Source organism: Hydrogenophaga sp., assembly GCF_019264445.1.
In the GTDB taxonomy this organism is placed as follows: Bacteria; Pseudomonadota; Gammaproteobacteria; order Burkholderiales; family Burkholderiaceae_C; genus Hydrogenophaga.
Genome location: NZ_JAHVAB010000065.1, coordinates 55,142 through 103,976, shown reverse-complemented (window position 1 = coordinate 103,976; position 48,835 = coordinate 55,142). Strand labels below are relative to the sequence as shown.

General features: G+C 59.1%; 40 protein-coding genes, 3 tRNA genes and 6 pseudogenes (1 of these 49 only partly in view). 24 read left to right on the top strand and 25 right to left on the bottom strand.

Translation table 11 applies throughout. The features are described 5' to 3' along the window. The first annotated feature begins 208 nt into the window (after positions 1-208). Positions 209-916, top strand: coding sequence for a hypothetical protein (locus KXJ60_RS14045; protein ID WP_291128988.1), 708 nt, complete (start codon positions 209-211; stop codon positions 914-916). On the opposite strand, the pseudogene KXJ60_RS14040 reads toward KXJ60_RS14045, so the two are convergent. After that, positions 868-1,089 (bottom strand): annotated as a pseudogene (locus tag KXJ60_RS14040) (transposase domain-containing protein); the annotation flags it as partial. The gene KXJ60_RS14045 and the pseudogene KXJ60_RS14040 sit on opposite strands and share 49 nt — an antisense overlap. Before the next feature lie 31 nt (positions 1,090-1,120). Between KXJ60_RS14040 and KXJ60_RS14035 the strand changes: the two are divergent. The 3 pseudogenes from KXJ60_RS14035 to KXJ60_RS14025 all read left to right on the top strand — a co-directional run. Continuing rightward, a pseudogene (locus KXJ60_RS14035) lies at positions 1,121-1,306 on the top strand (transposase domain-containing protein); the annotation flags it as partial. Between the two features lie 250 nt (positions 1,307-1,556). Continuing rightward, positions 1,557-1,655 (top strand): annotated as a pseudogene (locus KXJ60_RS14030) (IS3 family transposase); the annotation flags it as partial. Positions 1,656-1,893: 238 nt separating this feature from the next. Further along, a pseudogene (locus KXJ60_RS14025) lies at positions 1,894-2,052 on the top strand (IS3 family transposase); the annotation flags it as partial. Here KXJ60_RS14025 and KXJ60_RS14020 read toward each other — a convergent pair. The 7 genes from KXJ60_RS14020 to KXJ60_RS13990 form a co-directional block, all read right to left on the bottom strand. Further along, on the bottom strand, positions 2,049-2,810 hold the full coding sequence (locus KXJ60_RS14020; protein WP_291128986.1) for a heavy metal response regulator transcription factor: 762 nt from the start codon (positions 2,808-2,810) through the stop codon (positions 2,049-2,051). The pseudogene KXJ60_RS14025 and the gene KXJ60_RS14020 overlap by 4 nt on opposite strands. Positions 2,811-3,052: 242 nt before the next feature. Beyond that, positions 3,053-6,253 (bottom strand): CusA/CzcA family heavy metal efflux RND transporter, encoded by a 3,201-nt coding sequence (locus KXJ60_RS14015; protein WP_291128984.1) that lies wholly within the window; start codon positions 6,251-6,253, stop codon positions 3,053-3,055. A gap of 12 nt (positions 6,254-6,265) precedes the next feature. Beyond that, positions 6,266-7,570, bottom strand: coding sequence for an efflux RND transporter periplasmic adaptor subunit (locus tag KXJ60_RS14010; protein ID WP_291129009.1), 1,305 nt, complete (start codon positions 7,568-7,570; stop codon positions 6,266-6,268). 7 nt (positions 7,571-7,577) lie between these two features. Beyond that, complete coding sequence (locus KXJ60_RS14005) at positions 7,578-8,837, bottom strand: TolC family protein (RefSeq protein WP_291128981.1); 1,260 nt, start codon at positions 8,835-8,837, stop codon at positions 7,578-7,580. A 253-nt stretch (positions 8,838-9,090) separates the two neighbouring features. Further along, a complete protein-coding gene (locus tag KXJ60_RS14000) occupies positions 9,091-9,432 on the bottom strand; it encodes a CzcE family metal-binding protein (RefSeq protein WP_291128979.1) in 342 nt (113 codons plus the stop codon). Positions 9,433-9,540: 108 nt separating this feature from the next. Beyond that, positions 9,541-10,428 (bottom strand): tetratricopeptide repeat protein, encoded by an 888-nt coding sequence (locus KXJ60_RS13995; protein ID WP_291128976.1) that lies wholly within the window; start codon positions 10,426-10,428, stop codon positions 9,541-9,543. 36 nt (positions 10,429-10,464) lie between these two features. Next, a complete protein-coding gene (locus KXJ60_RS13990) occupies positions 10,465-11,139 on the bottom strand; it encodes a YkgJ family cysteine cluster protein (protein WP_291128973.1) in 675 nt (224 codons plus the stop codon). Positions 11,140-11,697: 558 nt separating this feature from the next. On the opposite strand from KXJ60_RS13990, the gene KXJ60_RS13985 reads away from it, so the two are divergent. Next, entirely contained in the window at positions 11,698-12,450 is a 753-nt protein-coding gene (locus KXJ60_RS13985; RefSeq protein ID WP_291128971.1) for a TorF family putative porin, read from the top strand. Between the two features lie 161 nt (positions 12,451-12,611). Here KXJ60_RS13985 and KXJ60_RS13980 read toward each other — a convergent pair whose 3' ends face one another. Further along, positions 12,612-13,667, bottom strand: a complete 1,056-nt coding sequence (locus tag KXJ60_RS13980; protein WP_291128968.1) for a porin — start codon at positions 13,665-13,667, stop codon at positions 12,612-12,614. A 333-nt stretch (positions 13,668-14,000) separates the two neighbouring features. Between KXJ60_RS13980 and KXJ60_RS13975 the strand changes: the two genes are divergently transcribed. Beyond that, positions 14,001-16,475 carry a heavy metal translocating P-type ATPase gene (locus tag KXJ60_RS13975; RefSeq protein WP_291128965.1) on the top strand — a complete coding sequence of 825 codons (2,475 nt, stop codon included), beginning with the start codon at positions 14,001-14,003 and terminating at the stop codon, positions 16,473-16,475. A gap of 101 nt (positions 16,476-16,576) precedes the next feature. On the opposite strand, the gene KXJ60_RS13970 is transcribed toward KXJ60_RS13975, so the two are convergent. The 4 genes from KXJ60_RS13970 to KXJ60_RS13955 all read right to left on the bottom strand — a co-directional run bounded on the left by KXJ60_RS13970 (position 16,577) and on the right by KXJ60_RS13955 (position 20,608). After that, entirely contained in the window at positions 16,577-16,921 is a 345-nt protein-coding gene (locus KXJ60_RS13970; RefSeq protein WP_291128961.1) for a CzcE family metal-binding protein, read from the bottom strand. Between the two features lie 224 nt (positions 16,922-17,145). After that, positions 17,146-18,480, bottom strand: coding sequence for a heavy metal sensor histidine kinase (locus tag KXJ60_RS13965; protein WP_291128958.1), 1,335 nt, complete (start codon positions 18,478-18,480; stop codon positions 17,146-17,148). Further along, a complete protein-coding gene (locus KXJ60_RS13960) occupies positions 18,477-19,163 on the bottom strand; it encodes a heavy metal response regulator transcription factor (RefSeq protein WP_291128955.1) in 687 nt (228 codons plus the stop codon). Before KXJ60_RS13960 ends, KXJ60_RS13965 begins: the two co-directional genes overlap by 4 nt. Positions 19,164-19,618: 455 nt before the next feature. After that, positions 19,619-20,608 (bottom strand): porin, encoded by a 990-nt coding sequence (locus tag KXJ60_RS13955; protein ID WP_291128953.1) that lies wholly within the window; start codon positions 20,606-20,608, stop codon positions 19,619-19,621. 419 nt (positions 20,609-21,027) lie between these two features. On the opposite strand from KXJ60_RS13955, the gene KXJ60_RS13950 reads away from it, so the two are divergent. Beyond that, positions 21,028-22,575: a hypothetical protein gene (locus KXJ60_RS13950; protein WP_291128946.1), complete on the top strand. Its 1,548-nt coding sequence runs from the start codon at positions 21,028-21,030 to the stop codon at positions 22,573-22,575. Between the two features lie 127 nt (positions 22,576-22,702). Beyond that, positions 22,703-22,987 (top strand): CopK family periplasmic copper-binding protein, encoded by a 285-nt coding sequence (locus KXJ60_RS13945; RefSeq protein ID WP_291128933.1) that lies wholly within the window; start codon positions 22,703-22,705, stop codon positions 22,985-22,987. 11 nt (positions 22,988-22,998) lie between these two features. Here KXJ60_RS13945 and KXJ60_RS13940 read toward each other — a convergent pair whose 3' ends face one another. The 3 genes from KXJ60_RS13940 to KXJ60_RS13930 all read right to left on the bottom strand — a co-directional run bounded on the left by KXJ60_RS13940 (position 22,999) and on the right by KXJ60_RS13930 (position 25,821). Further along, on the bottom strand, positions 22,999-24,369 hold the full coding sequence (locus tag KXJ60_RS13940; RefSeq protein ID WP_291128925.1) for a heavy metal sensor histidine kinase: 1,371 nt from the start codon (positions 24,367-24,369) through the stop codon (positions 22,999-23,001). Between the two features lie 15 nt (positions 24,370-24,384). Then, complete coding sequence (locus KXJ60_RS13935) at positions 24,385-25,065, bottom strand: heavy metal response regulator transcription factor (RefSeq protein ID WP_137917541.1); 681 nt, start codon at positions 25,063-25,065, stop codon at positions 24,385-24,387. Between the two features lie 411 nt (positions 25,066-25,476). Then, positions 25,477-25,821: a CzcE family metal-binding protein gene (locus KXJ60_RS13930; RefSeq protein ID WP_171019856.1), complete on the bottom strand. Its 345-nt coding sequence runs from the start codon at positions 25,819-25,821 to the stop codon at positions 25,477-25,479. A 355-nt stretch (positions 25,822-26,176) separates the two neighbouring features. On the opposite strand from KXJ60_RS13930, the gene KXJ60_RS13925 reads away from it, so the two are divergent. Next, complete coding sequence (locus KXJ60_RS13925; protein ID WP_137917543.1) at positions 26,177-26,326, top strand: transposase; 150 nt, start codon at positions 26,177-26,179, stop codon at positions 26,324-26,326. A 320-nt stretch (positions 26,327-26,646) separates the two neighbouring features. Here the strand turns inward: KXJ60_RS13925 and KXJ60_RS13920 are convergent, their stop codons facing one another. Both KXJ60_RS13920 and KXJ60_RS13915 read right to left on the bottom strand, forming a co-directional pair. Beyond that, entirely contained in the window at positions 26,647-27,162 is a 516-nt protein-coding gene (locus KXJ60_RS13920; RefSeq protein WP_291128911.1) for a site-specific integrase, read from the bottom strand. Positions 27,163-27,441: 279 nt separating this feature from the next. Next, a complete protein-coding gene (locus tag KXJ60_RS13915; protein WP_291128908.1) occupies positions 27,442-28,401 on the bottom strand; it encodes an ABC-three component system protein in 960 nt (319 codons plus the stop codon). A gap of 931 nt (positions 28,402-29,332) precedes the next feature. Between KXJ60_RS13915 and KXJ60_RS13910 the strand changes: the two genes are divergently transcribed. From KXJ60_RS13910 to KXJ60_RS13895, 4 genes and pseudogenes are all read left to right on the top strand, one after another. Beyond that, positions 29,333-29,683, top strand: a complete 351-nt coding sequence (locus KXJ60_RS13910; protein WP_291128905.1) for an HU family DNA-binding protein — start codon at positions 29,333-29,335, stop codon at positions 29,681-29,683. Between the two features lie 331 nt (positions 29,684-30,014). After that, positions 30,015-30,119: pseudogene (locus KXJ60_RS13905) on the top strand (integrase); the annotation flags it as partial. A gap of 41 nt (positions 30,120-30,160) precedes the next feature. Next, positions 30,161-30,538: pseudogene (locus tag KXJ60_RS13900) on the top strand (nucleotidyl transferase AbiEii/AbiGii toxin family protein); the annotation flags it as partial. Between the two features lie 313 nt (positions 30,539-30,851). After that, positions 30,852-31,334 carry a helix-turn-helix transcriptional regulator gene (locus KXJ60_RS13895; protein ID WP_291128900.1) on the top strand — a complete coding sequence of 161 codons (483 nt, stop codon included), beginning with the start codon at positions 30,852-30,854 and terminating at the stop codon, positions 31,332-31,334. Positions 31,335-31,424: 90 nt separating this feature from the next. Here the strand turns inward: KXJ60_RS13895 and KXJ60_RS13890 are convergent, their stop codons facing one another. Continuing rightward, positions 31,425-32,417, bottom strand: coding sequence for an integrase domain-containing protein (locus tag KXJ60_RS13890; protein WP_291128897.1), 993 nt, complete (start codon positions 32,415-32,417; stop codon positions 31,425-31,427). A gap of 10 nt (positions 32,418-32,427) precedes the next feature. Here KXJ60_RS13890 and KXJ60_RS13885 point away from each other — a divergent pair, with 10 nt between their 5' ends. Together KXJ60_RS13885 and KXJ60_RS13880 are read left to right on the top strand one after the other, a co-directional pair. Beyond that, on the top strand, positions 32,428-32,613 hold the full coding sequence (locus KXJ60_RS13885) for a hypothetical protein (RefSeq protein WP_291128887.1): 186 nt from the start codon (positions 32,428-32,430) through the stop codon (positions 32,611-32,613). 1,008 nt (positions 32,614-33,621) lie between these two features. Further along, a complete protein-coding gene (locus KXJ60_RS13880) occupies positions 33,622-34,746 on the top strand; it encodes a tyrosine-type recombinase/integrase (protein WP_291128884.1) in 1,125 nt (374 codons plus the stop codon). Between the two features lie 104 nt (positions 34,747-34,850). On the opposite strand, the gene KXJ60_RS13875 is transcribed toward KXJ60_RS13880, so the two are convergent. The 3 genes from KXJ60_RS13875 to hrcA form a co-directional block, all read right to left on the bottom strand. Then, positions 34,851-34,927 (bottom strand) — tRNA-Arg (locus KXJ60_RS13875). A 28-nt stretch (positions 34,928-34,955) separates the two neighbouring features. Continuing rightward, positions 34,956-35,032, bottom strand: a tRNA-Ile gene (locus KXJ60_RS13870). Between the two features lie 40 nt (positions 35,033-35,072). Continuing rightward, entirely contained in the window at positions 35,073-36,092 is a 1,020-nt protein-coding gene (gene hrcA, locus KXJ60_RS13865) for a heat-inducible transcriptional repressor HrcA (protein WP_291128881.1), read from the bottom strand. Positions 36,093-36,186: 94 nt separating this feature from the next. Between hrcA and KXJ60_RS13860 the strand changes: the two genes are divergently transcribed. Genes KXJ60_RS13860 through rapZ form a run of 3 tightly spaced genes read left to right on the top strand, consistent with a single transcriptional unit; the run spans position 36,187 to position 39,725 of the window. Further along, positions 36,187-37,104: an NAD kinase gene (locus KXJ60_RS13860; protein ID WP_291128878.1), complete on the top strand. Its 918-nt coding sequence runs from the start codon at positions 36,187-36,189 to the stop codon at positions 37,102-37,104. A gap of 55 nt (positions 37,105-37,159) precedes the next feature. Then, a complete protein-coding gene (gene recN / locus KXJ60_RS13855) occupies positions 37,160-38,803 on the top strand; it encodes a DNA repair protein RecN (protein WP_291128875.1) in 1,644 nt (547 codons plus the stop codon). 4 nt (positions 38,804-38,807) lie between these two features. After that, entirely contained in the window at positions 38,808-39,725 is a 918-nt protein-coding gene (gene rapZ / locus KXJ60_RS13850) for an RNase adapter RapZ (protein WP_291128872.1), read from the top strand. 1 nt (position 39,726) lies between these two features. On the opposite strand, the gene mutY is transcribed toward rapZ, so the two are convergent. From mutY to mutM, 3 genes are all read right to left on the bottom strand, one after another. Beyond that, positions 39,727-40,812 carry an A/G-specific adenine glycosylase gene (gene mutY / locus KXJ60_RS13845; RefSeq protein WP_291129006.1) on the bottom strand — a complete coding sequence of 362 codons (1,086 nt, stop codon included), beginning with the start codon at positions 40,810-40,812 and terminating at the stop codon, positions 39,727-39,729. 8 nt (positions 40,813-40,820) lie between these two features. After that, complete coding sequence (locus tag KXJ60_RS13840; protein WP_291128869.1) at positions 40,821-42,767, bottom strand: dynamin family protein; 1,947 nt, start codon at positions 42,765-42,767, stop codon at positions 40,821-40,823. A gap of 113 nt (positions 42,768-42,880) precedes the next feature. Next, on the bottom strand, positions 42,881-43,696 hold the full coding sequence (gene mutM, locus KXJ60_RS13835) for a bifunctional DNA-formamidopyrimidine glycosylase/DNA-(apurinic or apyrimidinic site) lyase (RefSeq protein ID WP_291128866.1): 816 nt from the start codon (positions 43,694-43,696) through the stop codon (positions 42,881-42,883). Between mutM and KXJ60_RS13830 the strand changes: the two genes are divergently transcribed. The 6 genes from KXJ60_RS13830 to KXJ60_RS13805 form a co-directional block, all read left to right on the top strand. Next, the gene (locus KXJ60_RS13830; RefSeq protein WP_291128863.1) at positions 43,695-45,554 is read left to right on the top strand and encodes a tetratricopeptide repeat protein; all 1,860 of its coding nucleotides are present in this window, start codon (positions 43,695-43,697) and stop codon (positions 45,552-45,554) included. The two genes, mutM and KXJ60_RS13830, sit on opposite strands and share 2 nt — an antisense overlap. Then, positions 45,551-46,045, top strand: a complete 495-nt coding sequence (locus tag KXJ60_RS13825) for a lipoprotein insertase outer membrane protein LolB (RefSeq protein WP_291128860.1) — start codon at positions 45,551-45,553, stop codon at positions 46,043-46,045. The genes KXJ60_RS13830 and KXJ60_RS13825 overlap by 4 nt, the downstream gene beginning before the upstream one ends. 14 nt (positions 46,046-46,059) lie before the next feature. Continuing rightward, the gene (gene ispE, locus KXJ60_RS13820; RefSeq protein ID WP_291128997.1) at positions 46,060-46,938 is read left to right on the top strand and encodes a 4-(cytidine 5'-diphospho)-2-C-methyl-D-erythritol kinase; all 879 of its coding nucleotides are present in this window, start codon (positions 46,060-46,062) and stop codon (positions 46,936-46,938) included. Between the two features lie 92 nt (positions 46,939-47,030). Beyond that, positions 47,031-47,107: transfer RNA gene (locus KXJ60_RS13815), tRNA-Gln, on the top strand. Positions 47,108-47,203: 96 nt separating this feature from the next. Continuing rightward, positions 47,204-48,178, top strand: a complete 975-nt coding sequence (locus KXJ60_RS13810; protein ID WP_291128857.1) for a ribose-phosphate pyrophosphokinase — start codon at positions 47,204-47,206, stop codon at positions 48,176-48,178. A 99-nt stretch (positions 48,179-48,277) separates the two neighbouring features. Continuing rightward, on the top strand, positions 48,278-48,835 hold the 5' portion of the coding sequence (locus KXJ60_RS13805; protein ID WP_291128854.1) for a 50S ribosomal protein L25/general stress protein Ctc. Its footprint extends 75 nt past the window's final position; only the first 558 of its 633 coding nucleotides appear in the window; it begins with the start codon at positions 48,278-48,280; its stop codon lies beyond the right edge, outside the window.

The window sequence follows — 48,835 nt, the reverse complement described above, 5'->3', positions numbered from 1 at the left end:
GTAAGCGATTGAGGCGCCAACCAGCAAATCCCATCAGGGACCGCAGTCAAAAGCTGCACTCACAGTCCGAATGTACGGGAGCAATCTTCACCTTCGCGTTGTCACGAATTGAGAGGCTGGCATAGGGGGCGTTCATGTACGCGCGGCGAACACATCTTGACAGCGTGATTGCCGCTTATGCCGTTCGGCAACAATAAGCACTATGGACGTGTACTTCACCGACGCTGCGAGCGTGAGAGACATTTCGAGCCTGCTGCTGGATAACAATGGCCGGCTCCGAGTGATTCCCGCTCAAGTTCTTGAAGATACGACGGCGCAGGAACGGCTTTTGTTCGGCGTGCGCCACGGCCTGTACAGCTTCCCCACAGAAGAACTGTGTGAATTCCTTCGGGCTCGCATCCGAGGCAAAACGACCATCGAGATCGGAGCCGGGCATGGCGCACTCGCAGGGACCCTATCCATTCCCGCGACAGACAACCGTCAGCAAGAAGAAGCCGAGTTCAAGGCGCACTACCGACAGATTAGGCAACCGACAGTGCCTTACGGCGAGGATGTTGAGAAGCTGGACGCGATATCGGCCGTGCAGCGGTACAAGCCGAGCGTTGTCATCGCATGTTGGGTCATGCACCTGTTCGACCCAGACCGGCCTGATGCGGGCGGGAGCATGTTCGGCGTGGACGAGGAAAAGGTCATTGCATCGTGCGACGAATATATCTTTGTAGGCAATGAGAAAGTCCATGCGCACAAGCCCATGTGGGGTATCCCGCATGAGAAGCTCACACCGTCGTGGCTCTACTCGCGCGCCGTAAACGGCAGTCGAGACTTCATCGCCATCTGGCGACGGGCTCAGTACCGGAGCGCGCATAGTCAGACGACTGCAGGAACCGAGCCACGAGACGTCGATGGTGTCCAGTGATGAGGTAGCAGTTCCGAGATTCGCTTTGCAGGCAGCGCCGGTAGCCGCTCGAGAACGTCCTTCAAGTAGGCGTAGGGGTCGTGCCCGTTCATGCGCGCTGACTGGATCAGGCTCATGACTGCGGCCGCGCGCTTGCCCGCACGCAAGCTGCCGGCGAACAGCCAGTTGTTGCGGTTATGTCGAGCTCGGCATAACCGCAAAGCATGGCTCTTCTGCGGCAGCGAACTGGCGGGGCAGCGCGCTGCCGTCGTGATGAGTCTGGTGCAGTCGGCCAAGCTGCACGGACACGATCCGTGGGTCTATCTCAAAAACGTTCTGGAGCGGCTCCTGGCGCATCCGAACAGCCGGATTGATGAGTTGCTGCCGCACCGCTGGACACCTGTGGCCTGATCGTTGACGCGAGGCCGATCGTCGGTGTCAAGGTGGCGTGACCGGCCGTATACTGCCAGGTTGCACATGACGCTGCATCTTCCAGTGGCCAGTTCACGGTGACCACGCCGGCACTGCGCCGCACCTCAATATGGATCGCGCGCGCCACGGGCGGCGAGCTGGTCTCAGGAGGTGGGACCTGTTCAACTGGTGGAGGCAGATTCAACGCAACGAACTCATCCCGGGGCGCTGGCGACAGGGAGCCCCCCACGACTACATTCGCTACTACAACGTAGATCGCATCAAGCTCGGGCTTGGAGGCCTGAGCCCAGTGGCATACAGGATGCGGGCCGCCGCGGCGCCCACATGAGACCATAATTGTCCAAGGTTTGGGGGTCGGTCCAAGTTGAAGGTGGACACGAGCGTCCTATGCGCCTAACGCAGATTCAAGATGGGATGGCTGGCCGCTTACCGTTCTTCGCCAGGTCGATGTCAACAGTCGTAAACTTTATGGTGGACGGCCCCTTCTCGGTTCAAGTGGTTGATCAACATCTCCACTTGGCACGTCGATGCCGTCACGGGTGGGGGCGCTCATCCCATTGCTTACCGACTACGTCAGTCGCATGGACCTCAGCGATGCACACACCGTCCTGGCACAGTTGCCTGAGGCGTTTGAGCACTTCAACGAGGCCCACCCGCCCTCAAGCTTGAGGATGAAATCGCCGCACGAGTTCAGGCGGCGACGGGTTGAGCTGTTACGCCGTTAAAGGTTCTCGGTGGCCTCTGACTGAGGAAAGGTCTCGATGTCCCACAGGGGGTTCTGCCGTTGAGGTTCGGGTTCGGGTTCGGGTTCGGGTTCGTCAAGGACGTACCCCATGCCACGCACTGTTCTCAACAGCTTTGCGTCGAATTCATCATCGATTTTTGACCTTAGCCGGCCCACTGCCACCACTATCACATTGCTCTCGCAGTCGAAGTTGATGTCCCACATGAGCGAAGCAATCAAGGACCGAGGCAACACTTCACCACGACGTCTCATAAACAGCTCGAGAAGCCCAAACTCCTTAGTAGTCAGATCCAGCAAGCGACCAGACCTAGACGCCTTTCTACGCACTAGGTCCAACTGCAAGTCAGCCACTTGGAGTGTGGTGGACTCCTGGGACTGGGCACCTCTGCGGAGAACTGTCTTGATTCGTGCCAAGAGTTCCGAAAACGAAAATGGCTTTGCCAGGTAGTCATCAGCGCCCAACTCGAGGCCTTTCACGCGGTCCTCTATGCTGTCTCTGGCAGTCAAATACAGCACGGGCAAGCGAGGCTTCTTTCGCCTCAAAGAACGAAGGACCGACCAGCCATCGATTCCTGGCAAGTTCACATCCAACAGAACGAGATCGTAGTCACCTTCCGTGGCCTCAATCAAACCCTCGATGCCATCACGCATCAATTCAGTGTAGTAGCCGGCCTCTCTCAAGCCCTGCTTCAGGTACTCGCCCGATTGGACTTCATCTTCCACTATGAGTATCTTCATATTGCGACTGTCTCCGAGGGCGACAGTTTGGCAGTTGAAGGACGCCAATCTCGGAAATGACGAACATGTAATTCAGCTGACATTCCGCCAGGAAGTGACGACGATGCAAGTGCTCTCACGCGATGGAGCGTGAGACATTCGAGCTAGGCCAGCCGTCCAGACGAGCCTCTGCGGTTGATATGTACTGTCTCCATTGCTACGAGCTCATGGCCTTGGCCAGTCCCAAGACCATGAGCGACGCATCATGTTGGTTGGTGCGAAGAGGACGGCAGAACGGGAGACGCCAATTCGTCTTCAGCCTCGTCATCTTCTTCACGCCGATACGCGATCCGATATAGGACCGGCAGCACCAACAGCGTGAGTGCCGTTGACGACAAGATGCCTCCAATCACCACTGTCGCGAGTGGTCTCTGCACCTCTGCACCGGTGCCAGTTGCAATGGCCATGGGAACGAAGCCGAGCGATGCCACCAAGGCTGTCATCAGCACTGGGCGAAGTCGCGTCAAAGCGCCTTCGAAAATCGCGTCATCCAGTCTCGCGCCACCCTCCCTGAGATTTCGGATAAACGAAATCATGACCAGCCCGTTCAGCACGGCCACGCCAGACAACGCAATAAATCCGACAGCAGCTGAGATGGATAGGGGAATATCCCTCAGCCAAAGCGCGAGGATGCCGCCCGTAAGCGCAAAGGGAATTCCGGTAAACACGATGAGCCCATCTCGCACGTTACCGAACATAGCGAACAGCAAAACGAACACAAGGAGGAGTGCCACTGGCACCACGATCTGCAAGCGCTGCGTGGCGGATTGAAGATTCTCAAACTGTCCACCCCAAGTGGTCCAATATCCAGTTGGAATGACCACCCTCTCCTTCAAAGCGGCGCCGGCTTCCTCCACGAACGAACCCAAGTCGCGTCCGCGCACATTGGTGCTTACGACGATTCTTCGCTTCCCATCCTCTCGGCTGACTTGATTCGGCCCGGGGGCCAAGTCAAGTGTCGCCAACTCTGACAGCGGGATAAAGCTCACACGAGAGCTTCCGTTCGCCTGCGTGGTCGCCGGGAGCGTCACTGGCAGACGGCGGATTGACTCCAGATCCCCTCGCATTCTTTCGGGTAGTCGCACGACGATGTCGAATCGGCGGTCTCCCTCAAAGAGAGTCCCAGCATTGCGGCCGCCAATGGCCGTAGCAATGGTGTTCTGGATGTCCCCCACATTGACGCCATAGCGTGCCGCCTTACTTCTGTCGATGTTGATGGAGAGCATGGGCAGGCCCGTGGTTTGTTCCACGTTAACCTCACTCGCTCCGTTGATCGACCCAAGAACTTCAGCGATTTCCTGGGCCGTTTTGTTCAGCACGTCCATGTCATCACCGAATACTTTGACGGCCACATCCGCGCGCACACCCGAGATCAACTCGTTGAAACGTAGTTGAATCGGCTGCGAGAACTCGTAGTTGTTGCCAGGGATTTTGCTCACTCGCTCTTGAACAGCTTCAACGAGCTCCTGGCGCGTCCGCTTAGGACTTGGCCATTGATCCTGAGGCTTCAACATCACATAGGCGTCTGAGATGTTGGGCGGCATAAGATCTGACGCGATCTCGGCGGTCCCAGTGCGGGCGAAGACGCGCTCAATTTCAGGGAACTCTGCCACCAACGTTCGCTCAAGTTGCTGCTGCATCTGAACAGACTGAGACAAACTGGTACCTGGAATTCGCAGCGCCTGGATAGCGAAGTCACCCTCGTTGAGGCTGGGTATGAACTCACTGCCCAAGCGAGTTGCCAAAAGCCCCGACAACACAACGGCCACAGCTGCAGCGGTCAGAACGACGGCCTTCGCGCCCATGGCCCGCTTGAGCAATGGGTGATAGGCGCGACGAGCCCAACCCATAAGACGGTTTTCCTTTTCACCAACCTTGTTGCCAATAAACATGGCCACAGCTGCAGGGATAAACGTGATTGAGAGAATCATGGCACCCAACAGCGCGATCACGACTGTCAGAGCCATCGGATGGAACATCTTTCCCTCCACGCCTGTAAGGGCGAAGATGGGCAAATAGACGACCATGATGATGAGCTGGCCGTAGAGCAATGGCCTGCGAGCTTCCTGAGATGCGGCGAACACCTCGTGGAATCGCTCCGCCTTGGTCAATGGACGACCATGGCGCTCCTGGGCATGCGCAAGACGACGAATGCAGTTTTCCACAATCACCACCGCCCCGTCGACGATGATCCCGAAGTCCAGCGCTCCGAGACTCATTAGGTTGGCGCTCACCTTCTGATTCACCATCCCTGTGAAGGTGAAGAGCATCGAGAGGGGGATGACCAATGCGGTCAGCAATGCCGCTCGGATGTTGCCCAGGAAAAGGAACAACACCGCGATAACGAGTACGGCACCCTCAAACAGGTTCTTCTTGACCGTAGAGATCGCCTTATCCACGAGAACGGTTCTGTCATAGACCGTAATCGCGTGTACACCTTCTGGAAGGTTTTGGTTGATCTCCTCCATCTTCTTCGCAACAGCTTGGGCGACCGTCCGACTGTTCTCTCCTAAGAGCATGAACACAGTACCCAGCACGACTTCGCGACCGTTGTCCGTGGCTGCACCAGTTCTCAAATCCTGGCCAATATCGACCTCCGCGACGTCGCGGATTCGAACCGGAGTTCCGCTATTGTTCGCGAGAACAACATTGCGAAGGTCCTCAAGGCTGCTGACTTGACCAGGCGCTCGAATCAGATATTGCTCGCCACGTCGCTCGATGTAGCCGGCTCCCACGTTGGCATTGTTGCGCTCAAGAGCTTGAACGACGTCAGGCAAAGTTAACCCGTAGGCCAGCAGGCGCTCTGGTATCGGCGCAACCTGGAACTGTCGCTCATAGCCGCCGATGGAGTTGATCTCGGTCACACCTGGCACATTGCGCAGCTGCGGTTTGATGATCCAATCCTGAATCACACGTAGGTCGGTCGGCGTGTACGGTTTACCGTCCGCATTCGTCGCCCCTTCTTTGGCCTCCACTGTCCAGAGGAAGATTTCGCCCAAGCCGCTAGAAATTGGTCCCACAGCAGGGTGAACGCCTTCCGGCAGAGAGCTGACGGCTCCCTGCATTCTCTCGTTCACCAACTGGCGTGCGAAGTAGATGTCGGTGCCATCTTTGAAGACCACGGTGACCTGAGATATGCCGTAGCGCGATATGGAACGTGTTTGCTGAAGGCCAGGTAGCCCAGCCATGACCGTCTCAATCGGGAACGTTACGCGCTGCTCTGTCTCAAGAGGAGAGTAGCCAGGTGCAGCCGTGTTGATTTGCACCTGGACATTGGTGATGTCCGGCACGGCGTCAATGGACAACCGTTGGAAGTTGTACACCCCGAGCCCAACCATTCCGAGCACGGCCAACATAACCAACCATCGTTGTTCGATGGCGAAGCGGATGATGCGTTCAAACATAGTTGGCGGCCTTTAGTGCGCGTGCGTCGCCGAGCTCTTGCCCTGCTCAGACTTGACGACGAAGCTGCCGTCAGCGGCATAGGACTCACCAGCCTTCAGGCCATCTAGAATTTCAACGCGCTGACCGTCAGTGCGTCCGACACGGACAGGTTTTGCGACGAATCCGCCATCAACCTTTGTGAACACCGAGGGCTTGTCTTCCACTGTTTGAAGTGCATTTGCGTCTACTGTTACCGCAGATGCCTTGTCATTTTCATTGGTAAGCACTTCAACGGTCACGAAGAGCCCAGGCCGCCAGGCGCCCTGCGGGTTGCTCAACTCAACCCGAGCGGGAGCTGTTCGAGTTTGCGCACCAATCAGCGATCCGACGAAGGCAATCTTCCCCTCAGCAACGACATCTGCGGCATCGGCCTTCACTCGTACACGCTCACCAACTCGAACCTTAGGAAGGTCACTTGCTCCCACACTCATCTCAGCCCATACCGTTGAAAGGTCGGACAAAGTGAACACGTTTGCATCCTCGCGCACGGCCTCGCCGATGGCGATGTGCTTTTCCACAACCATCGCATCGAAAGGTGCCCGAAGCTCAACTCGACCTAGAGCCCCGGAACCGACCGACGCCCCAAGAGTTTTCAGTTTTTGAGTGGCATTTGCCACTGCAATTTCTGCTTCACGTAGCGCTTGGCGGGCTTGCAATACATCCTGCTCCGGCGAGATCTTCTGCTCCCACAGGGTGTGTTCACGTTCGTATGTTGTCTGTGCAAGCTCACGGCGCTTTGCCGCCGCTTGAAGTTCAGACCTGACCTCTGACACGGTGGAACTGGAAACCACCGCCAAGATTTGGCCGCGAGACACCTTCTGCCCGAGATTTGCGCTCACGCTCTCGACGACACCCGCTGCTCGCGGAACGATGTGCGCGGTTCGATCCTCGTTAAATCGAATCTCTCCAGGGAGCTGCAGCGTGGTACGAATCACAGCAGCGCCACTTTCCTTAATCACGATACCGGCTGCCTTCACCTGCTCGTCCGTCAGAGCCACCTTTTCCTCATCCTCTTTGTGCCCCTCTTCGCTTGCACTGGCAGGTGACTTGCTCTGCTCAACAGAGGTGCTGGAACCAGCTTCCTTGGCTCCTGCTTTGCTGGCACCCCCTTCGACCTGTGAGCTTTCTTCCTCATGGCCATGGCCATCGCTTTCGCCGTGGCTCTCTCCGCCTCGCAGGATTAGGGTTCCTCCGACTGCGCCCAGCACCAGGATGATGGCGATGATGATGAACTGCTTTTTCTCAGGTCTTGCATTCATAGGTGATTTGGTAGCCATGGCAGATTCAATTGAGAGTGTTGTTTCCGAGGAGCCGAGCGACATCTGCTGCCGCTCGATGAGATTCGCCCAAAGAGCGTAGGTACTGGGATCGCGCTTGTAGCAACGTCCGTTGAGCATCGAGAACGTCGAGGTATTCGAACTTTCCAAGCTCAAACCCTTGCGCGGCGGCATTGAAGGCGAGCTGCGCACTGGGAAGGATTTCCGCACTGACGGCGGCCACTTCTTGTGAGGCGATTTCCATTCGCTGTCTTGCAATCGCGAGATCGGCTCGCAAACGCAACTCAAGGGCTCGGGCATCGTCTTCCGACTTATCTCTCAGTCGTAGCGACTCGATGATGTTTCCGCGATTGGTGTCAAACACGGGCAGTGGAATCGAAACCCCGACGATGGCCATCGAGCGACCGTCTTGCTGAGAACGCCGCATGCCGAGGTTTACGGCAATGTCTGGCTTCCGCTTTGCCTGTTCCAAATCCGAGAGCGCTGACAGTCGGCTCGTCTCAAGTCGAGCTTGTCGCATCGTCGGTGAGTTCTCCACGCGAGCCTGCAGGACGTCGATTGGAGGAAGGGTTGGAAGAAGTAGAGCATTTCCATCCAAAGTGTCGAAGGGCACCCCGCCAGCCAGGAGCGCACGCAACTCTTGAAGCTGCGCTGCCAGCTCACCTTGCGCCTGGACAAGTTCGAGACGTACGTTAGCCTCTGCGACCTTCGAGCGTGTCTCCTCCAGGGGAGACACTTTCCCAGCCTGCACTCGCTTGGACGCAGCTTGGCTGCCAGAGCGAGCGATGTTCAGAGACTCTTGCGCCAACCTCACACGCTCCTGGGCTAAAAGCGCAGAGAAGAACGCAGATGTAACGTCGGCCTTCAATTGAGCTTCAGTCGCCTCGCTCTTAACGCGAATAGCTTCTAGTGAGCGCTCCGCCGCGGCAACTCTCGCTGAGCGTTTCCCGCCAAGCTCCAGAGGCTGGCTCCAGGTGACTGTTGTGCTACGCATACCCGATCGGAGGTCCTCCACCTCTAGATCAAGCGAGGGGTTTTGATAGACCCCTGCCTGCATGAGCACGCCTTGAGCAGCTTCTATCTCGCGTCTGGCAGCGGACGACGTGGGGCTGTTGTCGAGGGCAGCCTGCAGTGCGGCACCCAACGTCAGTGGCTGCACCGATTGCTTTGAGGACGCCACTCCCACCGGTGAAGCGCTATTGGGAGCGACTTGCTGTGCGTTCGCTCCAACTCCGACGAGCATCGCAAGCCCTAAGGCGAGCGACATGGGTTTCCTGGTCATTTGGTTTCTCCCGTTGACCTACATATCAATGAACGCATCGAGGCTGCACGGCAAGGCTTTGTTTGGAGCACCAACGGATGACGCAACGTTGCGGCCGCCATCAGATAGCATGTATGTCCTCGTGCTCAACTGGCTCGGAGCTTGTCAAGCAGTGAGGTGCTGCCTCTTTGGAGCAAGCTCTTTTCGACGGATCAGCCTCTACGGAGGTCCGAGCACGTCGCTTGGACAAGAAGACCTGTTACCGGCGATAAAGCTGGTTTCTGGCCACGTAAACGCGGTAGTCGTTGGCAACGAAACCCGAAGGCGCAAACTGCTTCATGTTCCAAGACCGACCATCAAGACCGTTGAAAGTCCAAGCAAACGTCTTTCCGCCTGCACCCTGAAACAAGATGGTTTCGCCATATGTGACGCTGGCGGACTTCGTGGCCGTCACATCCACAACACGTACGTTCTTCGCTTCCACTGCAAGTTGCCCGTAAGGAGACTCGCCGCTACGAAGCGTGTCGGCCGAAACAGCAGTTGTCAGAAGAACGGAAGATGCAAGGGTAATCGCAGCAAGAGCGACTTGGAGTGTTTTCATCGGAGCCTCAGATTGAGTCAGAAAGGAAGCCAAATTTTTCTTTTTGGCACTGACGGAACTGTAGAACTGGCATGTCCACAGTTCGAAAACCGGTAAATGACAAATCAGTCATATTGGGTGCAATGGCTCAGGGCAGCATGAACAACTGATGGCCTCAAAAGGGGTAAACCGTGGCGACAGACGGGCTCGTAGAACTCTGCAGGAATCGCTGCCATCGCAAATCGTCGCGCTCTCGAGTAGCGCGAGAAAAAGCCTGTCTTCGTTCCAGTCGGCAAGGGATTGCACATCGCTGGCCGCTTTCGATACTTCTTCTCGTACACCTGGCTCGCACAGTAGAAACTCGATGGCGGTAGGGGCGAGTTCCTCAGGCCGGCGCCAGGCCTCCGCAATTGCACGCGTCAGCAGGGGGCGTAAGTGACTTAGGCCTGGCGTGACGCGCAGGCGCTGCATGCATTCGGCAAGGCCGATCTTCACTTCTGTTGCCTCCCGAATGGCTAGCGCCTCTTGGTAGCTAGTCAGGGCCTGCAGTGGCTGCCCCAAGCGGTTAAGCACCAAGCCCAGGTTGCAATGGGCCTCGAGAAATCCCGGCGCAGACGAGATGGCTTGGCGGTAGTGAGAGGCGGCTTGTTCAAACTGGGCGTGCCGCATGTGAACGAGCCCCAGGTAATAGTGGGCTTCCGGGAACTGCGGGCGCGCCAGCGCGGCCCTCTTGAAGAGTTCCAGAGCATCGCGAACATCTCCGTTCTCACAAGCCAAGACGCCCAACAGATACAGCGCATCCGGCTGTGCCGCATCGGACCGAAGGATCGTTCGACAAAGGCTCGCAGCTGCAGGCGCCTGTCCTGACTCGACAAAGCTCCATGCCTGATTCAATGCATCGACCGGGCTGGGCGCTTGTTCTGCATCAATGGGAACCCAGTCAGCCAACATGCAGCAATGCTTGTACTTTTTCCCGCTATAGCACGGACACGGCTCGTTACGCCCAGCTGCGCTCATGTTTCCCCTCTACATAGGACGACTTGCTCCACGATTTCAGTCGTCCTCAGCCATTAGCGGAAAGACAATCTCACCCTTGAACCAACGCTCCTCGCAGGATGGGTCTGTCAGTGCTGTAAGAAGTGCCTCACCGAGCTCGTGGATGGAAAGGGGGCTCTTGGCCTTTGCATACGCTTCTCGAACACCACTGATGAGCGCCAATGACTTAAGCGCCAACTCGCCATCTTCCAGCGCACTAATTCCTGGTCTCTTGCACTCCTCGACATCCAGGGATAAGTACTTCCTGCAAGTTGACGGTCTGTTTTCGTAGACGGAACAACGGTCGTCATTTAGCAAGGGGCAGTTCATCCAGTGCCCTGCCCTACGGACACCTTGTGACCTTTGAACATGAAGACGAAGTCGTTCAGTCACTAGGCTTAGCTGTTCGCCTGGTAGCGCCCGCAGCCTTCGAGCCAGAACAAAAACCTCAGGCGGGAAGACTTCAATACGGAAGTTGCAGCAATGCGAGCACCCTGGTTTGCAGTCGAAGCGCACATCTGGTCTCGCTTGAACTCTTGCTACCAGCTCGTCTATCTGCCCATGAAGGGTATGAATCGCATGGATGGCGAAAGTCTTGTTCTTGTTTACCGAAAGCATCTGGCGATAAGTCTTCTGCTGCCTTTCGGCGATAGCTCTGACTTCGGCTTGACGCTCCTGGGAAAGAAACTCCACGGATAGTTGTCCTGGGATTGAGAGCACGGCGTCAAACCGCACCAGAGAACAAAGCCATCGGACCTGACATCACAGTGGACGTGGGCCGAGTGAACGTTTAGAGACTTGGCGGTCCATCGGATCGCTTCCCGGTTGCCAGCGGCAACCGTCATCTGTTGGACTTAATTTAGAGAGCGAACCGGCACAAACCGACATCCGAACGATGACAAATGCGTCACCTTCTGCTTAGGTGTCAGAAGAGCAAAGTCGCTTTCAACCTAGCTCCGACCGGTGGAATCGGTCCGTGCCAGCAGTGGTCACCTAGGTCGGACTGAGAAACGGCCGAACATGCAATGGGGAGTTGCACGAGGGGAGTTGCTTTCAAGTTGTTGAATCGAGCCATTACCGCCAAAGACGCTAGCGTTTTATCAAATTCAATGAAGTTTTCTCTTGGTGAAACGGTATGCCATAGGAAGCTGTCTACGTCGAGTCCCGTGCCCTAGTTGCTTGCAATCAAGGGTGGGGGTCAAAAGCTCCGACTCGGCTTTTATCTGTTCATCACCACTTGAAAGCTCACTCATGAAAACAATCATCTCCCCCAAGACTCTGGCCGTCCTTACCTTGGCTGCGCTCCCCATGCTAGCCAGCGCACAACTGAGCGCGAACGTCAGTCTCGTCACCAACTACAAGACGCGCGGTCAAGACCAAGACGTGCGGGAAGGCAAGCTGCGGCCTGCGTTGCAAGGCGGCTTTGACTACGCCCACGCAAGTGGTTTCTATGCCGGAAACTGGAACTCGACCGTCAACTTCCAGACGAGTGCCACGGGCCCGACTGCGAACCTGGAAAGCGATCTTTACGCCGGCTACAAGTTTGCAACCGGCGAGCTCGGCTGGGACGCCGGTGTTCTGCGCTATCACTACACGGGCGCCAGCGCTGCGAACACCACTGAGGTGTATCTGGGCGTGGGTTGGGGCCCTCTGAGCGCCAAGTACTACCACACCGTTTCTGACGACTATTTCAATGCTGCGGGTTCCGCGCTCGGGTCGGGCTTGAAGGGCAAAGGCACTGGCTATCTGAACGTTTCTTACGCTCAAGAAATCGCGCCAAACTGGACCTTGAAAGCGTCGCTGGGCTACACCTCATACAGCAGCGACATCGCGCTGCCCAACTACGTTGACTACAGCGTTGGCGCCGCCTACGACCTGGGCGATGGCTTCTCCGTTTCGGGCGCCATGGTCGGCGCGACCAAGAAGAACTCGTTCCTCGGCAAGGTGGATGGCAAATCTGTGAACGCGAACACGTTGGTCGTGATGTTTACCAAGTCCATGTGACCCTCTAGGGTGGACTTAGGTCGAAAGAAAGGCTGACACTGTCGCCCGAAAACGCACGATAAAAAAGGGCTCAAGAGCCGTAAGGTTCTTGAGCCAATTCCACGGGGAGCATCTTATGCGCCGCAGTACAGACCCCACATCTGACACTGCGACTGTTTTTATCAGAACGAGTGACGAAGGCCGATGGAGTAGCCGGTTGCAGTATCACCAGCAGCGATGAGCGGAGACGCCAGGGAAGATGAGGAGACTGCGAAGCCGCGATTGGCGTTGCTGTCGTTGCTCACACGAGCGAGCAGACCGTAGACAACAGTGCGCTTGGACAGCTTGTGGATGTAGCCAAGACCCAGTTTCGATGAGTCGGCGTCGACTTGGTTGCGGGTGTTGAAGCGCGTGTAGCCGACACGGAACTCACCCGACTGGCCCACCGGGGCCGACGCACCCAATGTGTATGCATTGACACCCCACCCCGCGCCACGCTCGGTGGCAATCAACAGCATGGGCTTCACGAAGCCGAGGTCGTACGACGCGCCGAGGTTGAGCGCTTTGTAAGTCACCTCCTGGATAGCAGTGCCTCCCTTCAGCTGTGCATAACCCAATGCGATGTCGAGCGGGTTTGATTGATAGCCCACGCGAGCGGAGACAAAGTTGCCACGGCTGTTGTTCGGCTCGCTGCTGGCTCGTTCGCCCAATCCGTATTGCACCTGGCCGTGGAAGCCGCCCATCTTGGGAGTCAGGTAAGAAACGATATTGCTTGCGCGCTTGGAGTGACTACCCTCTTGCGTGCCAGCAGCTACCGTTGCGTTGCCGAGCATGTTGTTGGCACCGCTCCCAGCCACTCCGATGTCGCCGAACGGGTCGAAGGTCTCGACGGTCAGATAGGACGCGAGCTTATCCCGGCCAAGTCGAACCTCGCCAAAGTCGCCCATCAAGCCAATAGTGGAGCGTCGATCAAAGCGAAATGTTGTACCGCCGTTGTCAACGGCAACGCTGCCTTCAAGCCAGAAGCTAGCCTTGAGGCCTCCGCCCAGGTCTTCCACACCTCGAAAACCAAGACGGCTGCTAGATTGTTCACCACTGGAGAGTCCCGTGACGCTCGCGCTGTCGCTGGACAGTCGCGTCACAGATGCGTCGACAACACCGAAGAGCGTGGTGCTGCTTTGCGCAAACGCCCCTGCAGTAGTCGCGAGAATCGAAAGGGCGATGAGAGAGTGTTTCATGTCGTCTATTGCTGTGCAGTTGATTTGGACCGTGTTCCGATGCGACCTACATCGCAAGGACTCGGTGGAACGACAACCCAAGTCGGGCTGACACAACTGATTAGACCGACGCAATGTGACAAAACGAGGACGAAAACACCTCTGGCGAGCTTTGCACCATGGATAGAAATTATCTAACGTGAATGTGACGCGAACGTGACTTTTGCGATATTTTCTTGGTGCGGGTGTCAGCCGTTCAAGAATCAAGCTTTCACGAGCTTCTTCGCACACCTGCTGCGAGCAAAGTTCAGCTCTTTTCTATTCAACTCAGTCGTATGGAGCGACCATCACGTCATGTCTGAAAAGCTTCGCGTCGACCTCCCTGTTCTTCTGCCGAGCATTCCTGGCGAAGCAGATGCCTGCGTTGAGCGGCTGCAACGGCTGCTGCGCAATCGGCCAGGCGTTGACGAAGTGCACGTGCGGCCTGGCGCCGCAGAAAAGCCGCCGCAGCTATGCATTCACTATGACCCGGACCAGCTTTCGTTAACGCGCATTCGTGAACTTGCGAAAGCAGCTGGCGCAGAAATCTCTAGCCGCTTCGGCCACCTGCAGTGGCAACTTGACGGGGTGAACCATCAAAGGAAGGCCGGGTCGGTGGCCGACCGTCTGCAGAAGATGGAGGGCGTTCTTGAAGCTCACACCAATGCTTCAGGGCTCCTGCACATCGAGTTCGACCGCGAGAAGACCTCGGAAGAAGTAATACGCGCCGAACTCTCAAGCCTTGGAACGAATCCGCGCGAGGCGGAGGAAGACCATAGCGCCCATAGCCACGACCACGGTGACCACAAACATGCTTCCGGCGGCCACGAAGGACACCAGCATGGCGGCGTGTTCGGCGCGAACAGCGAAATGATCTTCGCGCTGATTTGCGGAGTGCTGCTCGGTGCGGGAGCAGTCACGGAGAAGCTACTAACGGGCGCACCATCTTGGCTTCCACTTGCTTGTTACGTCGCTGCGTACTTCTTTGGCGGCTTCTATACATTGCGAGAAGCCATCGATAACCTTCGACGCAAGCGCTTCGAGATTGACACCCTGATGTTGGTCGCAGCTGCCGGCGCAGCTGCTCTCGGGTCATGGGCAGAGGGCGCGCTTCTTCTGTTTCTGTTCAGCCTGGGCCACGCACTTGAAAGCTATGCCATGGGTCGGGCAAAGCGCGCCATTGAGGCACTGGCAGAACTAGCGCCAGACACGGCCACCGTTCGCCGCGATGGGCAGACATCTGAGATTGCGGTGGAAGAGCTCGTGGTCGGTGACGTCGTTTTGGTGAGGCCAAATGAGCGCCTTCCCGCCGATGGATTTATTCTGGTTGGCACAACAAGCATCAACCAGGCGCCCGTCACTGGCGAGAGCATGCCCGTTGACAAGCGACCGGTGGATGATGCTGCCGTCGCTCGCGCTAGGCCCGACTCCATCGAATCAGCCTCCCGCGTGTTCTCGGGCACCATCAACGGTGCGCATGCCATCGAAATTGAGGTGACTAGGCGCTCCACAGATTCGACACTGGCCCGAGTGGTCAAGATGGTCAGCGAAGCGGAGACGCGCAAGTCTCCGACACAGCGATTCACGGACCAGTTCGAACGCATTTTTGTACCTGCTGTTCTGTTGTTGGCGTTCCTACTGCTGTTTGCCTGGGTGGTCGTAGACGAGCCATTCCGCGATAGTTTTTATCGCGCCATGGCGGTTCTCGTGGCTGCGAGTCCATGTGCGTTGGCAATTGCGACGCCTAGCGCGGTGCTGTCAGGCATCGCCCGCGCAGCGCGAGGCGGCGTTCTGATAAAGGGGGGCGCTCCTCTTGAAGAGCTCGGCTCCCTCAATGCAATGGCATTTGACAAGACCGGCACACTGACGGAAGGCCGCCCGCGAATCACTGATGTGGTGCCAGCTGAAGGTGTCACCGAGGCGGAACTGCTCGCTGTGGCGGTTGCAGTCGAGTCCCTGAGCGACCATCCGCTTGCTGCCGCGATAGCGAAAGATGGTCGTGAGCGCTTGGGGCAGCAACCCATCCCAACCGCCAGCAATCTCGAAAACTTGATTGGACGCGGGGTGACTGCCACCGTGGGCGGGCAGACAGTCTGGATTGGCAAGGCAGAACTCTTTGGAAGCGATGGCATCGCCCCCTTGGGTGCTTCGGCCGCATCCGCCATTGAACGTCTGCGTGAAGCAGGTCGCACATCCATGGTTGTGCGCAAGGGTGAGCGTGATCTCGGTGCCATAGGACTGCTTGATACCCCACGCGAAGGCGCACGTGATGCACTGAAGCAGCTTCGAGCGCTCGGCATCACCCGCATGATCATGATCTCCGGGGACCACAAGAAGGTGGCAGAAGCGGTCGCCCGCGGGGTAGGCCTCGACGAGGCCTGGGGCGACCTAATGCCCGAGGACAAGGTGGAAGCGATTCGCAAGCTTCGCGAAGAAACCAAGGTGGCAATGGTTGGCGACGGCGTCAATGACGCGCCCGCTATGGCCAACGCGACCGTGGGCATCGCTATGGGCGCTGCAGGCTCAGATGTGGCACTTGAAACCGCCGACGTGGCTCTTATGGCCGACGACTTGAGGAACCTTCCTTTCGCCGTAGGCTTGAGCCGCCACACGCGTTCGGTAATTCGTCAGAACGTCTTTGTGAGTCTTGGCATCGTTGCGGTTCTAGTGCCTGCGACCATCATGGGTCTCGGCATTGGAGCAGCCGTTGCCGTTCATGAGGGTTCAACACTTCTGGTCGTTTTCAACGCACTGCGCTTGCTGGCCTACAAGGACCGCGACAAGAAGTAGAACGGGCCACACACCATCCGTGTGCAGCCCGTCTACTTCAAGCGGCTGTCGTGGCGTACCACCCCGACAGCTTGGATTTTCTCATTCCAAGCGATGAGCGCTCAACTGCGATACAACGGATTGCGGCTCACAAACACGCGGAACTGCTTGTCGGAGAAGCCAGCGGGGGCAATCTTGGCAAGATCCCAGGAACGGCCGCCAACACCATTGAAGGTCCAGGTGAACTGGTTGCCTCCATTGCCGAGAAAGACGACGGTCTCACCGTAAGAAACATTGGCGTAGCTGGACGTACTCAGGTCGATAACACGTGCCGATGTCGTAGCAGGAGCGGGTTGGCCAATCAGCGCCTGCTCCTTGCTAGAAATGCCTGCAGCGGCGGCGCTGGCCAGCGTGGCTGCAATCGAGACTGCGAAGGCGGCTTGACGGAAGGAATGGAGTTTGGACATGTAGGACCTCAAAAGTGATTTGGAAAGCCTCTCAAGTGAGGCAACAGCTGCCGTTTCGGCACTGAAAAACACTGTATGAGTTGGTCAGCAACAACATGAAGTCATCAAAATGACAAATCAGTTATTCTCGTAGAATATGCGGAACAGTGACCGCGCCACCGACGGGCTGCGCGACTAAAGCTCTCGTTGGACAGCCCTCACTGTGAGGCCAAACGGATGCCGGCCTACTTCGCGAACCGCTTCAGAAGGATGCCCACGCTGGTGATGCCGCTGCTCGATGCAGCCATGGTTGTGCCACCATGCATACGCGCAATGGCCGCAACAATCGAGAGGCCGAGACCGTGGTTCTTGCTAGCGCCGCTGCGTGATACATCGGCTCGGAAGAATCGGTCAAACATCTTGGAGAGCGTCTGCTGGTCGATCGGAGCCCCACGATTTTCGACGAGAACTGTCACCTGCTCGAAAGCATCGGGCTCAATCCTCACCACTATGCTCGAGCCTTTTGTGGCATAGCGGGTGGCATTGCTGACCAAGTTGGAGAACGCGCGCTGTAGCAGCTGTAGGTCGAACTCTCCATCGACGTCCCCCTTCACCTCAAGGGTTAGTCCAGCATCATCGAGAGTAGCTTCGTGATACTCAGCAACACGTCGCACGACTGCCGCGAGGCTGGGGGTCGATGTGCGACGCGCAACTGCCCCCCTGTCCGCTTGCGAGAGAAACAGCATGTCGTGCACTATCCCAGCGATGCGCTGCAAATCCTCCAGATTCGAACTGAGCAACTCACGTATCTCGTCCGGACTCTTGGATGAATGCATCGCCAGTTCAGCACCGCTCATCAACGTCGTCAGTGGTGTCAACAACTCGTGGGCCACGTCAGCGTTGAAGCCCTCCATTTGTTCGTAAGACTGGTCGAGACGGGCCAACAAATCGTTGAATTGCGCAATCAGCGGAGCGAGCTCGTCAGGCTGTCGTGAACCATCCAGTCGGTGGTGCAGCGTTCCTGCCGTGAGCACTTGTACCTGGGCCGAAAGTTCACGCAAAGGCCGCAGTCCTATCCATACCAGGAAAGAACCGCCGAAGGAAATCAGCAGTACGCCTCCCACCGCCGCCGCAAAGAGAATCCATGCAATGCGCCGCAACACCAGAGCGTCGCCACCTACATCCAGCGATAATTCTGTGCGAAGCATTTGCTGGCCAGGCTTCGGGGAGTCGAGGTTAAACTGAATCACTCGCCGCTCACGCCTCGATGAAGGCAGCAGTTTTTCGTGGAAGATTGCCCCATCTGCCTGCGCCACAGAAAGCCCGAGCTGGGGATGGCCAACCATTAAATCGTCGAGCTCGTGCTTGAGCTTGACATCATCGCCAGTGCGGGCGGCCTCGGTGGCAAGATACGTGAGAAGGGCCTGCTTCTGACCCAACTCCTCCAGCTGGCGCGCCGCAAATGCGTAGTGTGTGGCCCCGTACACCGTCGCGCATACGATTAACAGCCCTCCCAAGCTCTGCCACGCAAGCCAGACCGACAGCCGCCGTCCTAGCGAATTTGCGCCCTTTTGATTCATTCTTGTCGGCGTTCCAGTATATAGCCGACGCCGCGAAGCGTGTGAATCAACGGGCTGTCAAATGGGACATCCACTTTGCTACGCAAGCGTCGGACCGCAGCGTCCACCACATTTGTGTTGCTGTCAAAGTTCATATCCCACACTTGCGAGGCTATTTCGGTTCTCGAAAGTACTTGACCTTGCCGTCGAAGGAGCAAAGAAAGAAGGCTGAACTCTTGAGATGTCAGGAGAATCTTCTGCCCTCGGCGAGACACCTTGCGGCCGACTAGGTCAACTTCAAGGTCAGCCACGCTAAGTGACGTGAGTTGCTCAGCCCCTGCTCCCGTCTGCTCTCGTCTCAGCAATGCCTGAACCCGGGCAACAAGTTCAGAAAATGCAAAGGGCTTGACCATGTAGTCGTCTGCACCAGTGTTCAGACCGCGTACTCGGTCTTCCACTTTAATTCTGGCAGTCAGCATCAACACCCGCGTGCGCTTACTCTGGCGCAATGCGGCCAACAAGCCAAGCCCGTCGATGCCGGGAAGCATCCCATCCAGAACGATGAGGTCGTAGTCGGACTCCATCGCGAGATGCAGGCCATCAATGCCGTTGTGCGCAAGATCCACCACGAAGCCCGCCTCCTCGAGCCCTTTTCGAAGGTACTCCGCTAGCTTGACTTCATCCTCAATCACCAACAGTTTCATGTGCATCAAACCTCAAAAAATGGTCAACCCAGGTGGCGCACAGAGATGTGCTTAGCACGCCGCCTCTCAGGCGCGATGATTGGACACCTTTTTTCAAGTGGCGTTCCCGCCAGGAGATGGCCAGACCACTCGCCGCTCAAGATGCTGCTGAGCCACGAATCGCCGGTAGATCTTTGCGTTCGGAAGCAAACCCGCCTTGCTTGTACAGGGGGTGGCCACCTTCCCATATGGAGCTCGTGGAAGTGTACGTATCGCAAAACCCTTGTCAGCGGTACGGCCAGGAGTGGCAAAGCGCCATCTTCCAGAAAAGCAGGACCATTCACTTTTGATACCGACGCGACAAGAGAAGGCCTTAGCCTGAAAGGCAAAAGGCCTCGCATCCCTGGAAGGAACTTGAGGCCTTTCTATTCCGCAGTTGACTCTCGGCCCGTCGGGCTGCCGAGAGTGAGCGAAGCTTAGAAGTTGTGGCGGATACCCACGGCAACTGAGCTGAAATCGGCACCGGCGACACCAGTCATGTATGTAGCGTTGCTGTTGTTGTTTACACGTGTGTAGTACCCGTAAACCTTCGTGCGCTTGCTCAGGTTGTAGTTGTAGCCCAGCGTGTATTGGGTAGCATCGCTGTCTGCAATGTTCTCGTATTCGCCTGCACGGCCCACGTTCACATGAAACTCCGAGGCGCCAACGCTGTAGGCAGCCGCCAAGCGAAGGTTGTTGCGCGTTCCAGCTCCGGTAGGCCGAATCTGATTTGCGTCATCGTTGCGCTGGTAGTAGCCACCAAGCGTAAATTGGCCAACGGTATACAGCGCGCGCAAAGAGAGCTGCTTGTTGCTGTCAATGACGCTGTACCCTGCGCCAAGGTCCAGCGCACCCATGGCGTAATTGGCAGCGAAGTCGTAGCCGTTCTTGCCACCGGTACCGGGCGCTTGCTCATGCAGAACGACCGAACCTTCTGCAGTGAAGCCACCGATGTTGGGGGTGCGGTAGGCAATCGTGTTGCCAGTGCCGGGGCCACCGAACCACACCGGGTCGTAGTACAGGGCGTCAGACGAGGAGCCCGTATCGTGGTTGTGCAGGCTGACGTAGTCGGCAGAAGCGTAGTACGAGGCGGGGAAGAAGTTGCCCAGGCGAACGGTACCAAATCCGCCCGACAGGTTCACTTCGCTGTGGCGACCGAAGAGCGCACCACTGCCAACACCGGTGTCCGACTGGAAACCGCTTTCCAGCTGGAAGCCAGCAGTCAGACCGCCACCGAGATCCTCAACGCCCTTGAAGCCAAAGCGCGAGCTGTTGTTGGCCACAACCGTGGTCTTCACACCACCCACATCTTGGCGTTCCACCGTGGTATTCACACGGCCGTACAGCGTCACGCTGCTTTGGGCAAAGGCGGCGGTGGTCCCGAGGAGGGCAAGCACGGCCATTGCCGAACGATTGAACTTTTTCATGAGGTTTCCTTTACGCTGAAAGCTCTATTCAGAGACTAGTTGGGGGGACGAATCGCATCTCGCATGTTGGCCAAATGCCACCGAAGAAGAACAAACAAACTTGATGGCTGTCTGACCAAGCACATGACGACGGTGCGTACCCGTGACTATGTTCACATCTACGCATGAACGCCCCCCCCCGCGCCTAGTTGAGGAGGATTCGCTAGCGATTTGCCCGAAAACAAGCAAAATTCGTTGCCCTATTCGCACGCGCCAACCCAGACAATCCTTCCAGCGTTGTGTTTTTCCGTCACTACGTACGAGAAGTTCAAATCATGAAGATAACAGTTTGGTGACAACATCGTCATCAGCGCGAAAGCTCGTGGAAACCAGCATCTCGATAGATTCCTCGTCAGGTTTCTATGGGAGTTCTGAAGAACATGCGACGTCAAGACGTTCAACTGCTGGCCCTTGCGAGACAAGGGGACTTGGATGCGCTATGCGAGGTTGGGCAACGCTACTTGCAAGGTATGCAGGGCTTTCCCCAATACACGGACCTAGGCCTAAAATACCTATCTCACCCAGCACTTTCTACTTCGGAGCGCTCCGCCAAGATAATTGCGGAAGGACTTTCGCTTGGCGACATCGTCCGGCGCGACTTGGCCCTCGTACTGGCCGCCGCAGCAAGCGCTGGTTCAGCAGCTGCTTGCCTCAAGCTGGGTGTATGGCGTGGGTTGACGCAGTGGGACGAGGAGCCTGCTCTTGAGCTATGGGAGCGAGCCCAATCCTTAGGGAGTGAGACGGCCTCGAGGGCTCTAATCGCGTACAAGAACTCCGATGACAACCGTCTCCTATCGGCACTGACAACGTTTGTTGAGGAGCCCGACATTGCGACAGAAAGCACCGTCGCACACGCACTCTGTGAGGCCACCCGTGCAGTTGACTCTGCGCTCGTCATTCAACGTCTAAAATTTGCTATCGCGCTGCCGTTGGAGCGGGGCCCTGAGTTGTGCGATGCAATTTGTGATTCCCTGGTCTTCCTGCAACGCAACCAGGTGTCTCTACCCGAACTTGACAGTGCGACGCTTCATGCCGTCCTGGAGGACTGTGTGGCCCGAAGAAACGCCGAAGCGGCTTTGCTTTTGGGGCGCGCGTCTTGCGGCATAGACACTGCATTTGCGTTGTCCGAGAGTCTTGTGCCCAGACGGAATCTTCGAGGGGGTACCGCGCTACTACTTCGTGCGGCGGACGCCGGTTTAAGTGAGGCCTGGCTGCTCCTCCACAGAGTTCACTCGGACGGCCAAGGCTCCGTGGCGAACCCTCAGGCAGCTCTCTTTTTTCTTGAGAAAGCAGCAGCCAGTGGAAACGCCAATGCGCAACGCCAGCTCGGCGCCATGATTCTCAAATCAGCTACTGGAATCGCAGAGCAGGAGCTTGGGCTCCACTGGATGTCGCAAGCTGCAGGCCAAGACGACGCAATTGCGAAAAGTCTGCTGCAGTCGTTCGTTCTTCCCGTACAAGGAACCGACGAAGACGCTCTACATGTCATTGAGGAACTAAAAAAAATCGACCCCTGGGTCGCACATCGCTTGCGCGTCTCGAGGCATTTTGGATTGACCAAAGCTGAAGCAACGTGTGTAGACGTTGTGTCCGGCGTCAGGTCTTGGGGACTGGTTGTTTCAAGCGGCGCTGCAGATCGCAACCAGAGAACCAGGTTTGGCCGAGCGATACCGGCGCTAAAGGGTCAATTTGTCGACAGCTTACGAGAGTCCGCCGACTTCTTTCGACTTGCTGGTGAGGGCCCGGTGCTCTCCAACGCGGAACAGCGACAGCGATCGCAGAAGCTTCGATATCGACTTGACCGCAGCGGCGTCAACGAGTCCATGTTTTTCGCACAGGTCCCCACATCAACTCTCACTTCCCTTCGACAGGGATCCAGCTGGGCGCAAGGGGTACGGCAAACCTTGCGGACCGCGATTGCCAACTGAACGCCTTGTCCTGACAAAAAAGTAATGCTCAGGCGGCGCTTTCGTCACTGCCATCTGGGTAGATTAAGGGGGTACGCAGGTACTCCGAGGCAATCGTGCTGTTCGGACAATCAAAGAAGGAACACATATGAAAACGAAACTTGCCATCGCGGCTCTCGCTCTCGCCTCCACTTCGGTTTTCGCCGGACATGCCGCTGTCGAGGCTGCCAAGGAAATCATTCCACTCAAGGACGGAGGCAGTCTCTACATCTTCCCTGATGGAAAGATGGGCAAGGAGAGCCGTGTAGGTATCGCCGTGTATTTGAAGAAGGGCGAAGTTCTGCAAACCGCAGATGGTCGCTCATATCCTGTCACGAGCAACGAAGTGGCCCGCATGGACTATCTTCTGAACAAAGACCACAGCAACAACTGAAGCTGGTTCACCTAGTGCGATGGGGACATCACCTTCTCAAACTCGAGAACAAAGGTGTTGGCCCCAGCTAGAGACCTCAGTTTGACTTGACCGTGGTGGGCTCTCATGATGGCTTTGGTGATAGCAAGGCCGAGGCCCAGTCCTCCAGCATCTTTTACGCTCGGAGAAGAAAGCCGCACGAAGCGGTCAAAGAGCGAAGCTTGAGAGGCAACGGGAATCTCTTCCCCCCGATTGGTTATCGCTAGACTGGCCTTACCTTCCGCTGTGCTGATGCTGATATCGATGGTGGATGCGGGCCGTGCATATTTGACCGCATTTGACAGCAGATTGCTGATGGCCCGACGAATCATCAGACGGTCACCTTGCACGAAGGCGGAGCCCTTGACTGCAAAGCTCAGCGCCTTTTCGCTTGCCGTAACGTCATAAAAGTCAACCAACGATTGCGACTCCACATCGAGCTCGACCAGTTGGACAGATGGCAGAGCGTGCATGTTCTCCGTTCGTGCCAGGAAGAGCATGTCCGAGATAGTGCGAGCTTGGTCTTGCAGTTCTTCTGATATCGTCTCAATCGTGCTTCGGTACTCGTCACTGGTTCGTGATTGAGCCAGCGTGACTTGCGCGACGGTCAGAAGGTTGCTGACTGGCGTTCGCATCTCATGCGCCAGATTCGCCGAAAAGGCGCTCAGGCGGTCGAAGTCGCTTTGGAGGCGATCCAGCAAGCCGTTCAATGAGTTAGCAAGTTCGCGCATCTCCTTTGGCCAACTCTGTGCTGAGATCCGCTCTGACAGCCTATTTGCATTTATTTGTTCTGCTCTTGCTCTCATCGTAGTGAGCGGCTGTAGGCCGCCTCGACTCGCTAACCAGCCGAGCATCGTGCCCACGATCACCGCGAAGCACACATACCCCAAAGTCTTCATGGACAGAACGTCGAGGAAGTCCGTGTGCTGGCGTGTGTCTACTGCGGCAATCGCTGAGAGCTTCCTTAAGCCGTCCCCGCCTAGACTAACCTCAAAGCGTTTGGCATGAAAGCTGTGGGCTGTCCTTCGCCAGTCTTTGACCTCCCCAGCGTTGGCGAACTCTTCTGCTAGGCCCGCTGGCAACTGCAAATCTCGATGTTCAAATAGGTCACCAGTGTCGCTGAGCACTTTGATGTAGAGCCCAGCATGCCCGGGCATGCTTGTGGCAAGCCACCCCCTCAGCTCATCCTCTGTCCGGCTATTTCGCGCCGCCTCAGCGACGAGCTGGACCTTACCCTGCAGCAACAGCTCGTCCAGCTCGTGAAACCGGCTGCTTGTTTCCCGAAAGACCAGCCACGAGAATCCGGCTAAGACTACCGCCAGCACGCAGGCGAATAGAATCGTCAATCGAACGGTCAACGACATAGTTCTCAAACACTTTCAGGGCTCGGGTTCGTCAAGCACGTAGCCCATGCCACGCACCGTTCTAAGCAGCTTGGCGTCGAACGCGTCATCGATTTTTGATCGGAGCCGCCCCACTGCGACAACAATCACATTGCTCTCACTGTCAAAGTTGATGTCCCACATCAGCGAGGCTATCAAGGTGCGCGGGAGGACCTCTCCTCGGCGCCGCATGAAGAGCTCAAGTAGCCCGAACTCCTTCGCTGTCAGGTCCAAGCGGCGGCCCGCCCTGCTAGCCCGTCTACGCACGAGGTCCAACTGCAAGTCGGCCACTTGGAGCGTTGTGGCTTCCTGGGACTGGGTACCTCTGCGCAACACCGTCTTTATGCGTGCGAGAAGCTCGGAGAACGAAAACGGCTTGATCAGATAGTCGTCTGCTCCCAACTCAAGACCTTTGACGCGGTCTTCAATGCTGTCTCTCGCGGTGAGGTACAGAACCGGCAGATGAGGCTTCTTTCTCCGCAACGAGCGCAACACCGACCATCCGTCAATTCCAGGCAAATTCACATCCAACAGCACTAGGTCGTAGTCACCCTCCGTAGCCTCGTGCAAGCCGTCAACTCCATCCCGCATCAACTCGGTGTAGTACCCCGCTTCTCTCAGACCTTGCTTGAGGTATTCGCCCGTATGGGCTTCGTCCTCCACGATAAGAATTTTCATATGGCGACCGTCTCCAAGGCTCGGCAGTTTGGCACGTGAAGTTCTTCAATCCGGAATGTGACGAACATGTAATTCGGCTGACAGAGCGCTGTTGCACTGCAATCCCCAACAACGTCCTGGCCGAGGGAAGCCAGACCCCTGCGGTGCTATGGCAGTCGGCAATGGAGTTGCTTATCGGTAGGCCTTGCCTCCAGAGTGGAGGAAGTCGTGCAAAACCGGGGCTGGTCATCCTGCGATTGCCTAGTGGCTGGAGTACGCCCCTAGCGAGGGTCAGGCACAGCTTGCCTTCGACCCGCACATCTGCTCTCGCCTGCAGCCTGCGAGCGTCTTTTCGAACTATTCAAAGAACCGCTGGCAGCGAACAGATGGATCCGGTCGACGGGCGAGCTATTTAGCCGTGCAGGCGGAAGCTCAACGGCGATACAACTGATTTTTGGTCACGTAGACCCGATAGTCCTTGCTCGTGAAGCCGGCAGGCGCGAACTGGGCAAGATCCCAAGACCGACCATCCAGACCATTGAAGGTCCACGAAAACTTCTTGCCACCCGCGCCTACAAAAGAGACTGTTTCCCCGTACTTCACGTTGGCGAACTTGGTTGCTTCAACGTCCACGATTCTTGATCCAGCGTCTGCGCTGGCCGACTGGCCTTGGACAGACTGACCATTGCGGAACGTTTCAGCGGCAGACACTGCCCCCAAGGTGCTGGTAAATGCGACTGCGAATGCTGCGCTACGGAGTGTTGAAAGTGCTTTCATTTGGAACCTCATTGGTGAATGGAACGGACCCTTGAGCTAGGCAGGGCTGCCCTCAAGAACCGACGCCAACTTTAAAAAACAGGCACCTACAGCATCAAGATCGAAGAATGACAAATCCGTCATGTTGCTTGGGAGGAAGGCGAGTTCATCTCTGCGCGCATGCGAAAGGGCACGCAGACGTTGCAGACCAACCAATCCGCGTGCGATGAACCGCCCCGGGACTGAGCTGACCCCCAGAAGTTGGACAAACTTCAAGGGGGTTCATGAAGAAGTGACGTGCCCCCGAAAAATCTGCACAGGTCAAAACTAGAGGTACGGTTGCTTCCCAAGGCCTCGAGAGGGGCAAGGGGAAGTGATGAAGAAGTCCCGATTCAGCGAAGAGCAGATCGCATATGCGCTGCGAATATCCGACGGCGGTACGCCAGTGGTAGACGTGTGCCGCCAGATCGGCATCTCAGAGGCCACGTTCTACACCTGGAAGAAGAAGTACGAGGAACTGGCGTGAGCGAGCTGCGCAAGCTCAGACAGCTTGAGGACGAGAACGCGCGCTTGCGGCGCATCGCTGCCGATCTAACGCAGGACAAACAGATCCTGCAGGAGGTCGTCAAAAAAAAGCTCTGAGGGCTGCCAAGCGCCGCGAGCTGGCAGCCTGGATGCAGGAACGTTTCAAGGTTAGCATGCACCGCTCTTGCCGACTGGCGCTGCTGCAGCGTTCGAGCTGGTACGCCAAGAGCGCGGCGCGCGATCAGATCGTCCTGCGTCAGCGTATTCGAGACCTAGCGATGAGCAGGCCCCGGTTTGGTTATCGGCGTGTCCTGGTGATGCTCACACTCCGCTACATCCCATCACGACCTCCTCGCGGCGCAAACCGCCCAACAGCATGACGGCCAGGATCGCACGGTCTCGCACGCCCTTGAGCGTGTGCGCATCAGGCGCCTCCAGCAAAGCCTGGGCTTGCGCCAAAGATAGAGCTGGCGTCTTTCCCTCGTGGCTCTCCAGGCGCGGCCTGCGCACGCCGCGTGCCGGGTTCGTGGAGATGAGCTGCTCATCGACCAGATGCTCCAGCAGCGAGGACAGGGCTGCGAGCTTTCGACGTTGGGTGCTCGGCGACAGGCCCTGGGCCTGCAGGTGGTGGCGCCAGGCCAGCACATGGGATCGCGCGACCTGAAGCAACTCGGACTGGGTTTGCAGCCCTGAGAACATGGCGAAGTCCCGCACGTCGGCCGCGTAGGCGCGCCGGGTGCAGACGCTGGAAAAGTTGGCGAGCCACTGGGTCTCGATGGCCATGAGGCCCAGTTGTGCGAAGCGGCTGGCTGCGCTGTCGCGTTCTGTGTCGAACACGGGGCCGCAGGGGAGGTTGTGGACGTGGGAGGAAGTCCGTGCGGGGCTGGGGTCGAAGAGTTTTTCGCGAGAAAGCATCGATGGTGGGTGTCTCCCCTTCCCTGCACGGTGCAGAAAATTCTGGGGGTCCCTGTATCGATAACATGTGTTTTCGATACGTCAAGGGCATGAGCCGACGCTTCGCTGCAGTTCTCGACTTCATCGATTTAGGGCAGCGGTGCAGCTATTTGCCGTCCTTAGGTTGGCATGTTCTTATTGACGCTATCGGCTGCTTAACCGTCAGCCTCTGGCGCGCTTCCATTCTTCGACCATGCGCAGCTCGAACTTCCGAATCTCGCCGCCAACGAGAGCGTTGACTCGGGTCCAGTGCGCACGTTGGGCAAACGCGCGGTAGAAGTCCAGAATTGCCATCTCCAGGCTGTCGCTGGACATGCCAATCGCCCGCAGCTGCTCGACGAACTGCCGGGTGTCCTTCATCGCGTCGATTTCCTCATCAGGGTAAGCGTCGTCGAAGGTTATTGGCAGGCGCTCGTCGTAGTACTCGCTGTTGACCTGCGCAAACTTCGCCCAGACCTCAGCGCCGGTGATGGGCTTGCGCTCACCCTGGATGAGCTCGATGGCTTCCCTGAGCCACCACCCTTCCATGCGTTCGCGGACATCAATGCGGAACTTCGCTGCTACCGACCGCAGGAGCGGGGCGAAGGCGGTGTCGAGCTCCTTGATGCGCAGCGAACTGTCGGCAATCACGATGCGGGCCAGAAAGTCGTCCTGTTGGGTCGCGGTCAGGGAGCTGAACGTGGTCTCAATCTGCGCACTCAGCGCGGCCTTCGAGCCCTTGAGTTCGGTGACGAGCTGGATGGCGAAGCCCGCTGGCTTGGCATCGGCACCGTCGAGGAAATACCGAAGCAGCGAAGTGGGACCGACGCGCGCCGTCGTCGCCATGCAGTACGAGTGGTCGCAGGCGAGGTTGCCGTCCCGGATGTACCGGTCGAGCCAGATGCGGACGGACTTCCAGAAGTCGGTCGACAGCGTGCCCACGGTCTCACCGACCTGCTTGTGCTTCAGCGATATCAGCGTTTTCTTGCCGTCGACGTCGCGCAGTTCGACGTCGTCGTCGGCCTCGATGAGCAGTGCTTGGCTCTCGTCCTGCTTCATCAGATGCGCGAGCGCAAAGCGAATCTGATAGACGTAGCCGAGCCCCTGCTCGCCGGCTGCGTACTTGTCCGTTTGTGTTGCCACTGGTCCTCCCTTGCTTGCCCGCGACGAATCACGGGTCAGATGCCCATGTCCTGGGTCTTCAGGTTCCTGCCGCTACAGGAATCATATCCATCGACTGGAGCGTTCGCTCGTGCCGGTACGCTGTTTGATCCGCGGTCCAGCGCCTGGAGCCAAGGGTGAAGTCGTCGGTCAGAACCACCGGCGTCCACTGACCGATGTTTATGTTCGCCGCCGATTCTGTCCGCGGCTCTGAATGACTCAATCAGTCTGAAGCCGCGACCCGGTTAGCAAGGACGCCGCGGAAGCGCCACCCGATAGCGGGAGGCAGCGCAACCTATAGCGCCTTCACACCGATTTGGCACTTTAGTGACAGTGATAAGGCTGAGAGCCGGCGTGACAACCGTTCCTATCAGTGCCGCCTGAGTGTGCATGAGCAAACGAGACTGTCGCCAATGCCACCAAGAACACAGCAATTCCTCTCCTCATATCCGTTCTCCTTTTTCGGGTTGAAGCAAATCAGAATCTTCTCGTGCCACCAGCGTAGCTAGAACAGCAAGTCGAGAAGCCGCACCCACAGTGCGCCATGTCAAATCTAAGGGGTTCGGCGCCCTGGCGATATCCTCTATATGTGGGAGCAATGACCACTACCGTGAGAAAGTTGCAGTTTCCCTAGATGGAAGAATGCGGCAGCCTAGCTGACACGGCGCCCGCGACGACGCGAGCTACCTAGTTGTCGTAGCGACGAACGACTGCGTAGCCGCTGTTCCACCCTGGTCGCCCTGGGCGAAGTTCAGGGCTATCCAGCCATCAGGCTCCACGGCCCTTGAACTTTGCGTGGTCGCTCAACGTTTTTACAATCGTGTTGCGCACTATGCGCATTTTCATCACTCGAAAGTAGACAAAGAAGGCCGCACCCGTCGCGAAAAAGACCGTCGCAGCCCCCAAGGCAGCTGTGGCCAAGAAGCCGGCCGCGAGCCTGGCGCTCCTGAGGCCGATCAAGACTGCCTTCAACAAGACTACGCTGCAAGCTCACCTGGCTGAACTCGCCGGCGTCGAGCCGAAGGCCGCCAAAGCGCTCCTGGCAGCGCTGGAAGCCACGATCGTTGCCTCCATGAGCAAGAAGGGCCTGGGCGAGTTCACGCTGGCAGGTCTGCTCAAGATCACCGCGCAGGCGATTCCGGCGAAGAAGAAGCGCCGCGGCATCGACCCCTTCACCAAGGTCGAGCGCGAATTCGCAGCCAAGCCCGCCACCGTGCGCGTGAAGGTCCGCCCCCTAAAGAAGATCAAGGATGCCTCTCTCTAAGGTGTCCTGGGCGCTTGGCCGCAAGCTGAGCGCCCAGATCAGCAGCGCTGTATCTGGGGGCAAGCCACGAAGAGCCCCATTAAGCCAATCCTGCGCTCTCCAAGAAGCTCGTTCTCACGCTGGTCGAACGCCCGTTCCTGAGGGCAGTCATTCACTCCTGTGCCGTCGAGCGACTGCTTGACGCGAATGCAGACGGTGGGCAGCGGTCAAAACCTGACACAGCTGTCGTGGTCACTCGTGGACACCGGCTTCCGGAAAGCGCACCTTTGCGGCCCGTCCACTCGATAGGAGACCATGATGGAGTCCGCTGCAGACACGGTTCATAGCGAGCATGGGTGAGGGATGGAACAAGGGCAAGATCGTCGGTCAGACGGCGCCCTTCAAGCCTAAAGACATCTGGACACTGCGCGTGCGCCTTCAAATGGAGAACCGGGTGAGCGCTACTTCGCCTTGAGCAAGGAGGACCAGAACGAAGTTCTGGAGCAGGCCCGGGCGAAGACAGGAAGGCCTGCCCATCTGTTGGAGAAGGACCTGTGGGTCGTCTGGACGCTCAGCGCCTTGTTTGAATCACCGTTTGCAGCCGACCTCACCTTCAAGGGTGGCACATCGCTCTCCAAGGCGTACAAGATCATCGATCGGTTCTCCGAGGACATTGACCTCACCTACGACATCCGCAAACTGATTGCGGACCTCACAGGTGACGAGTACTTTCTCCCAGCGAGCCGCAGCCAGGCCAGTAAATGGAGCAAGGCCGTCAGGGATCGGCTCCCCGGCTGGATTGGATCTACCGTACAGCCACATCTGCAATCGGCGCTTGAGCGCGAGCGACTTGGGGCAACGCTGGAAATCGGAGGCGCGGAGCACGACACACTGCCGACTACGCGAAGATGTTGGAGGACGAGGTCATGGTGGGTGATGCCCTGCCCTTCGATCAACTGATACAGGCCTGCGCCCAGGTGCAAGCTCGGGCCAACGCTGCCGCTCGCACATAACCCCGGTCGGTCGAATAGCGACACGCATCTCGAATGCGGCCGCGGTGCGGAATCAAAGAGCCCAAAGAAATGGTGTTGAAAATACCCATTATCAATACCGACTCGCCAAACAGAAAAATGCTCCAGTCTTCATACATGTATGGGATGCGCCGCAGGCGCTGTCGTACGATGCGGGCATGACCACCTTTGCCGAAACCCTCAAAAAAGAGATCTCCCGCGTGGCCCGTAAGGAACTGCGCGAGGAGATCACGGCGCTGCGCAAGCTCGGCGCGACCCAGCGTTCCGACATCTCGGCCTTGAAGAAGGAAGTCAAGTCGCTTCAGTCGAGTTTGAAAAAACTGGAGAAGTTGCGCGCGGCGCCCTCTTCCTCTGGCTCCTTGGCAAAACCTTCGCCGACGGCCAAACCCACTCCCGATACACCCCGGGGAAAACCAGGCCGTAAAGTGACGTTCACTGCGGAGCGGCTGAAAGCCCAACGCGCCCGACTCGGCCTCACACAGGAACAAATGGGCCAACTGCTAGGGGCCTCTTCCTTGTCGATCTGGAAGTGGGAGTCTGGCGGCGCTGTTCCGAGGACTTCACGTGTTCCCGACATCTTGAAGAAGATTGCAATGGGCAAGCGCGAAGCCTTGACGTTCATTGAACAGCGGGTGGCCTGACGACCCAGCCTGCTGGGAAAATCGGCTGGGTCAGGGCAACCTGGCCTCGCGTATGTGCATTTGGGGCAGGTCTGCACCCACCCGTCTTCCTCAGCAGAGGAAAACCTCTACGCCGTCATCCGGCTGCACGCCACCGAGCAGGGGAGTGACCATCACGCGGCCAGGAAGCAACTTTTGAAGCAGCGCGTGGACACCATGGAGCACATCCCACTTGACGCCCTCCTCAAGGCCCACGGTAAGAACGAAGCGCTCGTTGTGTGGCATTTCAATCCCCAATGCGGCACGTCCCGTCAACCACGCACGCTTCACACCCAGTTCCAACAACCCTGGGGCGACGCCGGGCGTGTTCTGAACTATCTCGATCAGCTTCTCGATGCGCTGTTGTTGCAACTTGCTCATCATCGACACCGAGCTGAGATACGCCGTGGAAATGTCCTTGCGCCAGTGGCCCAGAGCTTCTGACACCTTCTTGTAGGCATGGTCGACCAGTTCACGGTTCTGTTTGAACCACGCTGGCGACTGCTCACCCTCAGCCGGCGGACGGTGGCCAGTGATGTCCTCGAACATGTCGGCGGCAAACTGGTGACGCAGACCGTGACTCGCAACACCCATGGCTTTCTTGTTGATACCGTACTTGCGCAGCACGTGGTAATACTTGGTCCGCGCCTCTTCCATCGTCAGGCGCGGGTAGCCCATCTCACCCTTGTTGTTGTGCTCGTCAGCCCAGGCGCGCGCGCGCTCAAGAACATCGCGCTGTTTGGCCTGCTTCACAGGATCCTTCATGAAGGGCACAAAGCGACCCAAACCACCCTTCGTGCCCAGTTTGATCGCAATGCCTTCACCGCGCTCGGCCTCACGTGGGCGAAAGCTCAGCGCCTCTTTGACACGCAAGCCGAAGTGCAACTCGAGCTCGAACAGGAGTGCCTCCTGAGGATTTTCGACCGCGACGACTTCAATGATCGCGTGGGCATCCACCCCGGCAGCCTTCCAGCTCTTGCTGCCGTGGGTCACTTGCGCACGCGTCACGGCGGATTTTTCGACACCTTTCGCCTCCAGTGCCTGGTATGAGGCGATGCTCAACACGGCAGGCGCCTTGAACGACTTCGACAACATCTTGGTATGTGGCGGCGGTGGCGCGGTGTTCTTTGAGTTTCTCCGCGCACATGCGCCTGAGCTGCGCCGACGCCTGAGGATGGATGGTGGCTCAACCTTCTCCAACGTGCGCGGTTTCCAAGTAGTGGCCGACTACTCAGCGAACGAAGCCTCCGCAAACCGTTGATCGAGGGAGCACATCATGGTGCAACGAAAACGATCAGAGAAACCAGGTGAAGCTCTGAGGGTCAGGGTCGTCGTTTTGAGTATTGCGGACGGCACTCCTCGGAAGACTCACGCCAGCCGTTTCACGGCAAAACACGTCCTGTCGCTTGCCTGGGCCACACGCAATGGCGTTGTCGCCGAAACCATGAGACGCGGGCCAGCGTGAAACGCGATGGACAGTTGGGGCAGGCGTGCGAGCACTGACAAGGGCCAGCGCGCAGGACTGGTCGTGATCGATTGACCAGGTTCGGTCAGCCCAATACATTTCTAGTCACCGTACGACAGTACGTGAAGGCACATGCCTTCCTTCAACTTGAGTTCACTGATTTTTATGAGTGAGCTCCACCCAGATCAGCGTTGCGACAAGTCTCGAATGAAAAGACTGGTCATGTCGTCTGATTGATTCTGATCTGACCTAGATACCTGGGTCGGCGCACGCAAATGCGTGAAGGCGAAATCCTTCAATCATCGCGAGCTAGCGGCCATTTATGCGCCAGCTCCGCACCGGCCGCCTTCTGCGCAGGCCACACGGCTTTTTCCTGTCCCGCTCCTCGCAAGGCGGGTTTCTCATTTTTTCCTTTTTCATCACTTGGGCAAGTTGTCTGTGCCCAGGCTCGGCTTTGCCTCACTGAGGCGCTTGCGTACTGCCGTGCTCTTGACAAGTGACTGACCTATGCAATCTTGATCAGAGAGAACTACACATGAAAGAAAAACCACGGCCCGACTTCGACGATGAGTTCCATCGGTACTGCATGAACCGCCAGGGCGCCATTCAAGCACTTTGCGTCAAGCCAAGCTACTTCGACATGCACATCAGGCCGCGCCTGAGAACAGCAAAGAAAGGCACTTCTCTCCTGTTCCTTTGCGAAGAAGTGAAGGCGATCGCATACGAAATGTTCAATGCACCCGGCACTGAGCTCGCTCGCGCCGACGACATGCAGACGCAACCAGAAAAAACGAGTGCAACACCATGGGAAAAAAATCAACCGGCATCTACAAACGGCAAAACGGCAACTGGGTCGTCGATAAATTCGTCGAGCGCGTTCGGCTTTACCAAAGCTTTGAATCGTATGAAGACGCAGAAGCGTGGCTCACCCGGGAACTAGAGGCACTACGGCAGACGCGTGTCCATGGAGCCACCCCCCAGATCACCTTCGACCAAGCTGCTGGGCGCTTCATTGAAGAGAATGTGCATATGGCGTCAGTAGAGTCATCTGGCTATCACCTGAAGGCTGTGATGCCCTACATTGGCGACCTTCTGCTTGAGCAAGTTCACTCCGGAACACTGCAGCCTTTCATCGATGCTCGACGCGAGGCAAAGATCTCACACAAAACGATCAATTTGAGCTTGGGCGCGGTGCGCCGAGTCCTCAATCTGGCAGCGGGGACATGGCGCGATTCCGAGTCGGGCAAGCCCTGGCTGGTCTCTGCCCCCCTGATCACCATGTTGCCTTTGACAGGTCATCAGCGCCTGCCACGGCCGATCACTTGGGACGAGCAGGTGCTTTTACTGAAAGAGTTGCCGAAGCATCTTCACGACATGGCGCTGTTTACCCTGCACAGCGGCGTGCGAGATGATGTGGTTTGTAATCTCCAATGGGCTTGGGAGATCCCAGTGCCGGAGCTCAACATCTCTGTTTTTGAGACTCCGCCAGAAAACGTCAAGGGGCGCCGCACTTCAAAGCTGGTGGTGTGCAACAGCATTTCTCAGGCCGTGATTGAGGAAGCACGCGGACATCACCCTACCCACGTTTTTGCGATGTCTTGGCGCCACCGTGCACTGGGACCAATTAAGGCCATGAACAACAGCGCGTGGCAAGCAGCGCGCTCAAGGGCTGGTCTGGGCGATCTGCATGTCCACGACCTTCGCCATACTGTGGGCATGCGACTGCGTGAGGCCGGCGTCAGTGAGTCGACCCGGCGGGACGTCCTGTGGCACAGCAATCGCTCCGTCACGGACCACTACTCAATGGCCCAGATTCGAGAGATCCATGAGGCCCTAGAGAAGATCACGCAGCCGACAAATGGCTGGAACAAGAGCCTCCAGGCACTGAAGGCAGAGCATGCGTTGCGAAAAGCCAGCAAGCAGGTGTAGGGCATCGGTTGCAGAGGGGGATTCCGAGTCCCGCAAAAGTCCCGCAGCAAAGAAAAACGGGCTAGCCCTTGTGGAGCTAACCCGTTGTTCTAGAACGTAAATTCTGGTGCGGCTGGCAGGAATTGAACCCACGACCCCTTGGTTCGTAGCCAAGTACTCTATCCAACTGAGCTACAGCCGCGAAGCCTTGAATTATAGCAGAAGTTTTTTGGTAGGCCGTGTTGGACTTGAACCAACGACCAAAGGATTATGAGTCCTCTGCTCTAACCAACTGAGCTAACGGCCCGACCGAACGCGAGATTGTAGGGGCGGGGCCGACGATCAACTCACTTGTGGTGACTCAGTGCGTTGCCCACCAGCTTCGCCGTCACGTCCACGATCTGGATCATCCGTTCGTACGACATGCGCTGCGGGCCAATCACCCCCAGCGTACCCACCACCTGGCCATCCACCTCGTAGGGGGCTGTCACCACCGACAGATCTTCGTAGGGCACCACCTGGCTTTCACCTCCGATGTAGATGCGCACACCATCGGCCTGGGCAGACACGTCCAGCAAGCGAATCAACTGGGTCTTCTGTTCGAACAAATCAAACATGCGGCGCAAGTTGCCCATGTCGCTGGAAAACTCGCTCACCGACAGCAGATTGCGTTCGCCCGATACCACTACCTCGTCCTGCGCTTCACCCGCCTCGGCACCGATGTCGACAGCGGCCTTCATGAGATCAGCAATTTCGCCGCGCAGGGCATCCAACTCGGTCTTCAGGCGCTCGCGCACCGCTTCCATGGTGAGCCCTGAGTAATGAGCGTTGAGGAAGTTGGCGGCCTCGAGCAGTTGCGCCTGCGTGAAGCTGACTTGCGTGTGAATGATGCGGTTTTGAACGTCCCCATCGGGCGACACGATGATCACCAGGACGCGGCGCTCGGACAAGCTGAGAAACTCGATATGCCGGAACACCGATGCACGTCGAGGCGCCATCACGACGCCCACAAACTGCGACAGGTTTGACAACATCTGGGCGGCGTTGCTGATCACGCGGTGCGGCTGACCCGCCTCAAGACCTGGCGCCTTCATGTCGCTGACCGACGTCAAGCTTTCTCGCCGGACGGTGAGCATGGTGTCCACAAACAACCGGTAGCCACGCGCGGTGGGAATGCGCCCCGCCGAGGTGTGCGGGCTGGCGATCAAGCCGAGTTCCTCCAGGTCGCTCATCACGTTGCGAATGGTGGCTGGAGAGAGCTCCATGCCAGCTGCCTTGGCCAGCGTGCGCGAGCCCACGGGCTGCCCATCAGCGATGTATCGCTCGACGAGGGCTTTGAGCAGCAGCTTGGCGCGGTCATCCAACATGGCTTGATTTTAAGGACGGATGAGGCCGCCACAACCGCTTCCTGCAAGGGTTTGATGGCATTCCACCACGGAGAAGCTGTGTTGTAATTTCCGCATGAGCATGCCCCCCGAACACCGGTCCACCCCCGCCCGATGGAGCCGGCCCTTGCGTTTCGCGCATGTCGTCATCGTCGGTAAGTACCACGCTCCTGGCGCGCGCAATGCCGTGGAAGAGATCGCGCACTTTCTGCATGACGAAGGCTGCGAGGTGTCACTCGAGCGGGAAACCGCCTCCAATACCGGTCTGCAACAGTACCCTGCGCTGGACGTGCCCGCCATGGGAAAAGCTTGCGACCTCGCTCTGGTGGTGGGTGGCGACGGCACGATGCTCGGGATCGGGCGACAGCTGGCGCGCTACGGTGTACCCCTGGTCGGCATCAACCAGGGGCGTCTGGGCTTCATCACCGACATTCCGTTCGACAGTTACCGCGAAAAGTTGCGCCCCATGTTGCGCGGCGAGTTTGAAGAAGACTCCCGCGCGCTGATGGCCGCCACCGTCTGGCGAGACGGTCGATGCGTGTTTGAAGCCACCGCGCTCAACGACGTGGTGGTCAACCGCGGTGGCGTGGCCAGCATGATCGAACTGCGCGTCGAGGTCGACGGCCATTTCGTGGCGAACCAGCGTGCGGACGGCTTGATCATTGCCTCACCCACCGGCTCCACCGCCTACGCCTTGTCGGCTGGCGGCCCCCTGCTCCACCCGGGCATTGGCGGCTGGGTGATGGTGCCGATTGCGCCCCACACGCTCTCCAACCGCCCCGTGGTCATTCCTTCGCACAGCGAAATCGCGGTGGAGATCGTCTCCGGTCGGGATGCGAGTGCCAATTTCGACATGCAGTCCCTCACCAGCCTGCTGCATGGGGACCGCATCGTGGTGCGCCGGTCCGAGCACTCGCTGCGACTGCTCCACCCGGCTGGCTGGACCTACTTCGACACGCTGCGCAAAAAACTGCACTGGAACGAAGGGGCCTGAAAGCCCGGTCAAAATAGCGGCCTCCGCCAACCTCCCAACGCCGCACCGCACTTTCATGAGCCTCAGACGCATCGTTTTGCGCGACTTCGTCATCGTGCAGTCACTGGAACTGGATCTCGGCCCTGGCTTTGGCGTACTGACCGGAGAAACCGGTGCTGGCAAATCCATCTTGATCGACGCACTGCAGCTCGCGCTGGGTGCGCGGGCCGACAACGGCGTGGTGCGCGAAGGCGCCACCCGCTGTGACATCGCGGCGGAATTCGATGCCCCGGCCACGCTCGGTCCGTGGCTGGAGGAACAGGGCTTTCCGGCCGAAGACAGTCTGCTGCTGAGGCGCACGATCGATACGGAGGGCCGCAGCCGTGCCTGGATCAATGGCAGTGCCGCCACCGTCGCGCAGCTGAAGGCATTGGCCGATGGATTGGTGGACATTCACGGCCAGCATGCCTGGCAGAGCCTGACGCGGGCAGACGCTGTACGTGAATTGCTCGACGCCTACGCAGGCATCGACACCGGGCCCGCAGCACGTGCATGGACACAGTGGCGGCAGCGAAGAAAAGCGCTGGACGACGCCACAAAGAAGCAACACACACTGCAGCAGGAAAGCGAAAGGCTGGCCTGGCAGATTGCCGAGGTCGACAAGCTCGCCCCCCAGGTTGACGAGTGGGATGAGCTCAATGCGCAGCACAGCCGGCTGGCCAACGCGCAAGGCTTGCTGGATGCGGCGCAGATCGCGGCAGAAGCCCTGGATGAAGCAGACACCAATGCCGCCGCCTTGATTCACCGTGCGCTCTCGGCACTGCAGGACCAAGCGCACATCGAGCCGCAGTTCGCCAGCGCCATCGAAGCGCTGGAGGCGGCACTGGCACAGGTTCAGGACACGGTGCATCACCTGCACCAGTACAGCCGCCATACCGAACAGGATCCTGCAAGCCTGGAAGCCCTGGACCAGCGCCTGTCGCTGTGGGTCTCGCTGGCGCGGCGCTATCGGCGCACGCCCGAAGAGCTGGCGCAGGTGCACGCCCAATGGAAAACCGAGCTGGCCGTGATCGATCAGGCGCTGGACATCAACGCCCTTGAGAAGGCAGAGCGCGCCGACTGGAAAGCCTTCATGGCAGCGCTTCAGTCCATCACCAAGGAACGCCAGAAGGCAGCACCCAAACTCTCCAAAGCCGTGACCTCCACCATGCAGACACTGGGCATGGAGGGTGGCGCGTTTGAGGTGGCGCTGGTGGCCCTGGATGAACCCCAGGCCCACGGCGCAGAACAGGTCGAGTTTCGAGTGGCGGGCCATGCAGGTGCCACGCCCAAACCCGTGGGCAAGGTGGCATCCGGCGGCGAGCTCTCGCGGATTGCACTGGCCATTTCGGTGGTCACCAGCCGCCTTGGACACGCGCCCACCCTGATCTTTGATGAGGTGGACTCCGGCATTGGTGGTGCAGTGGCCCACACCGTCGGGCAACTGCTGCGCCAGCTGGGCAAGGACCGCCAGGTGCTCGCTGTGACCCACCTCCCGCAAGTGGCTGCGTGTGCCGATCACCACTTGCTGGTGAGCAAACTGGCCACGGGCAAACAGACCCAAAGCACCGTGACGCCCATTGCCACCGAGGCACGCGTGCGCGAGCTCGCACGCATGCTCGGAGGCGGCGAGCAGTCTGAAATCTCGCTCGCCCACGCGCGCGAAATGCTGGCCGCGTAAGCCCATGAGCTCGCCTGAAGACACCCCCATCCACCTCGTGCTGATCACCGGCATGTCGGGGTCTGGAAAGTCGGTGGCGCTCACTGCGCTTGAAGACGTGGGTTTCTATTGCGTGGACAACCTGCCGCCCGAGTTGCTGGAAGCGTTCATTGAGCTGGAGCAGAGTCACCAGGCGGCCCGGGTTGCCATCGCCATGGATGTGCGCAGTGCGGCCTCGCTGCCCGGACTGCCCAAGCGCCTTTTGCAGCTGCAGCGTCGCACCACCCGCCCGGTGCATCTCACGACCGTGTTTCTGGATGCCACCACCGAAACCCTGGTGCGTCGATTCTCTGAAACCCGCCGCCTCCACCCGCTCTCACTCAAACAAGCCCACGACCAGCATCGTGCGCTGACCGACGCCATCGAGCACGAGCGCGACATCCTGGCAGAACTCCGAGATCAGGCGCTGGTGCTCGACACCAGCCTGATCCGGCCGACCCGATTGCGCAGTCAGATCAAGGACTTGCTGGGCGCCACACAGGCACCGCTCACGCTGGTGTTCGAGTCGTTTGCCTTCAAACGCGGCATTCCGATGGACGCTGACTTCGTGTTCGACGTGCGCATGCTGCCCAATCCCCATTACGAGCCGGAGCTCAAACCCCTGAGCGGGCTGGATGCGCCAGTGGCCAACTACCTGGCAGGCCAGCCCGAGGTGCTCCAGATGGAAGCGCAGATCACGGGCTTTCTGAACCACTGGCTGCCGCAGATGCTGCGCGATCACCGCAGCTATGTCACTGTGGCCATTGGCTGCACGGGCGGCCAACACCGCTCGGTGTACTTGGTGGAGCAACTGGCGCGCTCATTTGGCGCCCACTGGTCCACGCGCGTGCGCCACCGCGAGGACGACAGCTGGCCAGGCCCCCTCCGGGCTGCCGAGCACTGAGCTAGCTCAGCGCGGCCAGCATCTGGCGCACTGGCGCCGGCAAACCCCAATCGCCCAACGCAGTTGCCGATACCCATTGACCCGCCGGCAAACCATTCGCATCTTGCGTGGCCGTCAGATCCAGCCGCAGCGGGTGCAATCTCAGTTCACGGTGGGTCAAGCTGTGCGCCACCGGCTCCAGCGGCACAAGCCCCTCTTGCACGCCCGCAACCAGCGCCGTACGAAGCGCTTCCTCGTCAGAGAAAACGGGCGGCGCGTAGAGCCCGGCCCATATGCCGCGGTCCGGCCGGCGCTCCAACCAGAATTGCCTTGATCCGTCGCTCGTCGTGCGACAGATCAACAACAGCCACCAGCTCTCAAAGCGCCGCTGCAGCCGTCGGCTCTTGACCGGGAAGCGTTGCACCTGATCAGACGCGTGGGCCTGACACACAGCCTGCACAGGGCATCGCGCACACAGCGGCTTGGAGCGCAGGCAGACCGTCGCGCCCAGATCCATCAGGCCCTGGGTGTACGCGGTCATGTCATCGCCAGAGGGTGCATCCGGCAACAAGGATTGCGCCAGATGCCAGAGCTCGCGTTGCGGCTGCGCCTGCGCAAGATCACCTTCAAACGCCAGCAGGCGGGACAAAACCCGCCGCACATTGCCGTCAAGAATGGAGACACGTTCGCCGTGGCAAAAGGCTGCAATCGCAGCCGCCGTCGACGCTCCAATGCCTGGCAGTGTTTCCAGCTGCTCTGCTGTTGCAGGAAAGACGCCGCCATGCTCGCTCATCACCACCTGCGCACACCGATGGAGATTGCGCGCACGGCTGTAGTAACCCAACCCGCTCCACAGCGCCATCACCTCGTCAGCGGAGCCCTCGGCCAACGCACCTACCGTGGGAAAGCGAAGCAGAAAACGGGGGTAGTACGACAGAACGGTGCTCACCTGCGTTTGCTGCAGCATCACCTCCGACAGCCACACACGATAAGGGTCGCGCGTGTGCTGCCAGGGCAGGCCGCTGCGGCCGGAATGGCGCTGCCATGCAATCAGCAACGGGGCGAATGTGACGGGCAACACCCGGCCGCCGGCCTGCGGCGACGACATCGCCGCGCTCATGCCGCCAGGGCTTCGTCGGGTTGTTCGGCCTCGGGGGCGGCCAGCAGGTGGTCGGTCAATTCAGCCAGTTTGGCGTCGAGCAGGTTGAGCTCGGCCTGGTGCGCCTGGAGTTCACGGATGCGCTCGTCCAGGCCTCCAGCGGCTTGCTGAATGCGGGACACCGCCTCAATGCGTCGGCTGAAATTGCGCCGGCGCTCGCGCAGCTGGGCGTCCAGTTGCGCTGCGGCAGACTTGTTCCAGAGCTCGACCTCGTTCACCGCCGTGTCGTACACCACGCGCAAGCGGCTCATGAGTGCGCGCGCCAGGCGCTCGGCAAACTCCGGCTGCGCCAAACGCAATGCATTGCCCAGGCTAAGGTACTGCAGGTGGCTTTTCTCGATGAGGTCGAGGTCTTTCACGTACTGCCCCAGCCGCGGTGGTGTGGGCGCCTGCAACGAGAAGCCGTACTCCGCGTTGAGATTCTTGAAACTGCCTTCGAGCATGGACTGGATGTCCCCGGCCATGCGGTCGGCCTTGACGAGATCAGCGCGCAGACGATCGAACGTGTGGTCATACGCGCGGCGCACACCGAGCTTGATGCCCGGTTGTTTCAAGGCCTTGCCCAGCGTGGCCACCTCCGACTTGAGGTGAGACGCGCTCAGCATGGCGAACAAATCCTTGAGCAGGCGCAGGTGCACAGAGCGCACTGCCTGGATCTTCGCGCCGCTGGCGTCGAAATCGGCCTGTTCTTGCTCGATGCGCAAACGCATCTGCTTGATGACGCCGGTATTCTTGCCGCGCAGCCCTTCGAGCTCCTGAATCTGCTCGACCAGATCCCGCGCGCGCGTGTGCACCATGCGCCCTGTCTCGGTGCGCAACGACTGGATGCCATTGGCCACCGCAGCGCCCAGAATCTTGCGGCGCTGACCCAGCAGATCAACACCCAACGCCGTCTCGAGCTCCATCAGGTTGCTCGCGGCCAGCAATTGCTTGTCGCGGTGCACTTTGGCCAGCAAGCCCTTCTGCGCCGAAACGGCCAGCACCTGCTGAGGCGCCAATCCAAGAATCTCGGCCGAGTCGGTGCGCTGCGAAGCGATCTGCAGCTGCACCTGCTCGGGCGAGCTCAATGCGTCCCACATGGTGTCGATCTTGTTGAGCACCACCAGCCGCGACTCCCGGCCTTCGCCCAGTACGGCAAGGTGCTGACGCCAGATGGTCAGGTCGGATTTCGTGACCCCTGTGTCTGCCGCCAGGATGAACACCACCGCATGGGCCTGCGGCAAAAGACTGACCGTCAGCTCGGGCTCGGCGCCGATCGCATTGAGCCCCGGCGTGTCGAGGATCACCAGGCCCTGCTTGAGCAGCGGGTGCGCCATGTTGATCAACGCATGGCGCCATTTCGGCACCTCGATAAGACCATCCGGCCCGGGCAGCGGGTTGTCCTCCGGCACTTCCTCGTGCCAGAAGCCGAGTGCAGCGGCTTCGGCCTGAGTGACGCGCCGGACTTCGGCCACCTTCTGGATGGCACGAGCCAGCTGCTTGGGGTCATTCACGTCCAGATCGACGCGCTCCCACTTGTCCAGTGCATTGCGCCAGTCGAGCAAGGACTGCGGCTGCAGACGCGTTTCGATGGGCAACAGACGAAGGCATGGCTGCACTTCTGCGTCATAACCCAACTCGGTGGGGCACATCGTGGTGCGCCCCGCGCTGGCCGGCATGATCCGCCGGCCGTAGCCGGCGAAAAACATGGCGTTGATCAGCTCGGACTTGCCGCGGGAGAACTCCGCCACGAAAGCCACCATGATCTTGTCGTTCTTGACCTGCGAGTGCAATTGATCGAGGCGCTCGCGCACCCCGGACTCCATCAGGTCGTGGTCAGTCAACCATTCAGACAGCAGTTTCAAACGCAAGGCAAACTGCTTGCGCCACACACCGTGCTGATCGAATTCCTGATTGAAGCTCATGGGCCTTGGCTCGTTGACAATCAATCAATATAGCATCGGCATAGGGCCGAAACCCGACCGGTCCGAGAGACCGACAGCCGGCCTTGCAGGAGCAGAAACGCGCTTGAAGCGCATCATTTTTTCTGACAGGAGCGACAGAAAAAAGTGGATCGCTGACCTTGCCGGATCGACTGGATCGCCGTGCCGCAGGCCCTGCACAGCTGGCCTTCGCGGCCGTACACCATCGCGTCCAGCTGGAAATACCCGCTTTGACCTTCAGCACTCGAGAAGTCCCGCAGCGTGCTGCCGCCCAAGGCCACCGCCCGCTGCAGCACCGAGACGATCGCCGCGTGCAACCGTTGTGCGCGGGGTTTGCTGAGTTTGTCCGCGCGCAACGCAGGGTGGATACCCGCCATGAAGAGGGCCTCGGACGCGTAGATGTTCCCCACCCCGACCACGATGTCCCCGGCCAGCAACACCTGCTTGATCGGTGCGCGCCGCAAGCGTAGCGCCCTGTGGAAAGCCAGCGGATCGAACCCCAGCTCGAGCGGCTCCACACCCAAGCCGCCCAGCAATTTCACGGCGCGCACGTCATCCAGCGAAGGGGCATAGACCACCGCGCCAAAGCGCCGGGGGTCGTGCAGGCGCAGCACGCCCTGTGTTGTCGACAACTCGAAGTGGTCGTGCACGCCGCGCTCAGGCAAGCTGGGCGCAAACTGCAAACTGCCGGACATGCCCAGATGCACGAGCAACACCCCCTCGTCCAGATGAACGAGCAGGTACTTGCCGCGTCTGGCCACCGAGTGGACCACGCGGCCAGCCAGCGACAGGGGTTCACAGCCAAGCGGCCAGCGCAATGGCTTTCCCATGGAAAGCGCAAGAATGCGCGCGCCGGCAATGCGGTCCGCAAAACTGCGGCGCGTGACTTCAACTTCGGGCAATTCAGGCATGACGGCGGTTTTTTCTGAAGGAGCCGGAACGCCGGTGCGGTCTTGGAGTCACACAGCGTCGTCCGAAAACCCCAGCCATTATCATGACCCGATGAATATCTTGCACCGCACCGCGACAGTGGTTCTCTTGAGCTCGGCTTTTGGCGTGGGAGCGCAGACAGTCGCGCCAATCGCTGCGGAAAGCAAGGGCACGCCAGGCACAGAAACTGCCCTCAACTCCGGCCTGAATGCGCCGCTGTTCTACCAGTTGCTCCTCGGCGAACTCAACGTGATGGCGGGCGAGCCAGGCACGGGCTACTCACTGATTCTCGATGCCGCACGCAAGCAAAAGGACCCCGCGCTGTACCGCCGTGCGGTTGAGCTCGCGCTACAGGCACGCTCCGGCGATGCCGCGCTCACCGCAGCGCGCGCCTGGGCTCAAGAGATTCCTGGCAGCTCGGAAGCGAACCGCTTTGTGTTGCAAATCCTGCTCGCGCTGAACCGCGTCGCCGAAACCGCGCCCGTGCTTCAAACCCTCGTCCAGGCGAGCCCGGTCATCGATCGCAACGACACGATCAACGCCATTCCACAAACCTACTCGCGCGTTGCCGACAAATCGCTTGCTGCCACGGTGGTGCGCGAAGCCCTGGCGCCCTCACTGAAGCAACCCTTCCACGCGGCTGCGGCATGGACCACCATCGGGCGAATGGAGCTCGCCCAAGGGCAGGAGCAGCTCGCTTTGACCGCCGCACGCGAAGGGCATGCGGTCGATCCAGCCTCTCCGTACCCGGCGCTGCTGGCGCTGGAACTGATGGAGCAGGGACAGGCCGATGCAGAGACGCTGGTGCGCCAGCAGCTGCAGGCGGCCAGCACCAGCACCGCGGCCGACTCCGCCGTTGCGCTGGCGTATGCCCGCATCCTGATCGACCTCCAACGCAATCGCGAAGCGCGCGCACAACTCGAGACCCTGACCACGCGGCAGCCTTCGCAGGCCGAGCCCTGGCTGCTGCTGGGATCGCTGCAAACGCAGGAAAACGCGCTGCCAGCCGCCACCGCCTCCCTGCAGAAATACATGACGCTCGCGCGGCAAGCGGGCGATGAGCGCGCTGCCCGAGGGCTCACCCAAGCGTATTTGCTAATGGCGCAGATCGCCGAGAAACAAAAGGACTTCCCCGCTGCCAACGCCTGGCTCGACCGGATTGAGAATGCCGATGACATCATGGCCGCACAGATGCGGCGCGCGTCGCTGCTGGCCCGGCAGGGCCAGTTGCCCCAGGCCCGCGCCCTGCTGCGCGGCCAGCCCGAGCGGCGACCAGAAGACGTGCGCCTGAAGCTGGTGGCAGAAGCGCAGCTGCTGCGCGATTTCAAGGCGTACGCGCAAGCCTATGAGGTCTACAACGAAGCCGCCAATCGCTTCCCGGACGACACGGACCTGCTGTACGAACAGGCCATGATGGCTGAGAAAGCGGGTCGCCTTGCCGATATGGAGCGCCTGCTGCGCAAGCTCATTGCAGCCAAACCCGACTACCACCACGCCTACAACGCCCTCGGCTATTCGCTCGCAGAGCGCAACCTGCGACTGCCCGAAGCCAAACAGTTGATCGAGAAAGCCGTATCGCTCGCGCCTGCCGATGCCTACATCCAGGACAGTCTGGGGTGGGTCGAGTTCCGCATGGGCAACAACGCGCGAGCGCTCGCCATCCTGCAGGCGGCTTACAGCAAGCGCCCTGACCCGGAAATTGCCGCTCATCTCGGCGAGGTTCTCTGGGTGCAGGGCCAGCGCGATCAAGCCCTGAAAATCTGGCGAGAAGGTCTTTTGCTCGCTGCCGACAATGAAACGCTGCTGGGCACACTGAAACGCCTGCAAGTCAAGCCATGAGCGCCTGCGTGCCCGGCCCGGCCCGATACAGCCTTTTTGCAGCCGCGCTGATGTTGGGGGCCTGTGCTGCACCGCCCAAGTCAATGCTGCCCGGCGAAGCAAGCTGGAGTGGTCGTCTGGCACTGCAAGTGCAGAGCGCGCCGCCGCAGTCTTTCTCTGCCGGCTTCGATCTCCGAGGAGCGCCTGTCGCGGGCGAATTGCAGCTGACATCACCGCTGGGAAACACCTTGGCCACCGTGAGCTGGACTGCCGACAGCGCCGAGCTGCGGCAGGGCGGACAGGTAACGCGACGAGGCAGTCTGGATGAGCTCACCGCCGAGCTCAGCGGTACGGCGGTCCCGGTGGCGGCCCTGTTCGGCTGGTTGCGCGGTGAATCCATGGACGTGCCAGGCTGGCAGGCCGACCTGTCGCGTCAGAGCGAGGGACGCATCACGGCCCGCCGCTCGACCCCCCTGCCCGCCGCAGAACTGCGCGTTGTCTTTGCACCATGACGCCGACTGCGCGTTTGCGGAGGCTGCTGGATGTGCCTGCGCCAGCCAAGCTCAACCTCTTCCTGCACATCAATGGTCGCCGAGACGACGGCTACCACCTGCTGCAGTCGGTGTTCATGCTGGTGGACTGGTGCGACCACCTGCACTTTGAATGCCGTGCGGACGGCGTCATCAGCCGTGAGGACCTCACGGGCACAGCGTTGCCCGCGAACGACCTCACGGTGCGTGCCGCGAATGCCCTCAAACTCGCCACTGGTTGCACCTTGGGCGCGCACATCGGCCTGGAAAAGAACTTGCCAGCCGAGGCGGGAATGGGAGGGGGTTCTTCAGACGCCGCCTCCACCTTGCTCGCCCTGAATCGTCTTTGGGGGCTCGGCTTGAGCCGAGCCAGACTGGCGGCCATCGGTCTGCAACTGGGCGCAGACGTCCCGTTTTTCATTGGAGGGCGCCATGCGTGGGTGGAGGGTGTGGGCGAACGGCTCACGCCGGTGGACATCCCCCCAGCACGCTTCGTGGTGGTGAAGCCGCCCACGGGCGCCTCCACGGCACACATCTTCAGCTCGCCAGAGCTCAAACGCGACACAAAAACTGCTACAATCCGAGGCTTTGCTGCAAACGACTCGCAAGGGCGTGCGTTGATCGACCTCCAGAAAGTTCTGAAGCTCGGTCATAACGATCTCCAACCCGTGGCGCAAGCGCTTTGTCCCGAAGTCGGGAACTGCATCGAGTGGCTTCAAAGCCACGGACTGCAAGGGCGCATGACCGGTTCGGGAACAGCGGTGTTTGCAGCACTGCCGCAGGCTACGCAGCTGACAGGCGCTTCCGGCGCCTGGACAGTTCGACAATGCGGCAACATGGATGCACATCCATTGCTCGACTGGTGCACCGATTAGAATCGGCGGCGCACAGCCCAGGCAGTGGTTGCGCAACCTGCGACAGTTTTTGGTTTGGTTGTATGACATCACGTTGAACAACCGACCTGCGTAGGGGAGTCGCCAAGTTGGTAAAGGCACTGGATTTTGATTCCAGCATGCGAGGGTTCGAGTCCTTCCTCCCCTGCCACCCGTTCAACCACCATCCGCACCGGAACGGCCATCACCGGATGGCCTTTTTTGATGGCGCCCTACAAGGGCCGTCGTTCAGACAGCTGGGAACACCATGCAAGTTCAACCCCCGGATTTCATGATCTTCACCGGCAACGCCAACCCGGTGCTGGCTTCCGAGATCGCTCAACATTTGGGTACGCAGCTCGGCGCCGCGAACGTCGGTCGCTTCTCCGACGGTGAGGTCACGGTTGAGATCACACAGAACGTGCGCGCACGCCACGTGTTCGTGATCCAGTCGACCTGCTCGCCGACCAACGAGAACCTGATGGAGCTCATCATCATGGTCGACGCGCTCAAGCGCGCTTCGGCCGTGAGCATCTCTGCCGTCATTCCTTATTTTGGCTACGCCAGACAGGACCGCCGTCCGCGTTCGGGTCGCGTGCCGATCTCGGCCAAGGTGGTGGCCAACATGCTCACGGCTGTCGGTGTGAACCGTGTGCTGACCATGGACCTGCACGCTGACCAGATCCAGGGCTTCTTCGACATTCCGGTGGACAACATCTACGCATCGCCGGTGCTGCTGGGCGATCTGCGCCAGAAGAACTACCCCGACCTGCTGGTCGTGTCGCCCGACGTGGGTGGCGTGGTGCGTGCCCGCGCGCTGGCCAAACAGCTCAACTGCGACATGGCCATCATCGACAAGCGCCGCCCCAAGGCGAACGTGTCGGAAGTGATGCATGTGATCGGCGACATTGACGGGCGCAACTGCGTGATCATGGACGACATGATCGACACCGCTGGCACGCTGGTGAAAGCTGCCGAGGTGCTCAAGGAGCGCGGCGCCAAGAACGTGTACGCCTATTGCACCCACCCCATCTTTTCGGGACCAGCCATCGAGCGCATTGCCAAGGGCAACGCACTCGATGAAGTCGTGGTGACCAACACCATCCCCCTGTCGCAGGCCGCTCAGGCCTGCTCCAAGATTCGCCAGCTTTCCGTGGCACCGCTGATGGCCGAAACCATCGCGCGCATTGCCTCCGGTGAGTCGGTCATGAGTTTGTTTGCCGACCAGGACAACCTCTTCTGAGGGCCTGAAGGCAGCAAAAAGTGGGCGGCTTCCATGGTGGAGGCGGCTCTTTTGAAACAGAGGCGTTCTGGTCGCGGAACCCCTCAACTGGAGAAAGTCATGCAATTCGTCGCTTTTGAGCGCGCCAAGCAGGGTACGGGTGCGAGCCGCCGTCTGCGCAACACCGGTCGCGCGCCCGGTATCGTTTTTGGTGGTGAAACGCCCGCCACCACGATCGAACTCGATCACAACGCCCTGTGGCACGCTCTCAAGAAGGAAGCGTTCCACTCGTCCATCCTCGACATGGACCTGGCTGGCAAGGTGCAGAAAGTGCTGCTGCGCGATGTGCAGTACCACCCCTACAAGCCGCAAGTGCTGCACGTGGACTTCCAGCGCGTGGACGACAAGACGCGTCTGCACAAGAAGGTGCCGCTGCACTTCATCAACGAAGAGAATTCGCCTGCGGTCAAGACCGACAAGTGCGTGATCAACCACGTGATGACCGAAATCGAAATCGAATGCCTGGCCACCCAGTTGCCTGAGCACATCACGGTCGACCTGGGCGAAGTCGTCAAGGGTGGCACCGTGCACACCGGCGACATCAAGCTGCCCAAGGGCATCAAGCTGGTGATGCATGGCCGCAAGAACCTGACCATTGCGACCGTGGTGGAGCCGGTG

Coding starts and splice junctions, on each gene's coding strand:
- KXJ60_RS14020 (WP_291128986.1), bottom strand. CDS start 2,810: ATGAAGATACTCATAGTGGAAGATGAAGTCCAATCGGGCGAGTACCTG.
- KXJ60_RS14015 (WP_291128984.1), bottom strand. CDS start 6,253: ATGTTTGAACGCATCATCCGCTTCGCCATCGAACAACGATGGTTGGTT.
- KXJ60_RS14010 (WP_291129009.1), bottom strand. CDS start 7,570: ATGGCTACCAAATCACCTATGAATGCAAGACCTGAGAAAAAGCAGTTC.
- KXJ60_RS14005 (WP_291128981.1), bottom strand. CDS start 8,837: ATGTCGCTCGCCTTAGGGCTTGCGATGCTCGTCGGAGTTGGAGCGAAC.
- KXJ60_RS14000 (WP_291128979.1), bottom strand. CDS start 9,432: ATGAAAACACTCCAAGTCGCTCTTGCTGCGATTACCCTTGCATCTTCC.
- KXJ60_RS13995 (WP_291128976.1), bottom strand. CDS start 10,428: ATGAGCGCAGCTGGGCGTAACGAGCCGTGTCCGTGCTATAGCGGGAAA.
- KXJ60_RS13985 (WP_291128971.1), top strand. CDS start 11,698: ATGAAAACAATCATCTCCCCCAAGACTCTGGCCGTCCTTACCTTGGCT.
- KXJ60_RS13980 (WP_291128968.1), bottom strand. CDS start 13,667: ATGAAACACTCTCTCATCGCCCTTTCGATTCTCGCGACTACTGCAGGG.
- KXJ60_RS13975 (WP_291128965.1), top strand. CDS start 14,001: ATGTCTGAAAAGCTTCGCGTCGACCTCCCTGTTCTTCTGCCGAGCATT.
- KXJ60_RS13970 (WP_291128961.1), bottom strand. CDS start 16,921: ATGTCCAAACTCCATTCCTTCCGTCAAGCCGCCTTCGCAGTCTCGATT.
- KXJ60_RS13965 (WP_291128958.1), bottom strand. CDS start 18,480: ATGAATCAAAAGGGCGCAAATTCGCTAGGACGGCGGCTGTCGGTCTGG.
- KXJ60_RS13960 (WP_291128955.1), bottom strand. CDS start 19,163: ATGAAACTGTTGGTGATTGAGGATGAAGTCAAGCTAGCGGAGTACCTT.
- KXJ60_RS13955 (WP_291128953.1), bottom strand. CDS start 20,608: ATGAAAAAGTTCAATCGTTCGGCAATGGCCGTGCTTGCCCTCCTCGGG.
- KXJ60_RS13950 (WP_291128946.1), top strand. CDS start 21,028: ATGCGACGTCAAGACGTTCAACTGCTGGCCCTTGCGAGACAAGGGGAC.
- KXJ60_RS13945 (WP_291128933.1), top strand. CDS start 22,703: ATGAAAACGAAACTTGCCATCGCGGCTCTCGCTCTCGCCTCCACTTCG.
- KXJ60_RS13940 (WP_291128925.1), bottom strand. CDS start 24,369: ATGTCGTTGACCGTTCGATTGACGATTCTATTCGCCTGCGTGCTGGCG.
- KXJ60_RS13935 (WP_137917541.1), bottom strand. CDS start 25,065: ATGAAAATTCTTATCGTGGAGGACGAAGCCCATACGGGCGAATACCTC.
- KXJ60_RS13930 (WP_171019856.1), bottom strand. CDS start 25,821: ATGAAAGCACTTTCAACACTCCGTAGCGCAGCATTCGCAGTCGCATTT.
- KXJ60_RS13925 (WP_137917543.1), top strand. CDS start 26,177: ATGAAGAAGTCCCGATTCAGCGAAGAGCAGATCGCATATGCGCTGCGA.
- KXJ60_RS13895 (WP_291128900.1), top strand. CDS start 30,852: ATGACCACCTTTGCCGAAACCCTCAAAAAAGAGATCTCCCGCGTGGCC.
- KXJ60_RS13880 (WP_291128884.1), top strand. CDS start 33,622: ATGGGAAAAAAATCAACCGGCATCTACAAACGGCAAAACGGCAACTGG.
- hrcA (WP_291128881.1), bottom strand. CDS start 36,092: ATGTTGGATGACCGCGCCAAGCTGCTGCTCAAAGCCCTCGTCGAGCGA.
- KXJ60_RS13860 (WP_291128878.1), top strand. CDS start 36,187: ATGAGCATGCCCCCCGAACACCGGTCCACCCCCGCCCGATGGAGCCGG.
- recN (WP_291128875.1), top strand. CDS start 37,160: ATGAGCCTCAGACGCATCGTTTTGCGCGACTTCGTCATCGTGCAGTCA.
- rapZ (WP_291128872.1), top strand. CDS start 38,808: ATGAGCTCGCCTGAAGACACCCCCATCCACCTCGTGCTGATCACCGGC.
- mutY (WP_291129006.1), bottom strand. CDS start 40,812: ATGTCGTCGCCGCAGGCCGGCGGCCGGGTGTTGCCCGTCACATTCGCC.
- KXJ60_RS13840 (WP_291128869.1), bottom strand. CDS start 42,767: ATGAGCTTCAATCAGGAATTCGATCAGCACGGTGTGTGGCGCAAGCAG.
- KXJ60_RS13830 (WP_291128863.1), top strand. CDS start 43,695: ATGACGGCGGTTTTTTCTGAAGGAGCCGGAACGCCGGTGCGGTCTTGG.
- mutM (WP_291128866.1), bottom strand. CDS start 43,696: ATGCCTGAATTGCCCGAAGTTGAAGTCACGCGCCGCAGTTTTGCGGAC.
- KXJ60_RS13825 (WP_291128860.1), top strand. CDS start 45,551: ATGAGCGCCTGCGTGCCCGGCCCGGCCCGATACAGCCTTTTTGCAGCC.
- KXJ60_RS13810 (WP_291128857.1), top strand. CDS start 47,204: ATGCAAGTTCAACCCCCGGATTTCATGATCTTCACCGGCAACGCCAAC.